This window comes from Sphingomonas chungangi, from assembly GCF_013778325.1.
Classification (GTDB): domain Bacteria; phylum Pseudomonadota; class Alphaproteobacteria; order Sphingomonadales; family Sphingomonadaceae; genus Solisphingomonas; species Solisphingomonas chungangi.
Window position 1 is genome coordinate 112,832 of record NZ_JACEIB010000026.1, and the last position, 56,052, is coordinate 168,883.

Sequence of the window (56,052 nt, forward strand, 5' to 3'; positions counted from 1 at the left end):
TGCCGCCGCCCGCCAGCATCGGTGCTTGCGCTTGCCTTCATCTTGGCGCTCTGTCAGCCGGTGAGCGATCCCCTGCCCCGCACCGCGGCCCTCTTCGTCAACGCCAAGTCGCGCAAGGGGCATCATCTGTTCAAGGATGCGTGCCAGCTGCTGAAGGAGGCCGGGATCGAGCTGACGATCGCCAAGGCGATCCGCAAGCCTTCCACCATGCCCGATTGCGTCAAGCACGCCGTCGCGGCCGGCGCGCCTATGGTGATCGTCGGCGGCGGCGACGGATCGATCTCCTGCTCGGTCGATCATGTCGTCGGATCGGACACAATTTTCGCGATTCTGCCGCTTGGCACCGCAAACAGCTTCGCACGGACGCTCGGCATCCCTCTGGACCTGCCCGGCGCGGTGGATGTGATCGCCAACGGCCGGCCGAAGCGGATCGATCTCGGCATGATCGACGACGATTATTTCGCCAATTGCGCGACGCTGGGCATCGCGCCCCAGATCGCGCAGACCGTGCCGCACGGGCTCAAGGCGTGGCTGGGGCGGCCCGGCTATCTGCTGTGGGCGGCCCGGCAGCTCTGGAAATTCAAGGCCTTCCGGTTGACCGTCGATACCGGATCGAAGACCGAGACGATGGACGCCGTCGAGGTCCGGATCGCCAACGGTCCCTATCATGGCGGGGTTGAGCTGGTCGACGAGGCGGCGGTCGATTCGGGGCGGATCGTCGTGCAGGTCGTCACTGGCGAGACGCGCGGGCACTTGATCTGGAGCTGGCTGCTCTCGGTGCTGCGCCATCGCGAGCGCAAGAAGACGACCATCGAGTTCGAGGGCCGGGCGATCCGCCTCTCCACCGAGACGCCGATGCCGATCTCGATCGACGGCGAGGTGCTGGCGGAGACCCCGGTCACCGCCCGCGTCGCCCGTCGTGCGATCAGGGTTGCGGCACCGGGGCCGTCTCGCGCGGGCTGATCGTCTGCATGTGGAGCTTGCGCCACGTGCCCGCCCGGTAATAGCCGAGCGCCATCACCATCGAGGCGAGCGAGCTGATCGGCATCGTCCACCACAGGGCCTCGATTCCGATGAACGGGCGCAGCGCGAACACCGCGCCCAGCCGGATCGGGAACATCGCGATCGCCAGGATCACCAGCGGCGCCATCACCGCGCCGGTGGCGCGCACCGTGCCGAAGATCACGATCGTCACGCCGAACATCAGGAAGGACCAGCTGGCGACGAGGTGAATGTGCCGCGCGATCGGCAGCGCCGGGCTTCCGCCGCCGAGGAACAGTGCCAGCATCGAGCGATCGACCAAAGTCACCAGCAGGATCAGTGCGGCCGTGATCGCGAGGTTGATGAAGATGGCGGAGCGCGTCACCGCATCGACCCGCGGCCACAGCCCGGCGCCGACATTCTGCGCCGCCATCGCCGAAACCGCCGCGCCCATCGCCAGCGCGGGCATCTGGATGTAGGTCCACAGCTGCAGCGTGACGCCATAGGCCGCCACCACGTCGGTGCCGGCATGATTGACCAGCCCCATCAGCGCGAGCCCCGCGAAGGAGATCACGAACATCTGCAGGCCCATCGGAATGCCCTTGGCGACGATCACGCGGAGCAGGGCCGGATCGGGGATCAGCCAGCGCAGCTCGCGCCCGCGCAGGCGGATCGTCGCGTCGCGCCCGTAGATGATCGCGATCAGCACGAACAGGCTGGCGTAGGAGGCGATCGCGGTGGCGGTCGCGGCGCCGGCGATGCCCATGCGCGGCGCGCCGAACAGGCCGCGGATGAAAACCGGGTTGAGGCCGCTGTCCAGCACCACGTTGAGGATCATCACAATGAACGGCGTCACCGAATCGCCGGTGCCACGCAGCCCCATGCCCAGCACCGTCACCAGGAAAAGCGGCGGCATGGCGATGAAGATGACCCGCAGATAGGCCTCGGCAAGCCTTGCGGCGTCCGGCGGGGTCGCGAGCAGGTGGAGGATCGCCGACGACGTGAAATAACCGATCACCGCGATCAGGACGGACAGGATGATGAACGATCCCACTGCCGTTCCCATCGCGCGGCGTACCGCCTCAATGTCGCGCCTGCCCATATTCTGCCCGACCAGGATGGTGGCCGCGATGCCGAAGCCGAACACGGCGGCGAGCATCAGGAACATGACGAGGTTGGCATTGGAGGTGGCCGCCAGCGCCGTCTCGCCCAGGAAGCGGCCGACCCAGATCGAGTTGACCGATCCGTTCAGCGACTGGAGGATGTTGGTGCCGAGCGTCGGCAGCGCGAACAGCACGAGCGTCCGCGCGATCGGCCCGCTGGTGAGGTCGCGCCCGCCATGTCCTGCCTTGCGCGCTGCCGTCGCCATGTCATTTTTCCTTGACCGAACTTCTCGAACATCGCGCACGGCGCCAAAAGGCGCCTTGCCGGCGGCGCCGCGTCCACGGGCCGCGCCCTCATGGCACGCCAAATCCTATTGGTGAAGCGACCTCAGAGCCGCTTGCCGAACACCAGGAAATCGCCGCGCCCGTAGCCGAGGCCGTCGTAGAAGGCAGCGACGTGCTCGTTCTCGGCGCGGACCATGAGGCGGACGACGCGCGCGCCCTGGGCGTGCAGCCAATCCTCAGCGGCCTTCATCAGCGCCGCGCCGATCCCCTCCCCGCGCCGGGCCGGATCGGAGGCGACGTAATAGAGCCAGCCGCGATGACCGTCATATCCCGCCATGACGGTGCCGGTGAGCGCGCCCGCCTCGTCATGCGCGGCCAGGATGGTCGCGGTGGGGCAATTCAGCGCGGCGGCGATATCCGCTTGCGGGTCGTTCCACAGCTGGACGAGGCCCGCCGCCTGCCAGAGCGCGATGGCGGCAGGAGCTTCGTCGGGGTGGAGATGGGCGATCACCCCAGCCGCGTCAGCGCCGCGCCCAGCCGCTCGGCCTCGGCGGCCTTCTCGGCGTAATCGGCGCGGGCCTTCTCGACCGCTTCGGGCTTGGCGCGCTCGACGAAGCTCGGGTTGGAGAGGCGGCCGGCGAGGCCGTCGCGCTCCTTCTCCGCCGCCGCCTTGCCCTTGTCGAGACGGGCGCGCTCGGCTTCGATGTCGATCACGCCTTCGAGGTGAAGGATAAACGTCGCCTCATCGACCACAATCTGGGCCGAAGCCCCGACGTTCCGGAGGTCCAACAGCGTGTAAAAGCCATGTACTTTAGCCAGACGGCGAAGCGTTCCCAGATGGTTCGAAAGCCGCTTAAGCGTAGTATCGCCGGCCTCCCAGGTCGAAACCTCCAACATAGCTCCCGGCGGGACGTTGAGCTCGGCGCGGGCGGCGCGGATCTCGCTTACCAGCCGGATCAGCCAGTCGATCTCCCTCGCCGCCTCGGGATCGAGCGACTTCGCGTCCGCCTGCGGCCAGCGCGCGGTGATGATGTCGCTATCGCGGCCGCCCGAATGCCACAGCTCCTCGGTGATGAAGGGCATGAAGGGGTGGAGCATCACGAGGATCTGGTCGAACGCCCAGCCAGCGACGAGCTTCGTCTCCTCGTCCACCTGCCCTTTGGTCAGCTCGATGTACCAGTCGCAGAAACGCGACCAGACGAACTGGTAGATCGTGTTCGCCGCCTCGTCGAAGCGCAGGTCGGCCAGAGCGAGATCGAGCGCCTGCACGGTCTGGATGGTTTCGGCGATGATCCAGCGGTTTACCGGTGCTTCCGCCGAAGGCGCCTCGAGACTGGTCGACGGCCCCACCCCGTTCGCCTGCAGGAAACGCGCGGCGTTCCAAAGCTTCGTAGCGAAGTTGCGATAGCCCTCGACCCGCTGCTCGTTGAGCTTGATGTCGCGACCCTGGCTCTCCATCGCCGCCAGCGTGAAGCGCAGCGCGTCGGCGCCGTAGCGATCGATCAGGCCCAGCGGATCGACCGTGTTGCCCTTGGATTTCGACATCTTGGCGCCGGTGGCATCCCGCACCAAACCGTGCAGATACAGGGTCTTGAACGGCACATCTGCCAGGAAGTGCATGCCCTGCATCGCCATGCGCGCATCCCAGAAGAACAGGATGTCGAAGCCGGAGATGAGGATGTCGTTCGGATAGCGGCCGAGCTCGCGCGGATCGACGTCCGGCCAGCCGAGCGTGCCGAACGGCCACAATGCGGACGAGAACCAGGTGTCGAGCACGTCCTCGTCGCGGGTCAGAGCGCGTTGCGGGCCGGCCTTGTCCTTGGCCTCCGCCTCGGTGGCGGCGACATAGACGTTGCCGTCCTCGTCATACCAGGCCGGGATGCGGTGGCCCCACCAGAGCTGGCGCGAGACGCACCAGGGCTGGATATTCTCCAGCCAGTTGAACCACGTCTTGCTCCACGTCTCGGGGACGACCTTGATCCGGCCGTCGCGCACCGCCTCGATCGGGCCGGCGGCGAGCGTCTTGGCGTCGACATACCATTGATCGGTCAGCCACGGCTCGATCACCACGCCGGAGCGGTCGCCGAACGGCGTCGCGATGGTGCGGTCCTCGACGTCGGTCAGCGTGCCATCCGCCTCCAGCCGCTCGACAATCAAGCGGCGTGCCTCGAAGCGATCGAGGCCGAGCAGGTCGGCGGGGATCAGCCCGTCGGCGGTCTGGATCACCCGCGCCTCGGCATCAAGCATGTTGAGCATTTCGGACGCGACGAAGCCCGCGCGCTTGCCCACCTCGAAATCGTTGAAGTCGTGGCCCGGCGTGATCTTCACCGCGCCCGATCCCAGCTCCGGGTCGGCATGCTCGTCGGCGACGATCGGGATCAGGCGGCCGGTGATCGGAAGGCGCACCTTCTTGCCGATCAGCGCCGTATAGCGCTCGTCGGTCGGGTGGACGGCGACCGCCATGTCGGCGAGCATCGTCTCGGGCCGCGTGGTGGCGACCGCGATGAAGCCCGATCCATCCTCCAGCGGATAGCGCAGGTGCCAGAATTTGCCGGCGACCTCCTTGGTCTCGACCTCGAGATCGGAGATGGCGGTCTTGAGGCCTGGATCCCAGTTCACGAGGCGCTTGTCGCGGTACAGCAGGCCCTGCTCGTACAGCTTCACGAAGACGTGGATGACGGCCTTCGAGAAGCCCTCGTCCATCGTGAAGCGCTCGTTCGCCCAGTCGCACGAGGCGCCGAGGCGGCGAAGCTGGCGGGTGATGGTGCCGCCGCTCTCGGCCTTCCACTCCCACACCTTGTCGGCGAACTGCTCGCGCGAATAGTCGGTGCGCTTCTCTTGGCGCGCGTTCATCTGCCTCTCGACGACCATCTGCGTCGCGATGCCGGCATGATCGGTGCCGACCACCCAGAGCGCATCCTTGCCCTTCAGGCGCGCGTGGCGGACGAGGATGTCCTGCAGCGTGTTGTCGAGCGCGTGGCCGATGTGGAGCGATCCCGTCACGTTGGGCGGCGGGATGACGATGGTGAAGGGCTCGGCGTTCGGCCGCTCGGGGCGAAACAGGCCGCCCTCCTCCCAATGGCTGTACCAGCGGGATTCGATCGCGGCGGGGTCGAAGGTCTTGGGAAGCTCGGTCATGGCGAGGTGCGCCTAGCAGGGGGACGAGGCAAAAGCCAAGCAGCCCGGCGCAGCGAGACCGAATTCCAGCGTGGAGCCCGGCCTCCGCCGGGCGACGGAGAGATCAGTGGCCGGCGAGCCGCTTTACCTCGGCCGATACCAGCCGCTCGACGATGCCGGGCAGCTCGCGATCCAGATACTCCTTGAGCATCGGCTTGAGCAGATCCGCCACCAGCCCTTCGAGCGTGTTGGACTTGCCCTCTTCGCTGCGCACCTGCAACTGGTTCAGCGCGGCGAAGGCGCTGCGGCTGGCCTCGGCCGAGGTCGAGGAGAGCAGCCCATCCAGCGCGCTGGCGGGGGCAAATGTTTTGGGCGCTTCGGCGGTGGCGGTTTCGGGCATCGGGCTGGTCAGCTCCAGAACATCGGGGGTTTCAGCGGCCTGCTCGACCACAGGCTCGGGCTCCGCTTCGGCCACCGGCTCGGCGGTGTCGATCTCGGCGTCCGGTTCCTCTACGCGCTCTTCCGGCTCGGGTTCCGCTTCCTCGACGGGCGCCACCACCGGGCTGGACGAGACGGCGGCCATCGCCTCGCGGCGCAGCTTGGCCGGCCGCACGCCGACCGCCTCGCTGTCCTCGGCGATGATGCGCTTGATGGAGGCGAGGATGTCCTCCATCGACGGTTCTTGGTTCGGCTGGCCCATGAACCGCATGTTAGGCTCAGTTCCCGGCCGGTGTCACGGGGGGATTTTCGGGCACCATCAGCGGGCCGTAAACCGGCTTGGCGATCGGCTGCGGCCTGGGATTCTCCTCCCAGTCGCTGATCGCATGCTTGGCACGGCGGTAATTCACCGTCGGATCGTACAGCGCGCCTCCCTCCAGACCGAGATGCTGGTAGTTCACCAGACCCATCGCCTCGAGCAGCTGGAAGCCCGCGACGTAGGAATCGTGCTGGGCGGACACCAGCGTCACCTCGCTGTTCAGCTTCTCCTGCTCGGCGTTGAGCACGTCGAGCACCTGGCGCAGGCCGGCGCTCTGCTCGGCCTGCACGCCCTCCAGCGCCAGCGTGTTGGCCTTCAGCGCCTCCTGGCTCGATTTGATGACGTCCAGAGTCGCCTGATAGCTGGAATAGGCCGAGCGCGCGTTGGCGACGACCTGACGCTCGGTCTCGGTCTGCGTCTCCATCGCCGCCTGCTCGAAATCCTGCGCCTGCCGGATCTGCGCCGAGGGGCCGCCGCCCTGATAGAGCGGCAGGTTGAGCGTGACGCCGACGGACGACGAATCGCCGACGAGGCTCTGCGCGCTCGTGTAGATGCTGCTCGCCCCCTGCGTATCGCGGAGGTAATTGTTGTTCGCCTGGGCCGAGATGGTCGGCATCCGGCTGGCCCGCGCCGTCGCGACATCGATATGCGCCGCGCGCACCGAGGCTGCGGCGGCGGCGATATCGGGATTGTTAGCGACCGCGGTGTCCTCCGCCTGATCCGGATTCGCCGGCAGCATGGGGAGTGGCGGCGGCTGGTCCAGCGCGGTCGGCGAGCCGCCGATGATGCGGCGGTAATTCTCCTCGCTGGCGACGAGGTTCGATCGCGCGGTCGTCAGCTGCGCCTGCCCGTCGAGCAGGCGCGCCTGGCTCTGCGCCACGTCGGTGCGGGTCAGCGTGCCGGCCTGGAACTGGTCGCTGGTCGCCTCCAGATTGGTCTGGAGCACCTTCACGTTATTCTCGTTGAGGCCGACGATCGCACGATCGCGCAGCACGTCCATATAGGCGGTGACCGCCTGCACGAACACCTGCCCCTCGGTCGACCGCAGCGACTGGCGCCCCGAATCCACGCGCGCATCCGCCGCCTTCACGGCGTTGCGCACGCGCCCGCCCTGATAGAGCGGCACGCTGAGCTGCGCGCCGGCGGTGACCTGCTGGTTGAAGCTCTGGAACTTGCGGAGATTGTCGACGCCCTGGGTCAGTCCGGCGCTGACGCCCAACGTCGGGCGGCCCTGCGCGCGCGCGATCGCGGACTGCTCGTCCGTCGCGCGCAGCTGGGCACGCGCGCCGGTGAGCGTGGGATTGCCCTGATAGGCGGCGACCAGCGCCTCCGACAGGGTGGTTGCGCTCGCGGCCTGCGGAAGCATCAGCCCAGTGGCGAGGGCCATCCACGCCGCTCCCGCCTTCACACTCACGCGCACCATCATCCCCCCTTGCGATTGACCCTAGAAGGTGAAAGCCGGCGCCGGCGCGAAGCCGGGCAGCACCGCGGTCTCGACGTCTGCGAAGATATCGAGGCCGAAACCACCGGCCGCGCGCCGCCCGATGACGAGGCGGGTGACGCCCCGCTCGTTCACCGCACCGACGAGGCGACCACCCTCGGCCAGCTGGTCGACGATCGCGTCGGGAACGCGCTCGACCGCTCCGTCGATATAGATGAGATCGTAGGGCGCGGCCTCGGGCCAGCCGGCGGCCAGCGGCCCTTCGACGGTGGCCACCTGCGCGCGGGCGACGAGCGCTGGCGATTCCTCGAGCGCGGTCACCGCACAGCCCATCTCCGCCAGCAGCGCGGCGACATAGCCGGTGGCCGATCCGACGACGAGCGCCTTCTCGCCGAAGCGCGGCCGGGCGACGCCGAGCAGCCGGCCGGTCGCGATCGGCGGATTGAGCGCACGGCCCTCGCCCAACGGCACCATCGTGTCGCGATAGCAGACCGCGCCCTGCCCCTCGCCCGCGAAGAGCTCGCGCGGCACCGAGGCCATCGCCGCCAGCACGGCGGCGTCGGTCACCTTGTTGGTGCGCAGCTGGTTCGACACCATGGCGCTCCGCAGCGACGAGAAATCGGGTCCGCTCATATTTCAGCCCTCGCACAACTGTGTTAGTTTGACAATACAGTAATTTCCGAAACGATCTCTAGGACGTCCCTTGCCGCGTCGCAACGAGGATCGGATGCTCGCGCGCCTCGGCCATTGACAGGACGGCCCGCCCGTCGCATTGGGCGCCGCTCTGGCGGCCCGATGGCGGAGTGGTTACGCACCGGACTGCAAATCCGTTTACGCCGGTTCGATTCCGGCTCGGGCCTCCAGACTTTTGGCAGTTTTCCACAGAAACTGCTCATCTTTTCAAAACCAGCAATTTGAGGCTGATTTTGAATAGCGCGGAGGCCGGATCCCGGCCAGCCTCCATCAGCTCCCAGCCTCGGCTTGACCCCGAATCGCCAGCTCCCTGGGGCGATCCGAGCACTGCGCCTCAGCCTTGCGAAAACTGCCGCCGCAGCGGCACGAGGATATCCTCAATCAGCGGCGCACGATCCAAGCGCAGTGCCGCCCGGCGAATGCACATCGTGATCGGCCGGCGCTCCTGCTGTCCCATCGGTATCTGCATCGAATTACCGCTCGCAGCCTGCTGGGCGCGCGTTCTCCATGCCCGGTACTCACCGCCCGAGATGTGAGCCGCCACGCCCAGATGGGTCAGGCGCTGCGTGGAGTCGATCTGTTCGATCGTCGCGGCGGCGTACCCGAGAGCAGCAGTGAGGCGGTCGCGAACCACCTCTTCGATGATCATCATGCCGCCGAAGCCGCCCATCCGGTCTCGGGAGGCAGTGTCCTCGAGAGAGAGGAGGAAGAGCATGGCGCCCTGCTCCGTGAGGCGGATCGATGCGCCACGATCCTGGCCGACGACGAGGTCCGAGCCGTCGAGCCTGACGGCGCTGCCCTTCGTGCGGTCGAAGAGGCGGTTCTCCCCATAGATCGCGGTCTGCTCGAGTTGCTCACCGAGCCTGGGGTCTTCCATCTGCATGGGACGGAGAATGCGTTGGACAGGGCCGCCGACGATCGCGACCGCGAGAGAGGTGTCCGAGCTCTGGTTGCGGCGCTCTGCCGGGATCAAGGCCGCGGCCTGGGAGATGAGCTGATCCTGGTCCACCGGTGCAACGGCTTTCGCCAGAGTGTAATCGTGGAGAGCGCGGGTGATCCCGTCCTGTAGCTGCTCGACGGTCCTGAAGCCTTCGCGGAAGAGGCCACCCTCCCATGCCTGAACCTCGTCGATGAACGCTCTCTGGTCCGGCTCGGGATCGACACCCTGCTGGATGAAGGCGAGAACGGGGCGGCTGTCCCGCGCCTCGCGATACTCCTGATGCGTGGCGGAGATCGTCGAGCCGGCGGGCACGAAGCCGTACCGGGGTCCGAGGATGAGCACGACGACATCCGCCGAGCGCACGCCCTGCATGCAGGCGACCTGGGACGAGTTGGGCTGGGCGCCGAAGTCCTCAGCCATCACAGCTTCGTTCCGCAGGGCGACTACAGCCCGCCGAGCGGCATCGCGATAGGGCTCGAATCCCGAGATGAGAGAGCTGATGAAGACCTTCATGATGTCAGCCTCTCCGCTAGTTCAGTGGAAACCCGAGACCAGTCGGCATTGGCAACCCGGGCGCCTGTTGGGTGCAGTATGCCGATGGCGGGCCGCTCCGCTATAATTCCTTCGAGGAGCAGATCCCGCTTGCCTGTGCGATCCCTAAGTACGGTGCGTCTGTGATGTGCGTGAGCGTTGAACGTCGCGGTGCCCAACACGATTATGAGAGCGGGTTCCAGAACCCGGATCAGATCCTTGATCTCTTCCGCAGACCAGCGCTCGAGCTTCATGCGCACCATAGGGGCGACGTCGCTCCAAGGGTAACGGCTCCCAGGTCCGGCATTGATCGAGCTGCTTTTGAAGAAGAGAAAATTCGTCTGGATGGCGGTGTCGAGTGCGTCGGATCTGCCGGCTTCCGCGAAGATCGATCGGATCTTGATAGCCAGTGGCCATTGCGCCTCGGAAATGTAGGAAGTCACCGGCCATGTAGTATCTTCACTTGGCCTATGATCATGAGCACCGAAGCCCGGATTCGCACCGATAATCATGACGGCCGGACGATAGGCTGGCGGTCCGCTGAGGACATCGAAGCCGCATGCGCCGCCGAAGAGATCCTCGCGGTGCTTTCCCCACATTTCATTCACGCGCCCATAGAGGCCGCGAGCGTATGCGTGTATGTCCAACTCCGACATGCCCTGACCCCGGCTCAACCGATCATAGGCATAGGACGGTGTTCCTGCTCATAATGTTCCGGCCCAGTTCACCCAGGAAGCGAGTAGGCGTCATCACGACAGCCCTCATAGTTGAAGTTTAGCTTGTCGGTGAGCAGTACAAGGGATGTCAGACGGCGAGCCATTCCGGTGATCTCACGGGCTTCGCTCGTTGTAAGCGCACGTCCCATGACCGCCTCCTCTCGATACGAGAGCCATTTCTTCATGACGTTGTAGCCGCCGATCACATAGTCCCAGGCCGCTGCGGGGATGCCGCTCCAGCATGTGTCGTCGTTCAGGTGAACGTCGACGGCATGTCCAAGCAGGCCGAAACCACGGTCCTCCTCGATGCCTTGCGCCAGAAGCCCCTCACGGATGACATGGCGTTCCTCGTCAGTCCAATCCCGAATGGTCGTTCGGCCCCGTCCGGGATTGATCTTACCCTTCGAGTCCCTTGCGCCCCAACCGGCGGTGACCTTCAGATTGGTATTCGAAATCCTGCCTAGAAGCCGAAGATGCGGAGCGACCGTCCCTGAGGTGACGCCGGGAACCTGCGCCTCGCCGTCGAGCAGAGCGGACACACTTGCTCCCAAGGCGACCGAGGCCTCGAGTTGCTGCCTTGCGTTCGGCAGCGGGAGGCGCGGCCAGTCGATTGCCACGCCCGCAGCATTCTCCTCGAGATAGAGCGGTGAATACGCGATCGCGAGCGCATGGAGCCACGGTGCTTCAGCAGACTGGGCGTCATGATCAGGATTCGGCATCCCGATCGCGTCGAGCCATGTCCGAGCGATGATGGAAAGATTAGGCCCAGATGACGCTGGCAAGAGTCCCTGTGCCGGTTCACGCTTAGTGAACGGGATGTAGTAGGCGTGGCCGCGAAGGGCATCGTTGTCGCCTAGGCAGCGCGTGAAGAAGAGCGGTACGCCTTCCGGCTGCGCCACGCCGCTTGGTCTCGACATCAGAAAGCGGTTGCCACCGGAGAACTGTTTCCAGAGCGCCGGACGAGGCTCATTCCAGAGCGGCCGGTTCTCCGAGTAATAGGCACTGCGCACGTCGAAGGGTCGCACGACGTATCGAACGAGCTGATCTGCGGAATAGCCGACATTCGCCGACAGGATTTTGGATCTGGCCTTCTTGGCATCGTATCTGGCCGCGTCACGCAACAGCGGATGGCCCTGCTTCTTGAGCGTATCCCAATCGAAGTCGGCATCGAAGTATTGCCTCATTCGGGATTCGATAGAGGCCGGTTCGATGTCGATGAGCGCACCGGCCCTCTTTTCCATCAGACCATTGATCGGGTCGGCTTCGGCCAAATCGATTAGCTTGGGCCAAGCTAGATATGCGGTTCCCACATCGCGGGGACGGAACGAAAGCCGGTTCCAGGCCTGGGGGTTCGCCGCCTCGTAGGGGTGTTCATTCGATTCTGGCTCAAGACTGGCAAGAAGTTGCTCCCGCTTACCCGCGCCCCAGAAATCGCGATAGCGGACGATCGCGTTCCCTGATGGATCACCGCGGCGGACGAATGTGCCGACCGCAGTACCCACGCGGATCCCGGCCCGATTGTATGATGTCGAAAAGATTGACGGATCAGGCGCCCCATCCGGGGTCTTCTTCCCGGTTTCCCGAGAGTCGCCGTTGAGGGAGTCGATCCAGATCTCGTCGAAGCCTTCCAGAAGCTTTTGGCGGGCGACGACGAACGAGGGATCGCTCAGATACGAGTAGCTCGAGATGTAGCTGATCACACCACGCCCGGTCGTTCGGATCCGTCGTTCCGCAACGCGCAGGAAGCGGACGTAGAGCTCGTCCAGGTTGAATTTCTTGATGCGCCAATCCGAGATGAGGCCATCCTTGTAGGGTTCGACCAGCCCGGATTCCTCATCGGGGCTCGTCCCCGCGAACGCGTTGTAGGGGGGATTGCCGAGGACGACGAGAACCGGAACCTCTCGTTTGACGTGTTCCGCCTGGTCGCGTTCTTGTTCGAGTTCCGGGAACATGGACAAAGTGGCCTTCGCGCCAACGGGAGGCTCCCAACCGGTCAACGCATTCGTCAGATAGATCCCCGGGCGTTCTCCCTTCTCCGCATCGATCGGTGCGTCGAAACCATCCAGGAGTTCGCCGATCTGCCAGTGCGCGATCACGAAGGGTGCCGACATGATCTCGAACCCGAAGATGCGCTTCTGTGCAGCCAACTTCACGTCCTGGCCGACGAGCGGATCGTCGTTCTTCGCCCGGAGCGTGCTGTTGATCTTGCGCAGCACCTCGATCACGTATGCACCCGTCCCGCAGCACGGGTCGAGGATGTAGACGTTCTCGTCTGCCAGGCCGTCCTCGATCCCAAGCTCCGTACGCAAGGCCATGTCGACCCGTTCGACCATGTAGCGCACGATCTCCTTGGGCGTGTACCAGACCCCCATCTCCTTCCGGAGTTCAGGGTCGTAGGCCTCCAGGAACGGCTCGTAGAAGTGCTGGACCGCGTCGGTGTCGTCGAAGTCCTTGAAGAAGGCCTCTCGGTCTACCCGGTTGAGAGCGTCGCTCGCCCGATCAAGGATGTGAGTGATGCCGAGAGGAGCGAGCCGGCTCGGCTTGGCGATCTCCTCGAAGAGGATACGGATCATGGGAACGGTGATGACGTACGCAGCGGATTGCCACGTAAACCTGCCGATGCCCTTCTTCGCCCAGATCACCCAGGCGGAGAAGATGCCGTAAAAGAGGGTCTGAACGAGCGTCGATAGGAAGAAGTGTTCGCCCTTCTCGCCCTCAAACTTGATGCCGAGCGCGATCTCCAGCGCAGCGCGCAATTCCGAGAGATTGGCGGAATCGCGTTGTCCCAAGGTGGTAAGGGCGTCTCGAGCGTAGGAAGCGAGGAACCACGCCACGTCCTTTGGGCGGACGAGCGGCGCCGCGTTCATCATGACACGCTGGAGGAAGTCGCCGAAGTAAGTCCCTAGCGCCTCGGCTGACTTGCGTGGCGAAGCGGCGAGCCTCCAGAATTCGGCCTCGTCGTCGGCCAGTGCGTAGAACTCGCGTTCGACTGGCTTGCCGGCTTCATCCTCACCGATGAGGCGGAACTCCCGATAGTTGGTGACGAGGACAAGGCGATAGTGGTCGAAATATCTGGTCGCCTGCTTCCCGTACGCCGTCTGCCAGTTCTTGTCGGACAGCGCTTTGACCTCGATGACGCCGCGCTCCGGGATCTCACCCTGACCAGCCTTCGGCTCTCCGTCCTGACACTGTGTCCGGCTATACAGGCCGAAGTCGGGATGCCCCGCACCTTGATTCCGAAGCTGCCCATTGCAGATGACGTTCGGCTTGAGGGCCTTGCCCAACTCGTTGAGCAGGTTTTCGAGCGCCGAGTAGTAGGAGGTTTCCTTCGTCGCCCCGCCGGTGCTGCGGATTTCCGACATGCGCCGTAGGTAGGTTTCGACTGCGGCCACGGTCGGCGTCATTCCTGTTCCCCATTGTCTGGCGCGGCCTCATGCCCAGCCGGAAGTCCGACGTCAGCGACGGTCGGCCAAAACGTGTAGATGGATCGTGCTTGGAGAGGCATTCAGTGCGACCCGTCCGGTACGCGCAGGAGCGCGATCGCATGTTCGAGTTCGAATGCTCGCGCCTGCAGTAAAGGCAAGATCCTGACGGAGAGATCTGCAGGGCGTCCGTGTCCTGCGATCCAGTTGCGCACGGTACGGTCGGTCACGCCGAGATCTCGGGAGAGTGGGGTTTGCCACTGTCGTCCGTAGAGAGCCTCCCCGGCAATCCTGAGAATATCCCGATCTTCCCTCATTTTCCGGTTTTTAGGAAAGAGACCTGAAAACCGCAAGTCGATCAGCTACTGGGCTAACGTGCCCCAGTAAGTCAGTCGCTAAGCCCGCCGGACAATTCTGCGAAGGAAGCGCGACGCTATGGGATGCCTCGTCCGGATCCATAGAGAATTCCGAGCATCTTGACCGACGCGAACACCTAGTGAACAAATTCTTAATTGAATCGTTCCGGCGGCGTTAGAGATTGAAGGATCCGCGCATGGTGATGTCCGGCTTTGGATACGAGGTCGATTTCCTGCCCGTAGGCACGGGATCGAAGAGCGGCGACGCAATCGCGATGCGTATTGGCGTGCCGGGTGGCGCTGCCAACACAATCGTTATCGACGGCGGAAATCTCGATTCCGGGGATGCTCTCGTCGAGCATATTCTCGCTAATTTCGGCACGACACGCTACATCAGCGATGTCGTCTCGACCCACCCGGACGGAGACCATGTTTCAGGCCTTCGGCGCATCCTCGATGAGTTTTACGTCGGCACGCTCTGGATACATCAACCGTGGCTTCACGCGGCCGAACTCGTCGATGCGTTCAAGCACAACTGGAGCATCGGTGGGCTGGAGGCGCACCTGAAGGAATGTTTCGCCGTTCCCTATGAGCTTTGCCAAAAGGCCGAGGCTATGGGGGCCAAGGTGATCGAACCCTTCCAAGGGCAGGTAATCAATGGCATGCAAGTGCTTGCCCCGTCCTATGGACGATATTTGGATCTCGTGCCGCAGATGAGCCGCACGCCGGCCGCCCGGGCGCTGGAAAGCTTCGAAGCGCAGGCGCGCGGCATCTTCCAGTCCGTACGCGATGCGGTGATGTCCGTGTTCGAGACCTGGCATCACGAAACGCTCGGTACGCCGCGATCCTCCGACACGTCGCCCACCAATGAGACGAGCGTCATCCTGTTCGGGGATTTCGGGGACCGGCGCATCCTGCTGACGGGTGATGCGGGCGTCGGAGCCTGGGAGGATGCGATCAACTTCGCCGCGGCGTCGGGTTTTCCCCTCTTCCAGCCCAATCTCGTTCAGATCCCGCATCACGGATCGAGGCGCAATGTGTCGCCCGCCATCCTCGATCACGTCCTCGGGCCTCGTCTGCATGTGGAAGGGGCGACGAACGGATGTTGGGCGCTCGCGTCGGCCGCCCCGGGCGATACCAACCATCCGCGTCGCGTCGTCCTCAATGCCTTCAAGCGGCGCGGCTATACATGTGCGACCACGAAGGCGGGTGGCGTCAACTTCCGGCACCTCTATCCGATGCGTTTCGGAATGTCGTCGATGCCCGGGGAACCGTTCTTCGACGTGGTGGAGGACTGAGGATGGCCGCCGATACCACTTCGCCGAAATTCGGGTTCGACCGCTACGACAGAAACGCGCGTCTTTATCCCGCACTGATCGTGATGCTTCCTGCGCTGGTTTCGGTAGCGGTCTGGGTGCCTGATCTGTGGCATGAGCTCGCAGGCCTCCTTCCGATACTGATCGCGTGTGGCGCCCTCTACCTTATCTCCCGCTACGCACGCTTCGCGGGGCGCCGTCTCGAGAAGCGCATGGTCGCCAGGCTCGGATGGCCATCTACCCGGTTGCTCAGGCATCGGGATGAGATCCTCTCACCCCGAACGACGGAGCGGTATCACGCGGCGCTTCGAGGCAAGGGATTCGAGATGCCGACGCAACTCGAGGAGCAGGCAGATCCCCGAAGGGCGGACGATTGCTATGCCGACGCGGCCACCTGGCTCGTCGGACAGACCCGGAGCGACGAGATGCTCAAGAATGAGAACATCAGCTACGGCTTCTGGCGCAACCTCGTAGGGCTGCGCTTCGCCGGAGGCATGATCGCGGCGACCTCGTTCGTGGTCGACGCCGGCCTGGCACTGTCCCGTTGGCCGGATCGCGGCACCCAGACGCTGGCGATCGCGGCCGTGGCGGCGATGTCGTTGATCATGCTGTTGCCATGGATTTTCCGGTTCAACGAACGGATCGTCCAGGATGCCGGAGAGGCGTACGCGCTACGCCTGCTGAAGCACTGCGAAACGCTCTAGGCGGCTTCCTCCAGAGTGTATTCGGTTTCCACCTCGAGGCTGCCGAAATACCCGTCGAACTTGCTCTGCCCCTCGTCGGTCAGCTTCTTGGCAAGGGTTTCGTTCTTGTAGCTTCCGTTCGAGACGTAGATGTGGACCTTGCTGCCCTCGAGATCGAAGGTGATATCTCCGGCGCGGTTCTGCGTGATCCTCTCGTATCCGGTGTAGTAGTGGAGGTGGCGAGATTCCGCCTCGCCGATCACGATGATCTGCGGATCGAGCTTCTCGAGCCAGCTGTCGGGGATCTTGCCCGACTTCCGTCCATGGTGCGCGGCGAACACGATCGTCGTCTTCTCCAGCTTGATGTCGTCGACGATGCTTTCCATGAAGTCGGTTTCGAGATCGCCCAGCCACATGACGCTGGCTCCGCCTTCGAGGCTGTAGCGGACGACGGCGGACGTGTTGTTGTAGCTTTCGCCTGCATCGCAGGCGGCAAGCGCGTCCTTGAAGTGCTCGTTGTCGAGATCCGGCCAGAGGATGCTGATCCCGGATGATCCACGCTCTTCGTTACCGAGATTCATCCATCGCCGGCTGCATCCCTTGGCGATGTAGAAGGCCTTGTCGCCATCGCGCAGGGCGCAATAGCGTTTGAAGGAAGTCGTGTCCTCGTCCTTGATGGCCTGGTTCTTGACGACGTAGAAGTTCGCGATGGGCATCTTGTCGTCGAGGCGCTCGATGCCGCCGAAGTGATCCTCGTCGGGGTGCGTGCAGATGAAGCGCGACACGCCCTTGTCCTTCGAGACCTCCTTCAGCTCATCGATGATCGCATCCGCATTGTCCTCGCAGAGATCGCAGTCGATGATGGTGAAGTTGTCGCTATCGTGTTTGATGTAGAACATGTCGCCGTTCCCCACGGCGAAGCTCTTGATCGTCGACATGTTGCGTCCCCTTTGTCCCGTTAACGATCATGTCGGGAGGGTAACGGCGCATTTCAATGGAGTCGGTGACTGCTGATGCATCGCTTTTGAACCAAAGCCCGTGGTTCATTTCGTTCTGGTGACGCCGCGCCTCCCAGCCTCGAACCACGGGCAGACATCGGCCGGCAGGCTCTCGTCCAGTCCAACTGCCTCCAGCGCCGCGCGCGGTGCCTTCGCCATGGGCACCGCGTCGCTGCCGAACAGGCAATAGAGCCCGCCGTCATGGTGGCGGATGTCGAGCAGGGCGGGATCGCTGCCCGCCAGCACGGGGATCGATCCCGGCGCGACGGTCTCACCGAGCGGCCGCCCGATCCTGGAGGCCAGCACCGTGTCCGGGGGAAGCTCGACGTCATCGATCTGGAGCATCGTCCATGCGGAATCGACGATCACCCAGCGATCGGTCACGATCCGGAGGCGCAGGCGGCTGCCGCCCAACCGACCGGAGAAAGCGATCGCCTCGTGGCCGGGAACGGTCACCGGCAGCTGGTGATACTCGCTGATCATCCGCATCCGGCGCTCGTGGTCGCCGTCGTCGCGACGGGAGGGATCCTCGTCGAGGAGCGCCCGCGTCCAGGCGTGCATGTGGAGTTCGCTGAGCCGGCGGCCGCTCGCCCGCCACAGGTCGGCGGCGATCGTCGAGACCGTCGTCGCCCAGGCCGGGGGACGGGCCGGATCCGCTCCAACACAACGCAGCATCCGGAGCCACGCCTTCCGTGCCTCGTTCGTCTCGATGCAGCGTTCGACGATCCGGTTGCCCTCCGGGCCGAGGTTCAGGCCGAGCGGAACGCTGCCCGCCGGCGTCGACAGGGTGAAACCGGGCTGCGCCGGCTGGACGTCGCGGGATTCGAGACCCTGCAGCCCGACAATCGCGTCCAGCTCGAGGTCGCCCGTGGCTGCCGGCCGATCGTCGATCGGCGAAATCCGCGCCATGTCGAACATGCCGTCCGTCACGCCGTCGACGTCGGGCAGGACGAAGCGGCTCGCACGCGTCGCGCGCGCCACGTCAGAACCGCCCGACCAGCAGAACCGCGCCGCCGACGAGGGCAGCCAGCAGGTCCATGAGCACGAAGATCACCCCGAGCCCGAGCACGAGGTCGTGATCGCCGCGGCCGTCCCGCCGCGCCCCGATCACCAGGGGCACGATCCCGGCCAGGAGGCAGCCCACGCCGGTGAGCGCCAGCATGACGGTCGCCGTCGCGATGATGATCGTGGACGTCATGCCGCCCTCCTGGAGAAGCGGCTGTAGGCGTCGATGCGGCGGCAGATCGGGTCGGCCTCGTAGCCGTAGACTTCTTCATTCAGCCATTCGAGCTCCGCCGGAAGGTCGTCGTCGGGCACCTCCCGCCACCACGTCTTGGGCGGCAGCCCCCATCCGTCGCGCCAGCGGTAGCGCCGCGCCTTGAGCAGGTCCTTCCGTTCGAAGGGCGCCTTCGACGCGTTGACGATCCAGCTCGGCCGACGCCCCGCCTCGAGGCCGGCGAGCAGCGCCGGCCGGCCGTCGGCGAGCGGACGCTGGAGCAGGTCGAGCACCGCATGGCAGTCGTCGGCGGCGCGATGACCGGAATGGAAGAAGCCGCCCCACGTCGCGAGCGCCTCGAGCTTCGCGCTCGACGTCGGCCAGGCGATCTGCGTGGCCGTGCAGATCCACGGCATGTCCGCGAAGACCGGCCAGAACCGCTCGACCAGCATCCGGTCGAACCCGGCATTGTGGGCGAACAGCACCGAGATCCCGTCGAGCGCCGCCTCGACGTCGGCCGTGGCGATGGCGTGCCCGGCCACCATGTCGGCGGTGATGCCGGTCAACTCGACGATCTGGGCGGGGATCGGCACGGTCGGCTCGCGGAACGCCTCGAACGCGGGCAGCGTGCCGAGCACCTCGCCGGTGTCCGGCTTGTAGACGAACGGCACGATCGCGAGCTCGATCGGCTCGGCGGTCTGCGGGTCCAGCCCCGTGGTCTCGGTGTCCAGCACCGCACCGACCAGCGCATCGGCCGGGATCGATCCTGAAAACGCCGGCGTCCGCACCAGGCGGCGGAGCACCCGGTAGTCGCCCGTGCGGTCGAGGATGGCGGCGATCGCCTCCATCGGGATCATCGGTTCTTCTTGCACGGGGGCGATCAGCCCGTCCGGTTTCTGCGCAGGGTCTTGCGGCTTGATCACGGCCAACTCCATTATCGGATGGTTCGGTGGCCAAGGGAACAAACAAGAAACAAAAAGGACTCAACTCCATCCTGAAAATTGTATGCCGAAGTCCGTTTCAGGAAGGTTTGACGTTTCCGCCGGCGATCGCCATCACGGTCGCATGAGCGACAGCCCGCCCAGGAGATTCGACCCGGTAGCTCCCGCGCGACTCGAGCTGGAGCGGGTCCGCGAGGAACTCGCCCGCACGCGCGCGATCCAGGCGCTCCTGACCGAGCGAGAGGCGCAGCTGGAGGCGTGGATCGCGGAGGCCGACCGCCTCGGCCTCGGTGCCGATACCGCCCCGTTGCCGCGGTTTCCGAGGCTCGGCGACGCTCCCGAGCATCGCGGCGTCGGGCAATGGGAGTGGGTGCGCTTCGCGCTCCTGCAGGCGGACCAGCCGATGGAGCCGAAGGCGATCCTGGCCCGGATCGACTCGGAGGGTGGCCCGGCGATCAGCCGCACCTCTCTGGCCTCGCTGCTGAGCAAGCGGGAGGCCATCGGCGAGGTCGAGCACGTCGGCCGGGCGTGGCGGCTGGCCCTCGGAGCGCTCTGAAGGCAACTCCATCCGATAATGTTTCAGGATGACAATTTGTAGGATGGTTGGAACCATCCGATTCACGATCTGTTCTCATCCTCCGTCAGCAGACCGTCGTCCCGACCCCTCCGGCCGGGCTCCGCAGCCCCGTTCGCGGGAATGCCGGTCTGCGTCTGGAGGAGATCGACATGGCAAACAGCCGAATGCCCGCCGTGCGCGCCGAGACCGGCGTCGTGCGCGAGGTCGAGGGCCGCGAAATCGGCATCGAGCGCGTCTACCACGTCCCCGACATCCACCCGCATGGCCTCGGTCCGTGGCGTGACGAGCCGGACAAGATCACGTGGCACGACGCGGACACCGGCCTCGGCTGCATCGTGCGCCGCGCCACCGAAGGGCATCTCGAAGGCTTCGTCGGCGTGGACCCGGGACATCCGCTGCACGGCTTCCATCACGATGCGCTGGGATCGGGCTTCGACATCGCCGTGCATGGCGGGCTGGACTACAGCCGCCCCTGCGACGACGGGCCCGAGGAGCGCTCGGTCTGCCATCCCGACGAGGTCGTGCATCGCGGCAGGGCCCGCGCCCACGGCGCCGCGCGTCGATGGTGGTTCGGCTTCAGCGCCGACCAGCCCTACGACCTGGTGCCTCGGAAAGCTGCCGGAATCCGTCGCGGCGACGAGGCCCTGACGCGGCCGAAGGTATACCGGACCATCGACTACATGATCGGCGAGTGTCGGGCTCTCGCCGCGCAGCTCGACGCGATCGCGAATGGCCTTCCGCTGCCGGTCCGCGCATCGGTGCCGCCGGTCGGCCTCGATCCCGACCGGGCGGGAGACGGCCGGTGATCGAGCGTCCCTGGGGGCATTGGCTTCTGCTCACCGATGCCGGCACGTTCGAGGACGCCCATGGCCAGACCTTCCGTTCGGTGCGCGAGTGCTTCTGGCGCACCCAGCTGCGGATGGGCGGTCGCCCGGATGCGATGGAGACGATGCTCGAGCAGCTGCTCGCGGTGCTGCTGGCGATCGCGCCGGGGCTGCGCCGCGGCGAGGAACTCGATATCGACCTGTTCGACGGCTGCCGCGGCTACCGGGACTGGTACATGCACTGGCTCGTCGTCGAGAAGCTGGCCGAGGATGCCGACGACGGCACCTATCCGACCTGGCGCCTGACGGCGCTCGGCCTGGCCGCAATGAGGATGCTCGCGATCAGCCGGCCGCACGCGATCACCGGCAACACCATCGGCCGTGACGCGATCGCCGTGCTGCGCGACATGGAGCGCGTGGTCGGCCCCGCCTCGTCGCGGATGGCGGCGATCGGGGAGATGGCGGCCGACATGGACACGGCCTTCGTCCGCGACACGCGGCGGCCGGATCACTGCATCGTGCTGGTGCGCCGCGATCATGAGGGCGACCTCTTGCTCACCCGCACGATCTGGTCGGTGTCGCTGCCGACCGTCGAGGCCTGCGATGCACTCTATCTCTGGCTCTGCGACCATCTTGATCGGTGGGGCGTGTGGTCGAACATGGCCTGGAGGCATGGCGGGGCAAGACTAAGCCAACATCTCATCGCCCTCATGGCGCTGGATGTCACCGCACCGAAAGTCGAGGCCGAGAATAGTTGAGTGCTGCGTGAGTCGGGATTTTCAGGTTGCTTGCCCGATTCGACCGATGAGATTCAGGATGGCAGGACTGTTCTTTCCATCCACAAATATCCAATGAAATCCGGGACTTGACACGGAATTTTTCCGCCATCACGCTTAGGGGGTTCCGGTCGATCCCCGTCTGGAACGGCATGAACCAACCGATGGCCGCGATCCGCCATGACGGCGCGCGTCCGGCCTCGGTGGAAAGGAGATGTCGATGCGGCTGATCGTCTTCGATGACGTCGCACCGCGATGTGAGGCCGCCCCCGTAGCAAGAAACGGCCTCACTCTGCGGTGCCACCTGAGAACCCACGACGGGTCATCGGAACCGACCCCAAGAATCTGACACTGCCGCGACTCGCGGTCAAGAGCGGATTCCCTCGGCTCGTGCACGGCCCGTCGTCTCGAAATCCGTCAATCCCGTCCGGATCGTCTCCGGGCGACTGATCCGTCGCGCCTTCGGCGCGGCGAAGGAGAGAGCATCATGAGCGACGACATCCGCAAGCCCGGCTCCGATCCGGCCGAAACCCCGCCGGAGCGGCCGGTCCGTCCCATCGCCCCGTGGCCCCGCCACCCTATGCGCCGCGTGTCGGCCTGGCGTCACCGCGGGCCGCGCAACGCCGCCCCGGCGTCGAACTGAGGAGGCGGACATGGTCAGAAACGCAATCAACCTCATTCCGGACCGCACGGACCCCGCCTATCGGCCGAGCCCGCGCGCACTTCGCCGCATCCTGTGCGGTGAGGCGCCGATCCGGTACGGCGACCGCATCGCCCGGATCACCGTGCTGGAGCATGGCGGCCACCGCCGTCCGGTGATCCACCGAGGGTCGAAGCACTCCCGCTTCCGCTTCACCTCGCGCAAGACCGGGCTCACCCAGCTCGGCGAGGGTCGGATCGAGGAGTTCTGCGCCTACCGGTGCGAGACCGACGGCGACGTCGTCGACTACCAGTGCCACCCGTTCGAGATCGAGACGATCTGTCCCGACGGTCCGTTTAGCTACCGGCCCGACTTGGTCCTGCAGCGCCGTGACGGCCCGGTCGAACTGATCGAGCTGAAGCGCACGCCCGACGACATCGATGATCCGGAATACCGGGAGAGGCTGGCGACCATCCGCGAAGTCGTTCGGCGCGTCGGCTGGCGCTTCCGCATCCTCTACGCCGCCGACGTCTACGGCGAGACCGACGAGATCCGGCGGCAGCGCTTGAGGAACGTCGAGTCCATCTTCGGGCACCGCAGCCTGAAGCTGTCGGCGAACGAACTGCGGACGGCGCAGCGCCTCGTCGGGAGGGGCTCGGCGATGACCTGGCGCGTTCTGCGCGACGCGGTGGCGCCGGGCGATCCGCTGGCCGGCAACGACGTGGTCGAATCCCTGCTCGCACGCGGCGTGATCGTGACCGACGTCGATCTGCCGTTCCATCACAAGACCGTTCTGGAGCCGGTGCGCCCGTTCCGCGGTCCGTCCCTGATCAGGCTGTGATCCGGTGAACTCCGGCTGGAACCTGCCGCTGGAGAGTGGCGACCCCGTCGAGATCGACGGGGTCGACTACTATTTCGATCGCATCGATCCCGATGGCGCGGTCACGTTCCGGCCGCCGGTCGGATCGGGCAAGAGCGACTACATGGTCGTCGACGGAGATGGTTTCCCGCGCAAGCCGACCTGCGACGAGGTCGCCGTCCTCATGCGCGAGAACCGGATGATCATCCGCGCGAAACCGCTTAGCACCGAGGCGCGCCGCTTCGCGCGGCAGCAGGAGTGGGATGCCGAGCAGGCGCGCAAGCTGGATCCGTCCTGCCAATTCCGGACGGCGCTCCTCCGCCGCTTCGACGAGATTCCTTGGTCCAAGTCGGACGCTTCGTTGAGGGCGTTCGTGAAGCAGGCGCTCGCCGATCCGGCGATCAAGAGTCTGCCCGCCGCCAGGATCATCTGCCCCGCGACTCTCCGGTCCTGGCTGCGCGAGCGCGGAGAGGAAGGGCGGCGCCAGGAGCGCGACGGCGTCTCGATGCGCGGGCGCATGCCCAAGGTGAGGAAGATTCTCCATCCCCTCGAGATCCTCGTCTACTGGGCCGTTCGGAAAACCGTCGTACGCGGTGACGCGCAAAAGAACCACGACAGCTATGTTGCCGAGCTCGGGAAGATCAACGCCGGCAAGCCGCTGAACCGCTTCCTGCTGGTGGATCCGCAGAGCGTCGATGGAGAGGTCGGCAAGGTTCCGGCGGAATATCCCGTGCCGGCGACCCCGTACAAGCCGATCTCGTACGTCTCCTTCTGGCGGCTGTGCCGGGATCTGCGGAACGAGAAGAGCTACGGCCTGAAGACCACGAAGGGTGCCGCGTACCAACGCTATGGCGGCGGGGGCGTCAGCGACCTGCCGACGCACCTCGGCGCGCTCTGCTGGATCGACGACACGCCCGTGCCGAAGGCCTTCTTCGTGGACGGCGCGACCGGCATCCCGATCGGCGCTGCCGTCATGACCCTGATGCAGGAGGACAAGACCCGCGTCGTCCTTGGCTGGGACCTCAGTCCCGGAGCCGGATCGACGGCGACGCTGCTGCGCACGGTGCTGTGCGCCAATTCTCCGAAGGACGTGCCGGAGGATCTGCTCGCGATCGACGACAATCTGACTTGGCTCCGGCTCCGCCCCGACCGCATCGGCTTCGACAACAGCACCGCGCAGCATGGCCGCTCCGCCGAGGACGTGCTGGGCGACGCCTACATCGGCACTCGCTTCGTCGAAGCGGGGATGCCCCGGAGCAAAGCCCATGTCGAGGGAGTGATCGGCATCTTCCTCGATCTGCTGTTCAAGCACCAGGAGGACGCCAACTACGATATCGCCCGGATGCGTCTGTACGGATATGACCCGGCTGAGCACAAGGTCATTACCTCGATCCAGACCGGGCGCCGTCTGCTCGCCCGTGCCGTCATGACCTACAACCTCACCCGCTCGGATGCCCATGACGGCCGCTCGCCCGCGCTCATGTGGAAAAAGGAGCTGGGGCACCGCCGTCTTTCGGTGATCGAGGACGTGGACCGGTTCGCCCGCGAGATCGGTCGGGTCTATTTCGACATGGAGATGACCCCGGCTGGCATCGAGAAGTTCAGCCGCCGCTACACCGCCGGGGCGCAACGGATGAAGGAGATCATCCAGGACTTCGAGTCCGGGCGCCGCGTACCGATGGGCGACGTTACGCCGAAGCAGAGCCGTCGCACCGATAACGACCGGAAGAAGCTGACCTTCAAGGTCAAGATCCGCGTCGACGATGAGGACATCGGCCGGATGCAGGTGTGGAACCCGTTCGCCATGCGCAACGGCCAGCGGTCCGGCGAATGGGTCACCTTCGAGTGCACCGATCCCGCCACGCACGGCATGCCGCTCTGGCTGCACGAGAGGTGCCTGGAGCTCGCCGAGCGCGAGGGCCTGGAGTACATCACGGCCGAGCAGCAGGCCACGATCCGAGCGCGTCTCTTCGAGGAGATCGCCAACGTGGACGCGGCCGCCGCCGAGCGGGAGCGGGTCAAGCTCGGCAAGGCCATCGACAACCCCCGCGTGCGGGCGGTGTTCGCCCAGTACGTCGAGGTGGCGGACGAGCCCGTCGAGCCTCCCGCGCCGCGCCCGCCCGAGCGGTTCGCGCCGGCGCCGAACGAGTCCGCCGCACCGATCCGCAAGGACGCCGAGGTCCGCACGCCGCGCGTCAGGCAGAAGGATCCGGCGGAGCCCGAGCGCATGAGGCGCCGCGCCCCGGTCGTGACGGCGCCGCCGCGCCGCGGGCCGCGCAAAGAGAAATCCCGAGATGTGGACCCGCGCGATGCGGGATCCCGCCGCCAGTCGGCCGATGCGGCCGACCAGCGGGCGCCGAGACGCGCCCGTTCCAACCGCCTGTCATGGAAGGACATGTGATGACCCGTACCAGCCTCAAGCAGAACCAGCCGATCGGAAGGTCGAAGACCGTGACGTCGCCGCGCCGCGGCCCGCGCGGCGTCCAGGAACGCCGGGACGTCCGCGACGCCGGCGGCCCGATTGGCGACGGCGCTCCGTTGGTTGCCGACCGCGTCCGGGACCTGCCCGCCGTCGCGTCGAAGGCGATCCACGAGGTATTGCCCCCGCAGCCGTCCGAGGACGAGGTGACGCCCCTCTCGCTGGAGATGCGCGACGCCTTCAAGCGCTTCCGCGTCACCGAGCTGGGATCTCGATCGGTGAAGGTGGCGCGCGCCATGGCCGCGCTCATGCAGATCCGACTGCCCTATCCGCGCCAGATCGAGTTCATGTCCGAACTCGAGGAGCTGCGGCTCATGGGGCGGGAGATGCAAGGCCAGGCTCAGTTGGGCATGAGCCTGTTCGAGCGGACCGGCTGCGGCAAGTCCACGGCGGCGGCTCAGTATCGCGCAATGGTCCTCGCCGAGGCGGCGTCGGATACCATGCCGGTCCTCCACGCCAGGCTCGGCACGAGCGGTACCGCCCGCGATCTCTACGTGTCGATCATGTCGGGTCTCGGCGACGGCTTCCCGATGGCGGGTACCGAACACACCCTGCGCCGACGCGCCATGACGGCGATGGAGGCTGCCGGGGTGGGACTGCTCATCCTCGACGAAGCCCACCACAGCGGACGCAAGACCGGATTCGGCGCGGAGGTGACGGCCGAGCTCAAGATCATGCTCGACACCGGCACGGTGCCGATCGTGCTCCTTGGCACCGAGGAGGCGATCCCGATCATCGGGGCGGATCGCGAACTGTCCGGCCGCTTCTTCTCGCCGTGCCGGCTCGCGCCGCTCGACGTGAACGACGACGACGACTTCGATCTCTGGACGGGCTTTCTCAAGGCGCTGGACGCTCGCATGGTCGCCGACGGCATCGTCTCGGCGCCGGCGCAGCTCGCCGTCGAGGAGATCGCGCTCGCTCTCGGAGAGACCTGCGACGGCATCATCGGGCAGCTGATGCGCGTGATGCTCATGTCGCTGCGCGAGGTCGTGCGCGACGGTCGCGAGCGCATCACCGTGGCGGATCTGGCGACCGCCGTGGACCAGTGGTCGATCGAGTTGGGCTTCGCCAAGTCCAACCCCTTCAACGATCTCTGAGGTCGTCATGGCAGATCACGATGACGTCGCGATCACGGCCGCCGGGGATCTCCTCCGGCGGGCCCATGCGTCGCTGCCTGCCCGTAGCACGCCCGTGCGCGGTTCGCCGGGGCCGGCCCGGCGGCGCCTGTTCACGCCGACCACGCCCGTTCCGGGTGAGTCTCTCCGGGGCCTGGTCGCGCGGGCTTGCGCTGCCAATCTCTGAGGTCGTCATGGCAGATCACGACGACGTCGCGTTCACGCCCGCCGGGGATTTCCTCCGGCGGGCCCACGCTTCGCTGCCTGCCCGGAGCATGCCCGTGCGCGGGTCGCCCGCGCCGGCCCTGCGGCGCCTGTTCACGTCGACCACGCCCATCCCCGGGGAGTCCCTCCGGGGCCTGGTCGCGCGATCATGTGCAGCCAACTATCTCCCAAACAGTTGGGGCATGTTGCAGTATCTGGGGCTTAACCACCGCAACCGCGTCCTGGTGTCCGAGGATCCGCAGCTCGTGCTTGCCGATATTGCCCACGCAATCGGTACGGACGACGAGGAGATCCTGTCCCGTCGCTATGCGCCGCTCAGGCCTCGACACGTCTCGTTTTTCGGGCTCGATATTCACCAGGGGCAGATCGAAACGCGAGTGCGGCGCTTCTCTCCCAATTTCCTATCCGATCATTCCTTCCATCATGCGATCTGGGAGCTCCGCGATCTGCCCTTCTGTCCGTTCGGATGGGACATCTTGCAGGACCGCTGCTTCTGTGAAGGCACGAACGGCATCGTTCAGGGTTGGACGCGCACCCTCGTTCCCGTCGATTGCTGCGACCAGTGCGGCGATCCGCTGTCCGGCCTTGTGCCGATACCCGTCCCCGAGGATCAGCAAGAGATGCTCGCCCTCGTTCTGACTCTCGTCGGAACGTCCGAGGGGGAGCGCGCGCAGGGCTTGCCGCTCCCCGAGGCTCTCGCGCACACGCACCGCAGCCGGGTGTTCGATGTGGTCCGTCGATTGACGACGGCGCTCTCGGAGACCTCGGAATTCGATCGTACCGATCCCGACGCATGTCTGGCCCGTTGTGCGGCGATGCACGCGGCATGTCGCGCGGTCGTTGAATGGCCTTCGGGAATCTCGTCGCTGTGTCCGGCCGATCACGTGGTGACGTCGGCATGGGGACGCCTGCTGGGCGCCTATCTGGCGCTCGGATCGCCGGATTCTGCGACTATCGCCCACGCGAATGCGAAGCTCGCGAAGCGGCGCTCCAGGCGAAGCAATGGCAGGACGATCGAGCTGCTCGGCCTCAGGCCGGCGGGCGAGATCGCGGGCCTCAAGGACGATACGCTCGAATTGCTCTGGAAGGGCGGCGCCTTCACGCGACACCGACGGCGACATGGTGATCGCCTTCTGCCGGCAATCGAGCGGGAGGAGCTTCTGAGCTTTGCACTTCGGTGGCATGATCGGGTCGGGATCGATACGCTCGCCTACCGGACGGGTATCTCCCACCACGGGATCGAGCAGTTGATCGTCCTCGATCGCCTTGTTGCCAACGGTCCAACCGTACCGGGCTTGCCGCTGACCGTCACCTCTTCCGAGGCGAGCGACTTCATCGCGCGCGTTGAAGCGGCTCAAATGGTTGGAAGGAAAATCGTTGATCCAGTGCGGCTGCGGGACGCTGTCGGCACGATCGGAGGACGGCTCAAGCCGTGGGGGCCTATCATGGCCGCCCTGCTGGATGGGGAGATCGATTTCGTCGCAGCGACCGAGGGGCGGACGTTGACCGAGCGCATCCTCATTGCGGCCAAGGACGTGAAGCGCCTCGGGGACTTCACCTTTGATCGATCGGCTTTCCCCGATTTCCGATTCGAGAGTCGGATGGTGAAGGCGGAGGCAATGGAGGTACTGAACGTGCGTGCTGGCGGCGAGCGTCTGTTGAAGGGCCTCCAGATCCGGGGAAAGAATCCGCAGACGCTCGCTGTGTCGGACGTCGAGTGCCGGGCTTCAGACATCATCTCGCTTCCCGAGATCGCCGCCATGATGGGTCTGGACTGCGCGAGCGCTCATCATCGGCTTCGTCGGGCAGGCTGGCCGGCGGTAATGCCGGGAGCATGGTCGCGCGCGACGACGGCGCCATACGTCGACCTCATCGCAGAGTGGGGTCGACCCGGCCGGAAGTCTCGCATCGGCGCCACGCATTTTGAGCAGTTCTTCGTGAAAAGAACGACCGGTCAAACGAAGGAATCTGACCGGTCGCAAGGCGCGGTTTTGAAAAAATCGTGATGCGTCAGACCTCTATCTGAGTAGGTTCTGGTGAAATCCGGCAACTTTCCATATCGCCGTTCTTGCCGCCAATTGAGGTAGCGAACGCACGCGACCATCTTGCGCCGAACGAAATCCCGTTCTTTAAAAATGCAGGAAACGCACCTGTTAACCGATCTAGACGGACCGGTTATTGACAGCGGTGACGCGATTCACGGTTGCAGACCGGAAATGATATTTCTGATGCTGCGGCGCATCATGGGGATCGTCGCATACGCACATTGTCGTGTAGCTCAATCGTAGGAGGCTTTCATGCGGCCTGCCACGTTGTTTGTCTGCGCTTTGACTTCGGCGCTATTGCCGTCCGCCGCGTTGGCGGTGATCCGGCCCTCTCCGGCCAATATCTCCGGCCCCGTCGGAGGGGTTTTCACTCCTGCCGCCTACCATCCCGATCACGACTGGGGACATGGCTGGGGCCATGATCCCGGTCATCATGGTGGAGGCTTCCCCGGCTGGGGCTGGCATGGCGGGCACCCGCCAGGCGGCGGCTGGGATGGCGGAGGCTGGGGCCACCATCCGGGCGGCCCTTCCTGCAGCCCCTGACCCCGTGGGCCGGCGCCGGATTACCGACGCCGGCCTTTTTCATCAGCCGAAATCGAGCTCCATGCCGTCATAGCCGGGCACCACGCCACCGGGCAGCTCGGCCTCCAGCGTGCGGTAGTCCATGCTGTTGTCCATGTGCATCAGCACGGCAAGCTCGGGCTTCAGCCGCTGGACCCAGCCGAGCGCCTTGTCGAGGCTGGGGTGCGTGGGATGCGGCTTGCGGCGCAGCGCATCGAGAATCCACACGTCGACGCCCTTGTAGAGCGACGCCATATCGTCGGTCAGCGCGTTGAAATCCGTGGCATAGGCCGCCGAATAACCATTCCAGTCGAAGCGCAGCCCCGCCGATTCGATCGCCCCGTGCGGCTGATCGACCACCCGGATGCGCAGATCGCCGATTCGGAAATCGTCGGGCAGATCGTTGGCGCGGACGGTCGGCGGATAGCCGTCCTTGCCTTCGAACGCGTAGTAGAAGCGCTCCTGCATCGATTTGAGTGTATGCGGTCGCGCATAGCCCTCCACCGCCGCGCGATTGAGGATCACGATCTGGCGCAGGTCGTCGATGCCATGGGTGTGATCGGCATGATCGTGCGTCCAGATCACCGCGTCGAAGCGGCTGGCCTGGGCGTCGAGCAGCTGCTCGCGCAGATCGGGCGAGGTGTCGACGAGGATGCGTACCTCGTCGGTCTCGACGATCAGCGATGCGCGGCGGCGACGATTCTTCGGCTCCTTGGGGTCGCACTGGCCCCAGTCGTTGCCGATGCGCGGCACGCCGGACGAGGTGCCCGAGCCGAGGAGACGGATTCTCACGGCCGCGCCTTCGTGAACAAATTGAAGAAGTTGGTAGAGGTCGCTTGCATCAGCTGCTCGATCGATTCGCCACGCAGATCGGCGAGGAAACGGGCCGTGTCGGCGACAAATGCCGGCTCGCAAGGCTTTCCCCGATGCGGCACCGGCGCGAGGAAGGGCGAGTCCGTCTCCACCAGCAGACGATCGACGGGAATGCTCTTCGCGGTCTCCTGCAGGTCCTTCGCATTCTTGAACGTGACGATGCCGGAGATGGAGATGGAAAGACCCAACTCGAGAACCTTGTCGGCGAACCCTTGGCTCGCCGTGAAGCAGTGGATCAGCGCCGGGAAGACACCCTGCCCCATCTCCTCCGCGAGGATCGCGTAGGTATCCTCCTCGGCGTCGCGGGTGTGGATGATGGTCGGCTGCCCGGTCTCGCGCGATGCGGCAATGTGGGCGCGGAAACTGCGCTGTTGCTGGGCACGATCGGAGTGGTCGTAATAATAATCCAGCCCGGTTTCACCTATACCGACGACACGCGGATGTTGCGCGGCCTCCACCAGCTTGGCGGTATCGACATCGAGATGCTCGTCCGCCTCGTGCGGGTGGATGCCGATCGAGGCCCAGACATCCGGCTCGCGTGTCGCGGTGGCGACGATGTCGCCCCATTCGCGCTCGCGCGTCGAGATATTGAGCATCGTGGTCACGCCGGCGGCACGAGCGGCGGCGAGCACCTCCCCCTGCCGCTCGACGAGCTTGGCGTAGTTCAGGTGGCAATGGCTGTCGACGAGCATGGGGCGGCAAATAGGGCCATGCTCGTCCGATGGCTAGGCCTCGGCCGGCATCTCCAGCCGCGGGAAGACACCTTGCGGCGCGGGCAGCGTTACGCCAGCCGCGAGAGGCGTATCGAGAGCCGCCAGATCGCGCGCATCCGCCGACACGCCGAGCTGATCCAGCAGCTTGTCCGCGCTCGCCGGGATCACCCAGCGGACGAGGATCGCTAGCTGGCGTACCGCCTCCGCCGTCCAGTAGAGCACGGCATCGGCCTTGGCAGGATCGGTCTTGCGTAGCGCCCAGGGGGCCATGTCGGCGAAATAGCGGTTGGCCTCGCCGACGCCTTCCCAGGCGATCTCCAGCGCGCGGTGCAGCGCCAGCTCGTCCATCGCTTCCGAGACGCGCGGCAACAGGCTCGCGGGAAGCACCGGCGCGGGCTCCTCGCCCGCCCCGGGCAGCTCGCCGCCGCACTGCTTGGCGATCATCGACAGCGAGCGCTGGGCGAGGTTGCCGAGGCCGTTGGCGAGATCGGCATTCACCCGTGTTACAATGGCTTCGTCCGAATAGCTGCCATCCTGCCCGAAGCTGACCTCGCGCAGCAGGAAGTAGCGCAAGCCGTCGACGCCGTACGCTTCCGCCATCGCCAGCGGATCGACGATATTGCCCGTGGACTTCGACATCTTCTCGCCGCGGTTGAGCAGAAAGCCGTGGCCGAACACCTGTTTCGGCAGCGGCAAATCCGCGGACATCAGAAAGGCCGGCCAATAGACGGTGTGGAACCGGACGATGTCCTTGCCGATGACGTGCAGGTCGGCGGGCCAGTAATGCGAGGCATCGCCGGGATAACCGGCTCCGGTGAGATAGTTGGTCAGCGCGTCGACCCACACGTACATCACGTGGCCCGGCGCGTCCGGCACCGGCACGCCCCAATCGAAGCTGGTGCGCGAAATGGAAAGGTCGGACAGGCCACCCTTCACGAAGCTCACGATCTCGTTGCGGCGCGTGTCCGGCCGGATGAAATCGGGCTGCCTCTCATAGAGTTCGAGCAGCTTGTCCTCATAAGCCGACAACTTGAAGAACCAGCTTTCCTCGACTGTCCACTCGACCGGCGTGCCCTGCGGCGACAGCTTGACGCCGTCCGTCTCGGTGATCTCCTTCTCGTCGTAGAAGGCCTCGTCCCGGACGGAGTACCAGCCCTCATAACGGCCGAGATAGATGTCACCCTTGGCCTTCATCGCCTCCCAGATGGCGGCGCTGGCAGCATAGTGGTCGGCGTCGGTTGTGCGGATGAAGCGATCGTAGGAAATGTTCAGAGCGTCATCCATCGCTTTGAATTGTCTCGACATGTCGTCGGCGAGCTGGCGCGGCGTGATGCCGAGGTCGCGGGCCTTCTGCGCCATCTTGAGGCCATGCTCGTCGGTGCCGGTGAGGAAGCGCACGTCGTGCCCTTGCGCCCGCTTCCAGCGCGCGATGGCATCGGTGGCGATCGCCTCATAGGCATGGCCGACATGCGGATTGCCGTTGGGATAGCTGATCGCCGTCGTGATGTAGAATTTGTCGGTCATCGAGGGGGTTGGCCCACATTGCTGTTGAGCGACGCGAGCATCCCGGCAAGCTCGAACACCGTCGCCTGGGGATCGAGCGAGAGGCGCACCGCGCTCCCGGCCAGGGCGCGGGCCTTCTCCCACAGCGCCACCGCATCGGCAAGCGCCTGCCCGTCGCGTTTCTTGGCTTCGGTGGCGATGCGGGTCGGCAAGCGCTCGAGCAGGATCTCGTAGCGCGGCTGCGCCGCTTTCAGCGCTAGTTCTCGGGCCAGCGCGACGCGTCCGCCATTGTCCGGATCGCCCGAGCGGATGATCGCGTCCATCGCCGTATCGAGTCCCGCCACGTCGAGACCAGCGAAGCGCACCGCCTTGCCGGGCGAGCCATCTCCGGCCGCGACCAACTCGACGATCTCGCGATCTTTCGCCTCGGGCATGGCCTCACGCAGCGCAGCCGTCATGTCGGCCTCACCGAGCGGATCGAAGCGCAGCACCCGGCAGCGCGAGCGGATCGTCGGCAACAACCGTGCCGGTGCATGGCTCACAAGGAAGAACAGAGAGTTGGCGGGTGGCTCTTCCAACAGTTTGAGAAGCGCATTAGCGCCGTTGCGCTCCATGTCGTCGGCGGCATCCACGATCACCACGCGCCACGACGAGAAGCTGGGCGAGGTCGCGAACAGCCGCGAGAGGCCGCGCACCTGATCGACGGTGATCGAGCGGGCATAATCCTTGGTCTTGTCGCGGTAGAGCCGCTCCAGCAGCATCACATCGGGGTGGCTGCCCGCATCCCACAGCTTGGCGATACGGTGATCGGGCGGCGTATCCAGCCCCGGATCGCGTACCGGCGGCCCCGCCTCGTCCGCCAGCAGGCGCAGCGCGGCGGCGCGCGCGAAGCTGCCCTTGCCGATCCCCTGTGGGCCGGTCAGCAGCCAAGCGTGGTGCATTCGACCGGAGGCGCGCGCCTCCTTGAAGGCGGCGATCTGTTCGGCGTGGCCGTAGAGGCTCACAGATCCTCCAATGCCGCCAACAGGCGTTCGGTGACGATCTCAGCGTCCCCAAGCGCATCGATCAGGCGGAAGCGATCCGGTTCCTGCGTTGCGAGCAATGTGAAGGCCTCCGCGACGCGCAGGTGATAATCCGCGTCACGTCCGCCGATCCGGTCCGAGGCGCCGCGATCGCGCGCCTCCGCCCGCCGCGCAGCCTCTTCCGACGGGAGAGTCAACAGCAGCGTCCGATCGGGCAGCAATCCAACCGAACCGACCTGATGCAATTGCCGCAGCTGACCGATCGAGATGCCGCCCGCCCCGCCCTGATAAGCGAGCGAACTGTCGAGGAAGCGATCGGTCACCACCCACGCGCCTGCCTCCAGCGCCGGGCGGATCGTCTTGGCGACGTGATCCGCGCGCGCCGCCGCGAACAGCAGGGCCTCGGCGCCGGGCGTCCAGCGATCGGCCGAGCCCTCCAGCAGCAGCTTGCGGATCGCCTCCGCCCCCTCGCTGCCGCCGGGCTCGCGCGTCTCGATGACGTCATGGCCTCGCGTGCGCAGAGCCGCCGCCAAGGCCTTGACCTGCGTGGATTTCCCGACGCCCTCGCCGCCTTCCAGCGCGATGAAGCGCCCCCTCATCGGCGTCAGATCCAGCTGAACAGCGCCTTGATCGACGCCCAGATGCGGCCGAAGAAGCCTGCCTCGCCGACGTCGCTCTCGGCGACCAGTGGCAGCGTCTGCGCGTCCTGGCCCGGCGGCGAGACGACAAGGTCGGCGATGTGTTGGCCGGCCTTGATCGGCGCCTTGATCGGGCCGTCATAGACCACCTTCATCGGCGGGGCGTCCCCGCCCGCTTTCTGGCCGAGAATGCCGCCCACGCCGAGCGGCACCGTCACCGCCAGATCGTTCGGCGCGACGAGGCCCACGCTCGACGACGATCCGCCCTGCACCTCGGCCGTCTCGATGCGCTTGCCCTTCGAGAAGAGCGGCTTCAGCCGCCATGCCGAAAAGCCCCAGTTCATGAAGCCGATCGACTGGTTCACGCGCTCGTCCCAGCTGCCCATGCCGGCTAGCACCATGACGAGACGGCGGCCGTTCTGCTCGGCCGATCCGGTGAAGCCGTAGCCGGCCTCGTCGGTGTGGCCGGTCTTGAGACCGTCGGCCCCGGGCACCTTGCCGAGGATCGGATCGCGATTCTCCTGGCTGATGTTGCTGCCGGCCATGGTCTTGCCCCAGGCGAAATTCGGCTTGGAATAGAATTGCTTGTAGAGATCGGGATAGTTGCGGATGGTCGCCTCGGCCAGCGTCGCGAGATCGCGCGCAGTGACGTAGGTCACGCCATTGTCGGGCCAGCCGTTCGATGTGCCGAAGTTGCTGTTGTTCATGCCCAGCTTCTGGCGCTGCTGGTTCATCAGGTTGACGAAGGCAGGCTCGGTGCCGGCGATGCCCTCGGCCAGCACCACGCAGGCGTCGTTGCCCGACAGCGTGATGATGCCCGACAGCAGGTCCGCGACCGAGACCTGCTCGCCCGCCCCGATGAACATCGTCGAGCCCTGGCTGTGCCACTTTTTCCACGTGTCGGGCGACATGGTGAACTTCTGGTCGAGCTTCAGGTCGCCGCTCTTGATCAGGCTGAACGCGACATAGACCGTCATCATCTTCGCCAGAGAGGCCGGCGGCATCCGGAAATCGGGCTGCTTCTGGTAGAGGATCGCGCCCGAATTCATGTCCTGCATGAAGGCCACCCGCGCCGTGGTGTCGAAGGGCGGCGCGGCGGCAAAGGCCTGGCTCGTCAGCGAGGTTCCGACGAGGAAGGCGACAGCATACTGGGCAGGCTTCATGATCAGGGTGTTCCGTTCGGCTCTTGTGGTTGTGTGGCGTCGATGACGGCTGCCCCCTGATAGCCCCGCGCGCGCAGCCGCGCCAGCGCTGCCGAGAGGCTGGCGTCATCGGGATAGGGGCCGGTGACGACACGGTAGCCGATGGCGGTCGGCTCGACGCGCGCACCCTCGGCGGCGAGCGAGGCGGCAAGCGCGTCGGCGGCGTCGGGATCGGAGGGGGTGGCGACGACGATCCGGCGCTGGGCCGGCGAGGCGTAGGCCGGCGCGGGCGTATAGACGGGCGCAGGGGCCGGCGCGACGGCGACCGGCTGCTGCACGGTCGGCGCGACGGAGGGCGCCACCCGCCCGGTGCGCGGCGGCGTCGCGGTGGGCGCGACCGACGAGAGCACCACCGGATAGCCGCGCCGCAGCCTGTCGCGATCGCGGCCGTTCGGCGTCACCCGCCGCACCCGCACCATCGCGCGGCCTGCGCGGACGATGCCGAGCTCGTTCGCCGCCTCCTGGCTCAGATCGAGGATGCGATCGCGCGCGAACGGCCCGCGATCGTTGACCCGCACCAGGATGCGCTGCCCGGTATCGAGCCGCGTCACCTCGACATAGCTCGGCAGCGGCAGCGTCTTGTGCGCTGCGCTCGGGCGCTGACGATAGAAGACCTCGCCGCTGGCGGTGTGGTTGCCCTGCTCCTGATTGCCGTACCAGCTCGCCTCGCCGATCTGATCGTAATTGGGATCGTCGGTCGGCACATAGGTCTGGCCGCGCACGGTATAGGGTCGCCCGAGCTTCACCGGCGCATCGGGAACGAGGCGATGGATACCGCCCCCGCCGCATCCGGCGAGCAGCAGCCCGACACCCAGCGCCAGCCAGCGCTCAGCGGGAAACCGAGTCCGACAGCAATCCGACGGAAAGCGCATAGAAGTTGGAGCAGTTGTAATCGAGGATCGCCCGGTAGTTGCCGAAGGTCAGGTATGCGGTGGCGCCGGGGCCGTCCGGCTCCAGCAGGGTGGCCAGCTCGTCGTCGGAAACGGTGGGGCCGGAGAGCTGCACCACCCCCCGCGCCCGCCATTCGCGCATCGTCAGCCATTTGCTGTGGCGGGCGAAGACGCGCGGGCAGCGCGGGCTGGTCATCAGCGAGGTGAAGCTCGAGCGATCGAGCGAGGCCGGCACCGAGGCGGGCACCGCCCACGGCTCGCCGCGCTTCCAGCCGGCATTGACGAAGTAGTTTCCGATCGAGGCGAGCGCGTCGGCCGGGCTGTTCCAGATGTCGGCCTTGCCGTCGCCGTCGCCGTCGCGGGCGAGGCGCAGGTACATGGAGGGGAGGAATTGCGGATAGCCGGTCGCGCCCGCCCAGCTGCCCTTGAGCTGGCTCCTCGGAATGCCGCGATCGATCAGCTTGAGCGTGGCGATCAGCTCGCCCTCGAACAGCAGGCGGCGGCGGCCTTCGTAGGCGAGCGTCGCCAGCGAATTGGCGAGATCGAAATTGCCGGTATAGCCGCCGTAGCTGGTCTCCTGCCCCCAGATCGCGACCATGATCGATTCGGGCACGCCGGTCTCGGCCTCGACCTTCTGGAGGTTATAGCGCTGCGCCGCATAGGCCGCGCGGCCGCGCGCGATCAGGTCCGGCGTAACGTGCTTGGCGCGATAGGGCGCGAAATTGGCGACGGCGGCCGCCTGTGTGGTCGGCGAGCCGCCCGGCTGCGACTGATCGAGATCGACGACGCGCTGGCTGTAGGTGAGCGTCGGCAGCACGCTGTCGAGCGTGCGCGGGCTGACACCCTGCGCCAACGCGCGACCGCGAAAATCCTGCAGATAGGCCTGGAAGGCGCTCTGCTGGTCCCCGCCCGGCGTCTGGGCCTGCGCGGCGAGGCCGTCGGGGCCGCGCATGGGCGCGAGCGCACCGGCCGCGACCGCCGCCATCAAACCCAGGATTCTCGCAGATTTCCGCAACTTCCCCGCCTCCGTGTCCCACGCTCATGGCATAGCGGGGCGCGGGCGCAAACCCTTCTCGTCGCGCGACTTGCACATTGGGGCGCGGCCGGGATAGGGCGGGGCCACGCGCGGAAGAGTGGCCGAGTGGTTTAAGGCAACGGTCTTGAAAACCGTCGTGGGTTCACGCCCACCGTGGGTTCGAATCCCACCTCTTCCGCCATTCGCTGACGCGAACGTAACTTCACAGAAACAATCCCTTAGCCAGTCTTGGTCAATATCTCAATTTTTTGAGCTTGCGTGAATTCGCAATAACAAGTTTAATTGATTAAAGTTGTATGCGAGAATCTCTAACTGGAGATTTTAGATGCCTACCAGAGCAATGGGCCAAGCGCTCGGAAAATTGTCACATAATCTACGCAATCCAAGGTGGTATGCTCAGCAGATCGGCGAAACTGCTATGAGTATTTGGGTTTTGAACCCTCTTGGAAAAAAGGTCGTGTCCTATCTTCGAGGTCATTGGCTCCACGAAAATCAAAACCATGCGGTCGCAGATGTCTATCAGTGTGATGATGGGCATCTGTACGCCAATATCGGTGGAAAATTGTACCGTTACGACAATAGCAGCGACAACTGGTATCACGCGCAAGCCACGTGAGTGGGAGCAAGATCATGAAATTGTGGGATGATTTTATCGAAGGATTTAAGGAAGAGGCAGGAAAACCGCTGCCAAGCGAAACGAAACCCAAAGACTTGCTGGAAGGCTTTTCCGCCGGCGTTATCGAGACTGCTGTCCATCCTTTTCGCTGGTTTCGAACCCTAAGGAAGAAATAAGGCGCCTCGCTGCCCATCAGGTTTCAATGTTGTTTAATCCCCCATTAGCCATCCCTCGTTACCATGTCCCCGAAACGATCACGGGGTACGGAAGCATGGCGTCATCGGCGGAGCATCTGGGCAAGGCCGCGCTGCGGAGTGAGCCACGGCAGGGGGTGCTGCTCGATGCGACCGTGAAGGCCTATCGCGCCGCTCCGCTCGCCGCCGCGGTGATCGATCTGTCGACCGGGGGCGCGATGCTCGCGGCCGATACCAGCGCGCTCCACAAGGGCGACGAGATCGTGCTCGACGCCGCCGGCAAGCAGATCGTCGCCACCGTCGCCTGGTCCAACGAGAGCTTCTTCGGGCTCGCCTTCCACCGGAGGCTGGATGATCGCGAGATGAGCTGGCTGAAGCGGGTGGGCCGGGCCTGAGGCGCGCGCGCCCGCTCTACCCCGTTCGGCCTGAGCGTAGTCGAAGGCCATGCGATGCTGTGGCTGCGCTTCGACTGCGCTCAGCGCGAACGGATGTTGGCGCTTGGAGCACGCACTTCGACAGGCTCAGTGCGAACGGGGTACAGGGTTTCGGTAAGTGGCAGGGGTTGCCAATCACGCAATAACCGGCTTTGCCTCCGGCAACGAACTTGCCTGAGGATGTCATGGCCGAACCCACCATCACCCCGCTCGACTGGGCGGACCCCTTCGATCTCGCCGACCAGCTGACCGACGAGGAGCGCCTCGTCCGCGACACCGCGCACGCTTATGCGCAGGAAAAGCTGCTGCCGCGCGTCACCTCGGCCTATCTGGACGAGCGCTTCGATCGCGAGATCATGACCGAGATGGGCGAACTCGGCCTGCTCGGCGCGACCATCCCGCACGAATATGGCGGCGCGGGCCTCGGCTATGTCGCCTACGGCCTGATCGCGCGCGAGGTGGAGCGGGTCGACAGCGGCTATCGCTCCGCCATGTCGGTGCAATCGAGCCTCGTGATGCACCCGATCTACGCCTACGGCTCCGAGGAGCAGCGGAAGAAGTATCTGCCCAAGCTCGCCAGCGGCGAATGGGTCGGCTGCTTCGGGCTGACCGAGCCCGATGCGGGCTCCGATCCCGCCGGCATGCGCACCAAGGCGACGAAGATCGACGGCGGCTATCGCCTCGACGGCGCCAAGATGTGGATCACCAACTCGCCGATCGCCGATCTGGCGGTGGTGTGGGCGAAGTCGGACGCGCATGGCGGCCGGATCAAGGGCTTCGTGGTGGAGCGCGGCGTCAAGGGCTTCTCCACCCCCAAGATCGAGGGCAAGCTGTCGCTGCGCGCGTCGATCACCGGCGAGATCGTGCTGGACGGCGTCGAGGTCGGCGAGGATGCGCTGCTGCCCAACGTCGAAGGGCTGAAGGGGCCGTTCGGCTGCCTCAACCGCGCGCGCTACGGCATTTCGTGGGGATCGATGGGCGCGGCGGAGGCCTGTCTCGCGGCGGCGCGGAGCTACACGCTCGATCGCAAGCAGTTCGGCGTGCCGCTCGCCTCCAAGCAGCTAGTGCAGTTGAAGCTCGCCGACATGCTGACCGAGATCGGCCTCGGCCTGCAGGCCTCGCTGCGCATCGGGCGGCGGATGGAGGAGGGCGTGCTCCAGCCCGACCTGATCTCGCTGGCCAAGCGCAACAATTGCGGCAAGGCGCTGGCGATCGCGCGGGTGGCGCGCGACATGCACGGCGGCAACGGCATTTCGGCCGAGTTCCACGTCATCCGCCACGCCGCGAACCTCGAGACGGTGAACACCTACGAGGGCACGCACGACGTCCACGGCCTGATCCTGGGCCGCGCAATCACCGGCATCAGCGCGTTCTGACGCTATGACGTCAAAGCCGCTTTCGCCAAAGCCATTGGAGGGGGTGCGCGTGCTGGAGCTGGCGCGCATCCTCGCCGGGCCGTGGGCGGGGCAGTTGCTCGCCGATCTCGGCGCCGAGGTGATCAAGGTCGAGCGGCCAGTGGAGGGCGATGATACCCGCCATTGGGGGCCGCCCTTCCTCACCGATTCCGAGGGCGGCTCGCTCGACGCCGCTTATTTCCACGCGACCAACCGGGGCAAAAGGTCGATCGCGATCGACATCGCCTCACCCGAGGGTCAGGACGAGGTACGCGCTCTGGCCGCCCGGTCCGACGTCGTGATCGAGAATTTCAAGGTCGGCGCACTGGCGAAATACAGGCTGGACCATGCCGGCCTCTCGGCGGTGAACCCGAGCCTGATCACCTGCTCGATCACCGGCTTCGGCCAGACCGGCCCTTATGCCAGCCGCGCCGGCTACGACTTCATCATCCAGGCGATGGGCGGCGCGATGTCGCTGACCGGTGAACCGGACGGCGCGCCGCAGAAGGCCGGCGTCGCTTATGCCGACATCTTCACCGGGCTGTATTCGACGGTGGCGATCCTAGCGGCCTTGCACCGCCGCAACGAGACCGGCGTCGGCGCGCATATCGACATGGCGCTGCTGGATTCGCAGGTCGGCGTGCTGGCCAACCAGGCGCTCAACTTCATGGCATCGGGCAAGGCGCCCAGCCGCATGGGCAACGCCCACCCCAATCTCGTGCCCTACCAGAGCTTCGCGACCGCCGACGGCGACATCATCGTCGCGGTGGGCAACGATCGCCAGTTCGCGAAATTCTGCGCGATCCTCGGGATGGACGGGCTGGCGACGGACGAGCGCTACCGCAGCAACGCCAGCCGGGTGACAAACCGCGCCGAACTGATCCCGATCCTGTCGCAGGCCGTCGCGATCTGGACGCGCGACACACTCGCCGCGAAGCTGGAGGCGGAGGGCGTGCCCGGCGGCCCGATCAACCCCATCGACGCAGTGTTCGCCGATCCGCAGGTGGTCGCGCGCGGCATGGCGATCGCCTCGCCGGGGCCGGACGGGCTCCTACCCGGTCTCGCCTGCCCGATCGTGATCGACGGGGGGCGCCAGAACGCCCATCGCGCCGCACCGCGTCTCGACGCGGACGGCGCGATGATAAGGTCAGAATTGAAGGGCTGACCCAACAACCGTTCGGGCTGAGCTTGTCGAAGCCCTGCCTTTCTTCATCCAGCGTGGGAGAAGTAAGGGCAGCCCCCTTCGACTGCCTGCCTGCGGCAGTCGCTCAGGACAGACTTCGACAGGCTCAGGGCGAACGGTGAAGAAAGCTTACTTCTTGCCGAGACTGCCGATGGCGCCGAAGCGCTTGTTGAAGCGGGCCACCTGGCCGCCCTGATCAAGCAACTGGCCGCGGCCGCCGGTCCACGCCGGATGCGCCAGCGGATCGATGTCGAGCAGCAGCGTGTCGCCTTCCTTGCCCCAGGTCGAGCGGGTCTGGTAGGTCGAGCCGTCGGTCATCTGGACGGTGATGAAGTGATAATCGGGGTGGGTGTTCTGCTTCACGTGCGCAAACTCCGGATGGCGCCGGTTTCCGACCGGCACTCGAAGGTGGTGCCGATAGTGGAAACCCTTGGCGGACGCAACCCGTGAGAGTGCTGGGCGCGATCCTCGCGGGTGGGCGATCCAGCCGCTTCGGCAGCGACAAGGCGCTGGCGATGATCGACGGCCGGCCGATGCTGGAGCATGTCGCGGAGCGGCTAGACGGACAGTGCGACGGGCTGGTGGTAATCGGGCGGGATTGGCCGGGCATGATATGGGCCGATGATCGCCCGGAACCCGGACTCGGCCCGCTCGGCGGACTGGCCGGAGCGCTAGCCTACGGCAGGGATCACGGCTTCGATGCGGTGCTGACGAGCAGTTGCGACCTCCCCGCATTGCCCGATGATCTTCTGGCGATGCTCGGCGCACCGGATGCGCTGCTGCAACGCCAGCCGACGATCGGTCTGTGGTCGGTCGATCACGCGGACGGCCTCGTCGCCTATCTGCGATCGGATCGATCCCGTTCGATCCGCGCGTGGGCGGAAACGATGAAGGCCAGCACCATCGCCTGGGGCGACGGGCTGGCCAATATCAACACGCCGGAGGATCTGGCGAAATTCAGTCGCTCGGAGCGTCCGCGATCATCGCGGTGAACTCGGCTTCGGCCGCCAGCTTGTCGCCGAGCAGCGCCTTGCCGGCGAACTTGCAGATCTTGCCGCGCATCTGCGTAACCTCGACGGCAAGGGTCAGCAGCACGCCCGGCTCGACCGGCGCGCGGAACTTCGCGCCCTCGATCGCCATGAAATAGACGAGCTTGCCCGATCCCGCGAGGCCGAGACTTTCGACCGCGAGCACGCCGGCGGCCTGCGCCAGCGCCTCGACGATCAGCACGCCCGGCATGATCGGGCGCCCGGGGAAATGTCCCTGGAAGAATTCCTCGTTCATCGACACCGCCTTGATGGCGCGGATCGACTTGTGGGGGATGATCTCCTCCACCCGATCGACCAGCAGCATCGGATAGCGGTGCGGCAGCGCCGCCATCACCCGCCGGATATCCAGCGGGCCGATGGCGGCTTCCGTCACGGCGTCGGTCACCGGCCGGCCGGTGCCTTCGGATTGGCCGGAGCGGCCGCCGGAGCGCCCGCCGGCTGCTGCGGCAGCACGATGCTGGCGGTCGGGAACGCGGTGTCGAGGCGCTGCGTCAGCGCGGCGGTGATGTCGTTCTGCGGATCGGAGGCGAGCGCCGCATCCTTGCTGATCACCACCGAAGCCTTGCGCTCGGCGCGGATCTGCTCGGCGACCGGGCGCGCATGATCGACGATCTGCGAGCGGACGTAACCGACGACCTGGTTGACCTCCTGGTTCAGCTGCTCGGCCTGATCCTGCGCATCCTGCACGCGCTGGCCGGCCTGCTGCAGCGCCGGGGTCGGCTGCGGCTGGGTACCGGGTTTGGTCGCCTTCTTCACCGCGTCGATCTGCGCGTTGTAGGCGGCGACGGCGCTGTCGAACGCCGCCTTGCGCTGCGCGCCGAGCGGCTGGTACTTCGCCTGGATCTGCGAGGTGGCGCTGCGGCCGGCGGCCGAATTCTGGAACACCTGATCGAAATCGACGACGAGGGTGGCGCCGCTGGAATCGGCGGCGAGAACGGGCACCGCGACGAACGAGGCGGCGGCGGTCGCGGCCAGCATGGCCGACTTGAACATCTTGGTCATCAGAACTGGGTTCCCACGTTGAAATTGAAGAGCTTGGTGTCGTCGCCCTTCTGCTTCACCAGCGCCTTGGCGATGTCAATGCGCAGCGGGCCGAAGGGAGAATTCCACGAGACGCCGAAGCCGATGGAGATACGCGGCTTCCAGCTGCCTCCGTAATAGATTTCCTGGATGCCGTTCCCGCCGAAGATCTGCGTGTTGTAGTCGATCGCGCCGGACGGGCAGGTCGAGCCGGACTTGGTCGTCACGGTCGAGTTGCCGTCGGTACTGATGCACTGGAGCTGGCCCGACGAGCTGCGCACCGGCCGCAGCAGGCGCGAGTCGGTCGGCAGCAGAGTGCCGTCGTCGCCGACCAGCGCTGGCTTCTTCAGGCCGAAGACCGAGCCGGCATCGACGTAGATGGATGGCTTGAACCCGGCTTCCTTGGCGCCGGAGCCGAGTGGCAGCTGCATCTCGAGGTGGCCGAGATAATAAGCGCGGCCGCCCAGCGCGTCGTCCTGCAGCTTGCCGTTCTTGCTGAAGTCCGGCGTCGTCGATCCCGACGGGATGTTGTAGCGGATCACGCGCGGGCCGAGGCCGCGAATGTCGAAGCCGCGGATCTGCGGGCTGCCCAGCTGGAAGCGGTCGGTCAGGCGAACGGCATCGAGCTCGTTGTCCTCGTCGTCGAATTGCTTGGAGCCGTAGCCCCAGATGTAGCCGCCCTCGCCGTGGATGTTGAGGATGAAGCCGCTGCCGAGATTGTGGTACTTGTCGTCCTGCACGGTGGTGCGGACGTACTTCACGCTGCCGCCGAGACCGGCAAAATCCTGGCTGAACACGAAGCGGTTGCCCGCCGTCGGCGTGATGCGGTTATTGAGGTTGTCGTAAACGAGGCTGTAGCCGATCGACGACGTGGTGCGGTTGCCGACCGCGTCGCACAGGTAGCGGCCCGCGATGATCGGGTCGCAGGCCAGGTTGCCGGCGCTGTTGACCGAATAATAGGTGTCCTTGTCGAGCGACACCTTGTCCTGGCTGAGCCCGTAGCGGGTCGCCAGCGTCCAGTATTCGGTGAGCGGGATGCCGAGGCGGACCTGGAAGCCGGTGGTCGTGTCGTTGTAGGTCGTGTTACGGCTGTTGTCGGTCGTATAGTCGAACGCGCGATAGTCGCGGCGGAAGATGTCGAAGCCGAGCGCGAGGTTCTTGTCGAACAGGTAAGGCTCGGTGAAGCCGAGGCTCACCGACTTCGAGTAGGCCGACCAATCGGCCGACGCGCGCACCGTCTGACCCTTGCCGCGGAAATTGTTCTGCTCGATCGACAGGCTGACGATGAACTTCTCGAGGCTGGAGTAACCGGCCGAGACCTGCAGCTGGCCGGTCGACTTCTCCTGCACGTTCGCCTCCAGCACCACCTTGTCCGGCGCCGAGCCCGGCTTCTGGTCGATCTCCAGCTTGTCCTGGAAATAGCCGAGCGAGCGAATGCGGTCGCGCGAGCGCTTCACCGAATAGCCGTTGAAGGCATCGCCTTCCGACAGGCGAAACTCGCGGCGGACGACCTTGTCCTGCGTCAGCGTGTTGCCGTTGATGTCGATCCGCTCGACATAAACGCGCGGAGTCTGGTTCACCTTGTAGGTGACGCCCATCGTCAGCTTGTCGCCGTCGCGATTGAAGTCGGGATCGATGTTGGCGAAGGCATAGCCGAGCAGGCCGGCGGTCTCGGTCATCGAATCGACCGTGTCTTCCACCGCCTTGGCGTTGTACCAGTCGCCCTTCTTCATCTTGATGAGCGGCTGGAGCATGTCCGGCTTGATATCGCGGATGTCGCTCTGGACGCTGACGTCGCCGAACTTGTAGCGCTTCCCTTCCTCCACCACGTAGGTGATGATGAAGTCCTTCTTGTCCGGCGTCAGTTCGGCGACGGCGGAGACCACGCGGAAATCGGCATAGCCCTGCGTCAGGTAAAACTGGCGCAGCTTCTGCTGGTCGTAGGCCATGCGATCGGGATCGTAGCTGGTGCCCGAAGACAGGAAGTGGGTAAGCGTCGCCTCCTTCGTCGCCATCTGGCCTTTCAGCTGGCTGTCGGAGAAATGCTCGTTGCCGATGATGTTGATGCGGCGGACCTTGGACTTGTCGCCCTCGTGGATCTCGAACACCACGTCGACGCGGTTCTGATCGAGCAGCACCATCTGCGGATCGACCGTCGCGGCATAGCGGCCCTGGCGGCGATACAGCTCGATGATGCGGCCGACGTCGGCACGCACCTTGGAACGGGTGAAGATCTCGCGCGCGGAGAGCTTGATCTCCGGCATGATCTTGTCGTTCTTCAGCCGCTTGTTGCCTTCCAGCACGATGCGGTTGACGACCGGGTTCTCGCGCACCTGGATGATCAGGTCGCCGGCATTCTCGTCCTTGATCTGGACGTCGGCGAACAGCTCGGTGGCGTAGAGCGCCTTCAGCGCCGTATCGCCGGCCTCGCGGGTATATTGGTCGCCTACCTTCAGCGCGACGTAGGAGAGCACCGTCTCCGCCTCGAGGCGCTGGTTGCCCGTCACCTTGATCGTACGGATCGTTTCGGACGGCGACGCCGCCTCGGGCGCCGAGGTGGTGGGCGCCGGCGCGGCGACAGGCACCGGAACGCCATGGGGCTTCGGCGTCTTGGCGGCCTCGACGGGCATTGCATAGCCTGCGCCGAGGATCGTTCCGATCATCAGCACGGACACGATCCGGCTGTGCTTGCCTTCGATATTCACGCTTGTACCCGCCCTCGCGATTGCACGGCGCCCCACGCTTGGGCGTCGCTGCTCCCAGTATTACGCCCCCTGCCCGATCGGGGGCGGTCGATCAAGCCGCCAAGCCTCTGATACCCCTTTAGCCGATCAGCCCATACAGCTTCTGCCACAGCCCGGCCGAGCCGAGATCGTTGAACGTCACGAAGAGCATAAGCCCGAGGATCAGCGCAAGCCCCGATCGGAACGCCCACTCCTGAACCTGCGGCTCGACCGGCTTCCGGCGGATCGCTTCGACCACGTAGAAGACCAGATGACCGCCATCGAGCATCGGGATTGGCAGCAGGTTGATGAACCCCAGATTGATCGAGATGCCGACCATCAGCAGGATGATCGCGAACCAGCCGAGCGTCGCCTGCTCGCCCGCCACCTTCGCCATGCCGACCGGGCCGGACAGTTCCTTGGTCGAGCGCTCGCCGACGATGATCTGGCCGAGCGTGGTCAGCGTCGTCTTGACGGAATCGACGACCAGCGCGGCCGAGCGGCCGGGCACTTCGACCAGCGGCACCGCCTGCATCGCGCCGCCCGCCGGGCGGATGCCGAGCCGGCCGACCCGCATCGCGTTGCCGAACTGGTCGGTCTCGGTCGTCGCCTTGCTGTGCGCGGAGAGGGTCAGCGGCTGGCCGTTGCGGATCAGGTCGATCCGCATGTCCGCGTCCGGATGGAGTGCGGTGTAGAAGCCGATATCCTCGAAACGGCGCATCGACTCCCCGTCGAGGCGCACGATCCGGTCTCCGGCGCGCAGGCCTGCGGTCGCGGCGGCCGAATTAGGCATCACCTGCGAGATCACCGGCGGTGTCACCGGCTCGCCGAGCGCGATCAGCACGCCGGCGATCACCACGAAGGCGAACAGGAAATTGGTCGCGGGCCCAGCGAAGACGATGAGGAAGCGCTGCCAGACGGGCTTCGCCTGGATCGTCTGCTGGCGTTCCTCGGCCGGCAGCGCCAGCCATGCAGGATCGGGCTGGCTGGCTGGATTCATGTCGCCGGCGAAGCGGACGTAGCCGCCCATCGGCAGCGCCGCGACCTTCCAGCGGGTGCCGCGCTTGTCGGTCCAGCCGAACAGCTCCTTGCCGAAGCCGATCGAGAAGACCTCGGCCTTCACGCCGCACCAGCGGCCAACCAGATAATGCCCCATCTCGTGGATGAAGATCAGCGGGCCGATCACCAGCAGAAAACAGATTATTGCCCAGAAAAAGCCACCCAGAGCGCTCACGCCGCGATCCTCCGCATTACAGATGCGGCTTTGTGGCGGGCCTCGGCATCGATCGCCACCACTTCGGAGAGGGTTTTCGGAGCATCTGGTTCATATTGCGCCAGAACCTCGGCGACGATTGCGGCAATATCGAGGAAGCCGACCTCGCCGGCGAGGAAAGCCGCCACCGCCGTCTCGTTTGCGGCGTTGAGCACGGCAGGGCGTGCCCCGCCTGCGGTGAGCGCATCCTTGGCGAGCGCGAGCGCGGGGAAGCGATCGAAGTCCGGAGCCTCGAATGTCAGCGTGCCGATCGCGGCGAGATCAAGCCGCTGGCAGGGCGTTTCCATCCGTTCCGGATAGGCCAGCGCGTGCGCGATCGGCACGCGCATGTCGGGCGACCCCAACTGGGCGAGCACCGATCCGTCGATATATTCGACCATAGAGTGGACCACCGACTGCGGGTGAACCAGCACCTCCAGCTTATCGGCGCCGATCGGGAACAGGTGGTGCGCCTCGATCAGTTCGAGGCCCTTGTTCATCATCGTCGCCGAATCGACCGAGATCTTGGCGCCCATCGACCAGTTGGGATGCTTCACAGCCTGCGCCGGGGTGACCGTCCGCATCTGCTCGCGGCTCCAGGTGCGGAACGGGCCGCCGGACGCAGTCAGGATGATGCGGCTCACCCGGCCCGGCTCGGGTTCGTAGCATTGGAAGACCGCATTGTGTTCCGAATCGACCGGAAGCAGGCGCGCGCCCGCGCTCTCCGCCGAGCGGATCATTATCGACCCTGCGGAAACCAGCGATTCCTTGTTGGCCAGCGCCACCGACTTGCCGCACGACAAAGCCGCCATGGTCGGCTCCAGCCCGGCGAGGCCGACGATCGCCGCCATCGTCCAGTCGGCGCCGCGCGCCGCCGCGTCGATCACCGCGTGGGTGCCGGCGGCAGCCTCGATCCCGGTGCCGGACAGCGCGTCCTTGAGCGCCTCGTAGCGTCGCTCGTCACCGATCACGGCCACCTTTGCGCTCGTCCGCTTCGCCGCCGCCGCGAGGCCGTCGACGTCGCTATAGGCGGTCAGCGCCTCGATGCAGAACCGTTCCGGCTCGCGTTCGACCAGATCGAGGGTGGAGGTGCCGACCGAACCGGTCGCGCCGAGGATGGAAATGGTGCGCATTGTGCTCACAGATAACCGGAAGCCACGATCAGCGCCACGATGCACAGCACCGGCACGCACCCATCGAGGCGATCCATCACGCCGCCGTGTCCCGGCAGCAACTTTCCCGAATCCTTGACGCCCGCGCGCCGCTTCATCTGGCTCTCGAACAGGTCGCCCATCTGGGCCGCTACCGCCAGGACGCCGGCCAGCACCGCCAGCCGCATCTGGACGTGGAGCACGAAGGTGAGCGCGATCCCCACCACTTCCGCCGCGATCATGCCGCCGATCAGGCCGGACCACGTCTTGTTCGGGCTCCACACCGGCGCGAGCTTCGGCCCGCCGAAGGTGCGCCCCGAGAAATAGGCGCCGATATCGGTCGCCCAGACGATCGCCAACGCCCAGAAGCTGAGGTCGATGCCGTCATATTGCGCGTGGATGTAGAAGAGCGAGAGCACCGGCAGACCGGCATAGAGCATGCCCGCCGCAAGCTTCGGATTGCGCGTGAACACGAACGCCGCCAGCGTCGTGGCCAGCAACGTGTACCAGCTCGCCGTATCGGGCACGTCGACATGGGTGTTCTCGAGGATCAGCGGGGCTATCAGACCGAGCAGCGCCGCCCACATCTGCCAGCGCGGCGCCCTCACCAGCCCGCAATATTCCGCCACCATCACCAGCGCGGCGAAGGTCAGCAGCGCCCAGAACGGGTCCTGCCCGTATATCAGGCAGGCTACAGCGACGAGGATCAGCGCGATGCCGGTGACGGTCCGGATGGCGAGGTCGGACTTCTTTTTTTTCGGCGCAACTGCGGCAGGTTCGGCGGTCATAGCCCCCCGTAGCGCCGCTCGCGCTGCCCGAACGTCTCGATCGCGGCGGCGAGATGGGCACGGTCGAAATCGGGCCAGAGCGCGTCGGTGAAGACCAGCTCGGCATAAGCCGCCTGCCACAGCAGGAAGTTGGAAAGGCGCTGCTCGCCGGAGGTGCGGATCAACAGGTCGAGCCTTGGCAGGCCATCGGTATCCAGTCGCTTCTCGAAAGCCGCATCGTCCAGCGCGTCGGGATCGATCTCCCCTGCCCGCGCCTCGCGCATCAGCCGCCGGGTGGCACGCAGCAATTCATCCTGCGAGCCGTAATTGAGCGCAATCGCTAGTGTTAATCGTGAGTTGGAAGCCGTCTTTGCCACCGCATCGTCGAGCAGCGCGACCAGATCGGGCTCCAACTTGCGATAGTCGCCGATGATCCTGAGCTTCACCCCCTCGCGCGTGATCTCCTCGATCTCGGACTTGATGAAGCGGCGCAGCAGCCCCATCAGGTCGGCGATTTCGGCCGCCGGGCGGCGCCAGTTCTCGGACGAGAAAGCGTAGAGCGTCAGCGCCTCCAGCCCGAGATCGCCGGCGGCGCGCACCGTGCGCTTCACCGCCTCGACGCCCTGCTTGTGGCCGGCGACGCGCGGCAGCAGCCGGGCCTTCGCCCAGCGGCCGTTGCCGTCCATGATGATCGCGACGTGGCGCGGCATCGTCAGACCGGCGCCGCCCCCCGCGGCTGGACTGGCGTTGACGGCACTCACTTGCCGAGGATTTCCTTCTCCTTGGCCGCCGTCACCGTGTCGATGTCGGCGGTGGTGGCGTCGGTCAGCTTCTGCACCTCGGCCTCGTGGCGCTTGCGCTCGTCTTCCGACAGGCCGTTCTTCTTCTCGTCGGTCTTGAGATTGTCCATGCCGTCGCGGCGCACGTTGCGCACCGCGATCTTGGCCTTCTCGGCATAGCCGCCGCACAGCTTGGCCAATTCCTTGCGGCGTTCCTCGGTGAGATCCGGGATCGGCAGGCGCAACGTGGTGCCGTCGACGATCGGGTTGAGGCCGAGCCCCGCCGAGCGGATCGCCTTGTCGACCGGGCCGACGTTCGACTTGTCCCACACCGTCACCGCGATCAGGCGCGGCTCGGGCACCGAAACGGTCGCCACCTGGTTGAGGGGCATCTGCGAGCCGTAAACGGTGACGTTCACCGGATCGAGCAGCGCTGTCGAGGCGCGGCCGGTGCGCAGGCCCTGCAGATCGTGCCTGAGCGCCTCCACGGCGCCGGCCATGCGGCGCTCGAGATCGGCCTTGTCATAAACTGGTCCCGCCATTGTTATTCTCCGTTGCGGACGATCGTCGCCACGCCCTCTCCGGCGAGCACCTTGAGCAGATTGCCCTGTTCGCGGATGTTGAAGACGACGATGGGTATGTTGTTGTCGCGGCACAGCGCGATCGCGCTGGCATCCATGATCTTGAGGTCGCGGCTCAGTACGTCGGAGAAGCCGATCTCATCGTAGCGTTTGGCGGTGGGCACCTTCTTCGGATCGGCATCATATACGCCGTCGACCGACGTGCCCTTGAACAGTGCGTCGCAATTCATCTCGGCGGCACGCAGTGCGGCGCCTGAATCCGTGGTGAAGAAGGGCGAGCCGACGCCGGCCGCAAAGATCACGATGCGCCCCTTCTCCAAATGGCGCTCGGCGCGGCGGCGGATGAACGGCTCGCATACCGAGGCCATCGGGATGGCCGACTGTACGCGCGTCTCGACACCGAGTTGCTCCAGCACGTTCTGAACTGCGATCGCGTTCATTACCGTAGCGAGCATGCCCATATAATCGGCCGAGGCGCGCTCGAAGCCCTTGGCCGCACCGGCGATGCCGCGGAAGATGTTGCCGCCGCCGACGACGATGCAGAGCTCGTAGCCCGCCTCCTTGACCTGCACGATCTCCTTGGCGACGCGCATAACGGTATCGGGATCGATGCCGAACTGGCCAGGCCCCATCAGCACCTCGCCCGAGAGCTTGAGCAATATCCTTCGGAAAATCGGGCGCGTCATGGGGTGGGGAGAATCCGTGTCTGTCTCGAAGTGGCGGGCACCTTAGTGGCGGGGCCGCGCCGTGCCAAGGCTGGGCGCAAGGAGATGTGATGCAGGGGATTTGAAGGCGAGGACAAGGGGTTCACAAACCCCGTTCGTGCTGAGGGGCCGCTGAGCCTGTCGAAGCGGCGTCTCGAAGCACAGCCCCAGAGCATGCCCTTCGAGACGGGCCTTCGTCTCCGCTTCGCTCCGCTCAATCCCTCCTCAGGGCGAACGGGGTGAATGATCCACTCAGGCAAAGAAAAGGGCGCCCACCTCGCGGCAGGCGCCCCATTCTCGTCGAGGCGAAAGCGTTACGCCTTCACGCCCGCAGCCGCCGCGACCTCGGCGGCGAAGTCGGACGTTTCCTTCTCGATGCCCTCGCCGAGCTGGAAGCGGACATAGTCCTTCAGCACGATCTTGGTGCCGGCATCCTTGCCCGCCTTGGCCACGACCTCCTCGATGGGGGTCTTGTTGTCCATGACGAAGAGCTGCGACAGGAGCGCGGCCTCCTTCTTGAACTTCTGGACCGCGCCCTCCACCATCTTCTCGATGATGTTCTCGGGCTTGCCGCTCTCGGCGGCCTTCTCGCGGGCCACGCCACGCTCGCGCTCGATCAGCTCCTGATCGAGGTGATCGGCGTGCAGCGCCTGCGGGAAGGCGGCGGCGATGTGCATCGCCAGCTGCTTGCCGAGCGGCTCCAGCACGTCAACGCCGGCATCCGATTCGAGCGCGACGAGCACGCCGATCTTGCCGAGGCCCGGCACGGTCTGGTTGTGGACGTAGGGCACGACGGCGCCCTGCGACACTTCCAGCACCTTGGCGCGGCGCAAAGTCTGGTTCTCGCCGATCGTGGCGACGTTGGCGGTGAGCGCGTCACCGACGGTGCCGCCGCCCGGATAGGCGGCGTTCTTCAGCGTCTCGACGTCCTCGATCGCCTTCTCCAGCGCGATGCCGGTGACCGTCTTCACGAAGCCCTGGAACTGGTCGTTCTTGGCGACGAAGTCGGTCTCCGAGTTGACCTCGACGGCCGCGCCCTTGGTGCCGGCGACGGCGACGCCGACCAGGCCTTCCGCGGCGGTGCGGCTCGACTTCTTGGCGGCGGCGGCGAGGCCCTTCGAGCGCAGCCAGTCGATGGCGGCTTCCATGTCGCCGGCGGTCTCGCTGAGCGCCTTCTTGCAGTCCATCATGCCGGCGCCCGAGCGCTCGCGCAGTTCCTTGACGGTCGCAGCGGTGATTTCCGCCATGTCCCACTTCCTTTCGCTTGAAAAACGCGTGTCCCCGCAACAGCGGGGACCCAGAGAACCGAGGTTTCCAGGCTCCCGCCTACGCAGGAGCACGCGACAATTTGATTACGCGAGCGCGGCTTCCGCCGGCGGCTCGTCCATCGCGCCGAGATCGGCACCGGACTGCGCGCGGGCGCCATGGTTGCCGCGGGTCGCCGCCTCGGCGATCAGCTCGCAATAGAGGCGGATGGCGCGGCTGGCGTCGTCGTTCGCCGGGATCGGGAAGGCGATGCCATCGGGCGAGACGTTCGAATCGAGGATCGCGACGACCGGGATACCCAGCGTGTTGGCTTCCTTGATCGCCAGCTCTTCCTTGTTGGCGTCGATCACGAACATCACGTCCGGAATGCCGCCCATGTCGCGGATGCCGCCGAGCGACAGCTCGAACTTGTCGCGCTCGCGGGTGAGCTGGAGGACTTCCTTCTTGGTGAGGCCGGCGGTGTCGCCCGCCAGCTGCTCTTCCATCGCCTTGAAGCGCTTGATCGAGCCCGAGATCGTCTTCCAGTTGGTGAGCATGCCGCCCAGCCAGCGGTGGTTGACGTAATGCTGGCCCGACTGGCGGGCGGCCTCGGCGATCGGCTCCTGCGCCTGGCGCTTGGTGCCGACGAACAGCACCTTGCCGCCGCGCGCGACGGTGTCGTTCACGAAGTCGAGCGCGCGCGCGAAGAGCGGCACGGTCTGCGACAGGTCGATGATGTGGACGCCGTTGCGATCGCCGAAGATGTAGGGCTTCATCTTCGGATTCCAGCGGTGGGTCTGGTGGCCGAAGTGCGCGCCAACGTCGAGCAACTGATGCATCGAGACGGACGGTGCCGCCATAGGGATATCTCCTTCCGGTTGAACCTCCGCGGGGCAGGAACCGGCATATGCCGGCACCGGGTTATGTCGCCCCGCGTGTGGGATGGGCGGCCCCTTAGCGGGAGCGGCCGGGGATTGCAACCAACCGCACAATTTTTGACGATTTCACGACGAGACGGTGAAAAGGCGCGATGATCCGCCGCAAACGCCCCCACTTGACATGGGAACAAATCAAGAACATATGGAACTGGAAATGCGACAAACCGTTCTGCACCCTCGGGAAAGGGCGGAACCTCAGGTTCAGGAGCTCGGAAAATGGTTCATGTTCTCGCTTCGCTTGCCTTCACGCTGGTGGCTGTCGCCGGGCTCGGATTGATCGCGCTCATGCTGCTGCAGGAGCAGGACAAGATCATGACGGCGCTGGGCCTGTCGGTCGAACCAACACGACGGACGGCACACCGGCCCGTGCGCGTCAGGACGGCAGGTCGCTGGCAGGCGGCGTCGGCGATGGCGGCTCGCCCATGGCGCGCTGCCGCCTGATCCGGGCGTAGGATCGCGCGCTGAACGGGATGGTCAGCAGATAGCCGACGATCACGATCGAGAGCGTCGGCCACGGCGCGCTGATCACCGCCGCGCCGATGAGGGCGATCACCGCGATTGCCTCGAAACGGATCGTCCGCCTCAGGCGCAGCGAATACCAGCTGTAGGTCGCGACACTGGACACCATCAGCAGTGCGATCAGGATCGTCCAGGGCACGACCACGTAAGTGGAGCGCAGCACCGTCGCCACTGACGTCAAGCCGGCATCGTTGGCCGCCAGCCAGAGATAGATAGGTATGAAGGCGGCATAGGCTCCGGCTGGTGCCGGTATGCCGGTGAGGAACCCTGCCGCCTTGCGGGGTTGCTCGGTGGCGTCGATCTGAGCGTTGAAGCGGGCGAGCCGGAGCGCGCAACAGACCGCGAGGCTTAGCGCGATCGTCCAGCCGAACTGCGGCATATATTGCAGCGACCACAGATACAGCACCACCGACGGCGCGACGCCGAAGGCGATCACATCGGATAGCGAATCGAGTTCCGCCCCGAACCGGCTCTCGCCTTTGAGCAGCCGTGCGATGCGGCCATCGAGGCCGTCGAGCACGCCGGCGACGATGGTCGCCGCGACGGTCAGTTCCCAGCGCTCGGAGATGGCGAAGCGCACGGCGGAGAGACCGAAGCACAAGGCCAGCGCGGTGACGGCGTTCGGCGCTACGGCGCGCAGAGGAATGCCCCGGCGAGGGCGATCGCGGAAGCGGGTCGGGAGGGCCATGGCTACGCCCTTCCCCTCACTGGGCGATGCCGTCGATCCGCTCGTCGCGGCCGGCGACGGCGAGGACCGTCTCGCCCGCGATGGTGCGCTGGCCGAGCAGCACGGTCGGCGCGGTGCCGGCGGGCAGATAGACATCGACGCGGCTGCCGAAGCGTATCAGGCCGACGCGCTGGCCGCCGGCGATGATGTCACCCGGCTTCACGAACGGCACGATCCGCCGCGCGACGAGACCGGCGATCTGGGTGAAGCCGATCCGCATTCCATCCTGCCCCTCGACGAGGATGTGCTGACGCTCATTCTCCTCGCTCGCCTTGTCGAGATCGGCGTTGAGGAATTTGCCCGAGATATAGACGACCCGGGCGATCGTGCCGGCGATCGGCGAGCGGTTGATGTGCACGTCGAACACCGACATGAAGATCGAGACGCGCGTCACCGGATCAGCCGCCAGCGCCCCCTCGCCCACCAGCTCACGCGGCGGCGCGACGGTCGCGATCATCGTCACCAGCCCGTCAGCCGGCGCCACGATCATCCGCCCATCCTTCGGTGTGGTGCGCACCGGATCGCGGAAGAAGGCGAGGATCCAGACCGTGATCGCCGCGCCGATCCAGCCCAGCCATTCCGCCACGAAGATGAAGAAGGCCAGGCTGATCACGGCCGCGATGATCGCGAACTTGTAGCCTTCGGGATGGATGGAGGGCCAGCGCCAGCGGACGCTGCTGGTGCCGAGATTGGGCTTTTCGAGCGATGTCATCGCGCATTCCTAGGGCCTGAAAACCCCTCTGTCACGGTTGATCCGCAACGCATCGCGGCCTAAGCGGCTCCAGACTCTCTCCGCCGGCGTCCTGCCGGCCCCAGCTACGGAGCGCCCGCATGGCCAAGATCAAGGTGAAGACCCCGGTCGTCGAAATCGACGGCGACGAGATGACCCGCATCATCTGGGAGTGGATCCGCGAGCGCCTGATCAAGCCATATCTCGACATCGACCTCGATTATTACGATCTCGGCGTCGAGCATCGCGACGCGACCGACGACCAGGTGACGATCGACTCCGCCAAGGCGATCCAGAAATACGGCGTCGGCGTGAAGTGCGCCACGATCACCCCCGACGAGGCGCGCGTCGAGGAATTCGGCCTAAAGAAGATGTGGAAGTCGCCCAACGGCACGATCCGCAACATCCTCGGCGGCACGATCTTCCGCGAGCCGATCGTGATGCGCAACGTGCCCCGCCTGATCCCCGGCTGGACCGACCCGATCGTCGTCGGCCGCCACGCCTTCGGCGACCAGTATCGCGCGACCGACTTCAAGGTGCCCGGCAAGGGCAAGCTGACCATGAAGTGGGAA

General features: G+C 65.7%; 56 protein-coding genes and 2 tRNA genes (1 of these 58 running past the window's edge). 21 read left to right on the top strand and 37 right to left on the bottom strand.

The genetic code is table 11. The features are described 5' to 3' along the window. Nucleotides 1–42: 42 nt before the first annotated feature. Complete coding sequence (locus tag HZF05_RS16255; RefSeq protein WP_246332069.1) at nt 43–963, top strand: diacylglycerol/lipid kinase family protein; 921 nt, start codon at nt 43–45, stop codon at nt 961–963. On the opposite strand, the gene HZF05_RS16260 is transcribed toward HZF05_RS16255, so the two are convergent. The 6 genes from HZF05_RS16260 to HZF05_RS16285 all read right to left on the bottom strand — a co-directional run bounded on the left by HZF05_RS16260 (nt 926) and on the right by HZF05_RS16285 (nt 8,317). Continuing rightward, nucleotides 926–2,350 carry an MATE family efflux transporter gene (locus HZF05_RS16260; RefSeq protein WP_160362853.1) on the bottom strand — a complete coding sequence of 475 codons (1,425 nt, stop codon included), beginning with the start codon at nt 2,348–2,350 and terminating at the stop codon, nt 926–928. The two genes, HZF05_RS16255 and HZF05_RS16260, sit on opposite strands and share 38 nt — an antisense overlap. A 122-nt stretch (nt 2,351–2,472) precedes the next feature. Next, nucleotides 2,473–2,880, bottom strand: a complete 408-nt coding sequence (locus tag HZF05_RS16265) for a GNAT family acetyltransferase (protein ID WP_160362854.1) — start codon at nt 2,878–2,880, stop codon at nt 2,473–2,475. Then, nucleotides 2,877–5,507 (bottom strand): valine--tRNA ligase, encoded by a 2,631-nt coding sequence (locus tag HZF05_RS16270; RefSeq protein WP_160362855.1) that lies wholly within the window; start codon nt 5,505–5,507, stop codon nt 2,877–2,879. The genes HZF05_RS16265 and HZF05_RS16270 overlap by 4 nt, the downstream gene beginning before the upstream one ends. A gap of 103 nt (nt 5,508–5,610) precedes the next feature. Next, nucleotides 5,611–6,195: a DUF2497 domain-containing protein gene (locus HZF05_RS16275; RefSeq protein ID WP_181638898.1), complete on the bottom strand. Its 585-nt coding sequence runs from the start codon at nt 6,193–6,195 to the stop codon at nt 5,611–5,613. A 7-nt stretch (nt 6,196–6,202) separates the two neighbouring features. Then, nucleotides 6,203–7,630, bottom strand: coding sequence for a TolC family outer membrane protein (locus HZF05_RS16280; RefSeq protein WP_246332052.1), 1,428 nt, complete (start codon nt 7,628–7,630; stop codon nt 6,203–6,205). Nucleotides 7,631–7,687: 57 nt separating this feature from the next. Further along, nucleotides 7,688–8,317 (bottom strand): protein-L-isoaspartate O-methyltransferase family protein, encoded by a 630-nt coding sequence (locus HZF05_RS16285; RefSeq protein WP_160362858.1) that lies wholly within the window; start codon nt 8,315–8,317, stop codon nt 7,688–7,690. Between the two features lie 156 nt (nt 8,318–8,473). Between HZF05_RS16285 and HZF05_RS16290 the strand changes: the two genes are divergently transcribed. Next, a tRNA-Cys gene (locus tag HZF05_RS16290) sits at nt 8,474–8,547 on the top strand. 164 nt (nt 8,548–8,711) lie between these two features. On the opposite strand, the gene HZF05_RS16295 is transcribed toward HZF05_RS16290, so the two are convergent. The 3 genes from HZF05_RS16295 to HZF05_RS16305 all read right to left on the bottom strand — a co-directional run bounded on the left by HZF05_RS16295 (nt 8,712) and on the right by HZF05_RS16305 (nt 13,968). Next, nucleotides 8,712–9,830, bottom strand: a complete 1,119-nt coding sequence (locus HZF05_RS16295; RefSeq protein WP_160362859.1) for a DUF4062 domain-containing protein — start codon at nt 9,828–9,830, stop codon at nt 8,712–8,714. Then, nucleotides 9,827–10,504, bottom strand: a complete 678-nt coding sequence (locus tag HZF05_RS16300) for a hypothetical protein (protein ID WP_160362860.1) — start codon at nt 10,502–10,504, stop codon at nt 9,827–9,829. Before HZF05_RS16300 ends, HZF05_RS16295 begins: the two co-directional genes overlap by 4 nt. 68 nt (nt 10,505–10,572) lie before the next feature. Beyond that, entirely contained in the window at nt 10,573–13,968 is a 3,396-nt protein-coding gene (locus HZF05_RS16305; protein WP_160362861.1) for a type ISP restriction/modification enzyme, read from the bottom strand. A 571-nt stretch (nt 13,969–14,539) separates the two neighbouring features. Between HZF05_RS16305 and HZF05_RS16310 the strand changes: the two genes are divergently transcribed. Both HZF05_RS16310 and HZF05_RS16315 read left to right on the top strand, forming a co-directional pair. Further along, on the top strand, nt 14,540–15,640 hold the full coding sequence (locus tag HZF05_RS16310; protein ID WP_160362862.1) for a ComEC/Rec2 family competence protein: 1,101 nt from the start codon (nt 14,540–14,542) through the stop codon (nt 15,638–15,640). Nucleotides 15,641–15,642: 2 nt separating this feature from the next. Further along, nucleotides 15,643–16,362 carry a hypothetical protein gene (locus HZF05_RS16315; RefSeq protein WP_160362863.1) on the top strand — a complete coding sequence of 240 codons (720 nt, stop codon included), beginning with the start codon at nt 15,643–15,645 and terminating at the stop codon, nt 16,360–16,362. Here HZF05_RS16315 and HZF05_RS16320 read toward each other — a convergent pair. The 4 genes from HZF05_RS16320 to HZF05_RS16335 all read right to left on the bottom strand — a co-directional run bounded on the left by HZF05_RS16320 (nt 16,359) and on the right by HZF05_RS16335 (nt 19,478). Then, the gene (locus HZF05_RS16320; protein WP_160362864.1) at nt 16,359–17,279 is read right to left on the bottom strand and encodes a ComEC/Rec2 family competence protein; all 921 of its coding nucleotides are present in this window, start codon (nt 17,277–17,279) and stop codon (nt 16,359–16,361) included. The genes HZF05_RS16315 and HZF05_RS16320 overlap by 4 nt on opposite strands. A 105-nt stretch (nt 17,280–17,384) precedes the next feature. Next, nucleotides 17,385–18,320 carry a hypothetical protein gene (locus HZF05_RS16325; protein ID WP_160362865.1) on the bottom strand — a complete coding sequence of 312 codons (936 nt, stop codon included), beginning with the start codon at nt 18,318–18,320 and terminating at the stop codon, nt 17,385–17,387. A gap of 1 nt (nt 18,321) precedes the next feature. After that, entirely contained in the window at nt 18,322–18,537 is a 216-nt protein-coding gene (locus tag HZF05_RS16330; protein WP_160362866.1) for a hypothetical protein, read from the bottom strand. Beyond that, nucleotides 18,534–19,478: a 3'-5' exonuclease gene (locus HZF05_RS16335; protein WP_181638899.1), complete on the bottom strand. Its 945-nt coding sequence runs from the start codon at nt 19,476–19,478 to the stop codon at nt 18,534–18,536. The genes HZF05_RS16330 and HZF05_RS16335 overlap by 4 nt, the downstream gene beginning before the upstream one ends. On the opposite strand from HZF05_RS16335, the gene HZF05_RS16340 reads away from it, so the two are divergent. The 5 genes from HZF05_RS16340 (at nt 19,471) to HZF05_RS16360 (ending at nt 23,154) form a co-directional block, all read left to right on the top strand. Continuing rightward, nucleotides 19,471–20,052: a hypothetical protein gene (locus tag HZF05_RS16340; protein WP_181638900.1), complete on the top strand. Its 582-nt coding sequence runs from the start codon at nt 19,471–19,473 to the stop codon at nt 20,050–20,052. The genes HZF05_RS16335 and HZF05_RS16340 overlap by 8 nt on opposite strands. 170 nt (nt 20,053–20,222) lie before the next feature. Further along, complete coding sequence (locus HZF05_RS16345) at nt 20,223–20,879, top strand: hypothetical protein (protein ID WP_160362869.1); 657 nt, start codon at nt 20,223–20,225, stop codon at nt 20,877–20,879. Beyond that, nucleotides 20,876–21,655, top strand: a complete 780-nt coding sequence (locus tag HZF05_RS16350; RefSeq protein WP_160362870.1) for a hypothetical protein — start codon at nt 20,876–20,878, stop codon at nt 21,653–21,655. The genes HZF05_RS16345 and HZF05_RS16350 overlap by 4 nt, the downstream gene beginning before the upstream one ends. Before the next feature lie 505 nt (nt 21,656–22,160). Continuing rightward, a complete protein-coding gene (locus HZF05_RS16355; RefSeq protein WP_160362871.1) occupies nt 22,161–22,316 on the top strand; it encodes a hypothetical protein in 156 nt (51 codons plus the stop codon). 10 nt (nt 22,317–22,326) lie between these two features. After that, nucleotides 22,327–23,154, top strand: coding sequence for a TnsA endonuclease N-terminal domain-containing protein (locus tag HZF05_RS16360; RefSeq protein ID WP_160362872.1), 828 nt, complete (start codon nt 22,327–22,329; stop codon nt 23,152–23,154). Here the strand turns inward: HZF05_RS16360 and HZF05_RS16365 are convergent. After that, nucleotides 23,144–23,473, bottom strand: a complete 330-nt coding sequence (locus HZF05_RS16365; RefSeq protein WP_160362873.1) for a hypothetical protein — start codon at nt 23,471–23,473, stop codon at nt 23,144–23,146. The genes HZF05_RS16360 and HZF05_RS16365 overlap by 11 nt on opposite strands. Nucleotides 23,474–23,545: 72 nt before the next feature. Between HZF05_RS16365 and HZF05_RS16370 the strand changes: the two genes are divergently transcribed. From HZF05_RS16370 to HZF05_RS16380, 3 genes are all read left to right on the top strand, one after another. Beyond that, the gene (locus tag HZF05_RS16370; protein ID WP_160362874.1) at nt 23,546–25,573 is read left to right on the top strand and encodes a hypothetical protein; all 2,028 of its coding nucleotides are present in this window, start codon (nt 23,546–23,548) and stop codon (nt 25,571–25,573) included. Further along, on the top strand, nt 25,573–26,748 hold the full coding sequence (locus tag HZF05_RS16375; protein ID WP_160362875.1) for a TniB family NTP-binding protein: 1,176 nt from the start codon (nt 25,573–25,575) through the stop codon (nt 26,746–26,748). The genes HZF05_RS16370 and HZF05_RS16375 overlap by 1 nt, the downstream gene beginning before the upstream one ends. Nucleotides 26,749–26,960: 212 nt before the next feature. Continuing rightward, nucleotides 26,961–28,997, top strand: coding sequence for a TniQ family protein (locus tag HZF05_RS16380; RefSeq protein WP_160362876.1), 2,037 nt, complete (start codon nt 26,961–26,963; stop codon nt 28,995–28,997). A gap of 272 nt (nt 28,998–29,269) precedes the next feature. On the opposite strand, the gene HZF05_RS16385 is transcribed toward HZF05_RS16380, so the two are convergent. From HZF05_RS16385 to HZF05_RS16425, 9 genes are all read right to left on the bottom strand, one after another. After that, entirely contained in the window at nt 29,270–29,407 is a 138-nt protein-coding gene (locus tag HZF05_RS16385) for a hypothetical protein (RefSeq protein WP_160362877.1), read from the bottom strand. 214 nt (nt 29,408–29,621) lie between these two features. Continuing rightward, the gene (locus tag HZF05_RS16390) at nt 29,622–30,389 is read right to left on the bottom strand and encodes an MBL fold metallo-hydrolase (RefSeq protein WP_160362878.1); all 768 of its coding nucleotides are present in this window, start codon (nt 30,387–30,389) and stop codon (nt 29,622–29,624) included. Then, complete coding sequence (locus HZF05_RS16395; protein ID WP_160362879.1) at nt 30,386–31,162, bottom strand: TatD family hydrolase; 777 nt, start codon at nt 31,160–31,162, stop codon at nt 30,386–30,388. The genes HZF05_RS16390 and HZF05_RS16395 overlap by 4 nt, the downstream gene beginning before the upstream one ends. Before the next feature lie 33 nt (nt 31,163–31,195). Then, entirely contained in the window at nt 31,196–32,707 is a 1,512-nt protein-coding gene (metG, locus tag HZF05_RS16400; protein WP_160362880.1) for a methionine--tRNA ligase, read from the bottom strand. Continuing rightward, complete coding sequence (locus HZF05_RS16405) at nt 32,704–33,690, bottom strand: DNA polymerase III subunit delta' (RefSeq protein WP_160362881.1); 987 nt, start codon at nt 33,688–33,690, stop codon at nt 32,704–32,706. The genes metG and HZF05_RS16405 overlap by 4 nt, the downstream gene beginning before the upstream one ends. Further along, nucleotides 33,687–34,307 (bottom strand): dTMP kinase, encoded by a 621-nt coding sequence (tmk, locus tag HZF05_RS16410; protein WP_160362882.1) that lies wholly within the window; start codon nt 34,305–34,307, stop codon nt 33,687–33,689. The genes HZF05_RS16405 and tmk overlap by 4 nt, the downstream gene beginning before the upstream one ends. A gap of 5 nt (nt 34,308–34,312) precedes the next feature. Continuing rightward, a complete protein-coding gene (locus tag HZF05_RS16415; RefSeq protein ID WP_160362883.1) occupies nt 34,313–35,509 on the bottom strand; it encodes a D-alanyl-D-alanine carboxypeptidase family protein in 1,197 nt (398 codons plus the stop codon). Between the two features lie 2 nt (nt 35,510–35,511). Further along, nucleotides 35,512–36,420 carry a septal ring lytic transglycosylase RlpA family protein gene (locus HZF05_RS16420; RefSeq protein ID WP_160362884.1) on the bottom strand — a complete coding sequence of 303 codons (909 nt, stop codon included), beginning with the start codon at nt 36,418–36,420 and terminating at the stop codon, nt 35,512–35,514. After that, nucleotides 36,377–37,423 (bottom strand): lytic murein transglycosylase, encoded by a 1,047-nt coding sequence (locus tag HZF05_RS16425; protein WP_160362885.1) that lies wholly within the window; start codon nt 37,421–37,423, stop codon nt 36,377–36,379. The genes HZF05_RS16420 and HZF05_RS16425 overlap by 44 nt, the downstream gene beginning before the upstream one ends. A gap of 142 nt (nt 37,424–37,565) precedes the next feature. Between HZF05_RS16425 and HZF05_RS16430 the strand changes: the two genes are divergently transcribed. The 6 genes from HZF05_RS16430 to HZF05_RS16455 all read left to right on the top strand — a co-directional run bounded on the left by HZF05_RS16430 (nt 37,566) and on the right by HZF05_RS16455 (nt 41,277). Beyond that, a tRNA-Ser gene (locus HZF05_RS16430) sits at nt 37,566–37,655 on the top strand. A 144-nt stretch (nt 37,656–37,799) separates the two neighbouring features. Beyond that, nucleotides 37,800–38,090: a hypothetical protein gene (locus HZF05_RS16435; RefSeq protein ID WP_160362886.1), complete on the top strand. Its 291-nt coding sequence runs from the start codon at nt 37,800–37,802 to the stop codon at nt 38,088–38,090. 14 nt (nt 38,091–38,104) lie between these two features. Beyond that, a complete protein-coding gene (locus tag HZF05_RS16440) occupies nt 38,105–38,266 on the top strand; it encodes a hypothetical protein (protein ID WP_160362887.1) in 162 nt (53 codons plus the stop codon). Nucleotides 38,267–38,361: 95 nt separating this feature from the next. Next, nucleotides 38,362–38,679 carry a PilZ domain-containing protein gene (locus tag HZF05_RS16445; RefSeq protein ID WP_160362888.1) on the top strand — a complete coding sequence of 106 codons (318 nt, stop codon included), beginning with the start codon at nt 38,362–38,364 and terminating at the stop codon, nt 38,677–38,679. A 224-nt stretch (nt 38,680–38,903) separates the two neighbouring features. Next, nucleotides 38,904–40,094: an acyl-CoA dehydrogenase gene (locus HZF05_RS16450; RefSeq protein ID WP_160362889.1), complete on the top strand. Its 1,191-nt coding sequence runs from the start codon at nt 38,904–38,906 to the stop codon at nt 40,092–40,094. 4 nt (nt 40,095–40,098) lie between these two features. Next, on the top strand, nt 40,099–41,277 hold the full coding sequence (locus HZF05_RS16455; protein WP_160362890.1) for a CaiB/BaiF CoA transferase family protein: 1,179 nt from the start codon (nt 40,099–40,101) through the stop codon (nt 41,275–41,277). Nucleotides 41,278–41,424: 147 nt separating this feature from the next. Here HZF05_RS16455 and rpmE read toward each other — a convergent pair whose 3' ends face one another. Then, nucleotides 41,425–41,658 (bottom strand): 50S ribosomal protein L31, encoded by a 234-nt coding sequence (gene rpmE / locus HZF05_RS16460; RefSeq protein ID WP_110156626.1) that lies wholly within the window; start codon nt 41,656–41,658, stop codon nt 41,425–41,427. 83 nt (nt 41,659–41,741) lie between these two features. Here rpmE and mobA point away from each other — a divergent pair, with 83 nt between their 5' ends. Further along, the gene (mobA, locus tag HZF05_RS16465) at nt 41,742–42,287 is read left to right on the top strand and encodes an NTP transferase domain-containing protein (protein WP_160362891.1); all 546 of its coding nucleotides are present in this window, start codon (nt 41,742–41,744) and stop codon (nt 42,285–42,287) included. Here the strand turns inward: mobA and fabZ are convergent. The 11 genes from fabZ to rpsB all read right to left on the bottom strand — a co-directional run bounded on the left by fabZ (nt 42,253) and on the right by rpsB (nt 53,426). Continuing rightward, a complete protein-coding gene (fabZ, locus tag HZF05_RS16470; protein WP_246332070.1) occupies nt 42,253–42,675 on the bottom strand; it encodes a 3-hydroxyacyl-ACP dehydratase FabZ in 423 nt (140 codons plus the stop codon). The two genes, mobA and fabZ, sit on opposite strands and share 35 nt — an antisense overlap. A 50-nt stretch (nt 42,676–42,725) precedes the next feature. Next, nucleotides 42,726–43,346, bottom strand: a complete 621-nt coding sequence (locus HZF05_RS16475; RefSeq protein ID WP_160362892.1) for an OmpH family outer membrane protein — start codon at nt 43,344–43,346, stop codon at nt 42,726–42,728. Beyond that, nucleotides 43,346–46,027 carry an outer membrane protein assembly factor BamA gene (bamA, locus tag HZF05_RS16480; RefSeq protein WP_160363140.1) on the bottom strand — a complete coding sequence of 894 codons (2,682 nt, stop codon included), beginning with the start codon at nt 46,025–46,027 and terminating at the stop codon, nt 43,346–43,348. The genes HZF05_RS16475 and bamA overlap by 1 nt, the downstream gene beginning before the upstream one ends. Before the next feature lie 160 nt (nt 46,028–46,187). Continuing rightward, nucleotides 46,188–47,321, bottom strand: a complete 1,134-nt coding sequence (gene rseP / locus HZF05_RS16485; RefSeq protein WP_160362893.1) for an RIP metalloprotease RseP — start codon at nt 47,319–47,321, stop codon at nt 46,188–46,190. After that, nucleotides 47,318–48,472, bottom strand: coding sequence for a 1-deoxy-D-xylulose-5-phosphate reductoisomerase (locus HZF05_RS16490; RefSeq protein WP_160362894.1), 1,155 nt, complete (start codon nt 48,470–48,472; stop codon nt 47,318–47,320). Before HZF05_RS16490 ends, rseP begins: the two co-directional genes overlap by 4 nt. Before the next feature lie 5 nt (nt 48,473–48,477). After that, nucleotides 48,478–49,278, bottom strand: coding sequence for a phosphatidate cytidylyltransferase (locus HZF05_RS16495; RefSeq protein ID WP_160362895.1), 801 nt, complete (start codon nt 49,276–49,278; stop codon nt 48,478–48,480). Further along, nucleotides 49,275–49,967 (bottom strand): isoprenyl transferase, encoded by a 693-nt coding sequence (locus tag HZF05_RS16500; protein ID WP_160363141.1) that lies wholly within the window; start codon nt 49,965–49,967, stop codon nt 49,275–49,277. The genes HZF05_RS16495 and HZF05_RS16500 overlap by 4 nt, the downstream gene beginning before the upstream one ends. 47 nt (nt 49,968–50,014) lie before the next feature. After that, nucleotides 50,015–50,578: a ribosome recycling factor gene (frr, locus tag HZF05_RS16505; RefSeq protein ID WP_160362896.1), complete on the bottom strand. Its 564-nt coding sequence runs from the start codon at nt 50,576–50,578 to the stop codon at nt 50,015–50,017. A gap of 2 nt (nt 50,579–50,580) precedes the next feature. Then, entirely contained in the window at nt 50,581–51,303 is a 723-nt protein-coding gene (gene pyrH, locus HZF05_RS16510) for a UMP kinase (RefSeq protein WP_160362897.1), read from the bottom strand. A 332-nt stretch (nt 51,304–51,635) separates the two neighbouring features. Next, entirely contained in the window at nt 51,636–52,568 is a 933-nt protein-coding gene (tsf, locus tag HZF05_RS16515) for a translation elongation factor Ts (protein WP_160362898.1), read from the bottom strand. A gap of 105 nt (nt 52,569–52,673) precedes the next feature. Further along, entirely contained in the window at nt 52,674–53,426 is a 753-nt protein-coding gene (gene rpsB / locus HZF05_RS16520; protein WP_160362899.1) for a 30S ribosomal protein S2, read from the bottom strand. A 294-nt stretch (nt 53,427–53,720) separates the two neighbouring features. Between rpsB and HZF05_RS16525 the strand changes: the two genes are divergently transcribed. Next, nucleotides 53,721–53,945 (top strand): hypothetical protein, encoded by a 225-nt coding sequence (locus HZF05_RS16525; protein WP_160362900.1) that lies wholly within the window; start codon nt 53,721–53,723, stop codon nt 53,943–53,945. On the opposite strand, the gene HZF05_RS16530 is transcribed toward HZF05_RS16525, so the two are convergent. Together HZF05_RS16530 and HZF05_RS16535 are read right to left on the bottom strand one after the other, a co-directional pair. Continuing rightward, nucleotides 53,878–54,711: a CDP-alcohol phosphatidyltransferase family protein gene (locus HZF05_RS16530; protein ID WP_160362901.1), complete on the bottom strand. Its 834-nt coding sequence runs from the start codon at nt 54,709–54,711 to the stop codon at nt 53,878–53,880. The genes HZF05_RS16525 and HZF05_RS16530 overlap by 68 nt on opposite strands. 16 nt (nt 54,712–54,727) lie before the next feature. Next, nucleotides 54,728–55,462 (bottom strand): phosphatidylserine decarboxylase, encoded by a 735-nt coding sequence (locus HZF05_RS16535; protein ID WP_160362902.1) that lies wholly within the window; start codon nt 55,460–55,462, stop codon nt 54,728–54,730. 119 nt (nt 55,463–55,581) lie between these two features. Between HZF05_RS16535 and HZF05_RS16540 the strand changes: the two genes are divergently transcribed. Then, nucleotides 55,582–56,052: the 5' end (the start) of an NADP-dependent isocitrate dehydrogenase gene (locus HZF05_RS16540; RefSeq protein WP_160362903.1), read on the top strand. Its footprint extends 750 nt past the window's final position; the window shows 471 of its 1,221 coding nt (coding positions 1–471); the start codon lies at nt 55,582–55,584; the stop codon falls past the right edge of the window.

Coding starts and splice junctions, on each gene's coding strand:
- HZF05_RS16260 (WP_160362853.1), bottom strand. CDS start 2,350: ATGGCGACGGCAGCGCGCAAGGCAGGACATGGCGGGCGCGACCTCACC.
- HZF05_RS16270 (WP_160362855.1), bottom strand. CDS start 5,507: ATGACCGAGCTTCCCAAGACCTTCGACCCCGCCGCGATCGAATCCCGC.
- HZF05_RS16275 (WP_181638898.1), bottom strand. CDS start 6,195: ATGCGGTTCATGGGCCAGCCGAACCAAGAACCGTCGATGGAGGACATC.
- HZF05_RS16280 (WP_246332052.1), bottom strand. CDS start 7,630: ATGGCCCTCGCCACTGGGCTGATGCTTCCGCAGGCCGCGAGCGCAACC.
- HZF05_RS16285 (WP_160362858.1), bottom strand. CDS start 8,317: ATGAGCGGACCCGATTTCTCGTCGCTGCGGAGCGCCATGGTGTCGAAC.
- HZF05_RS16295 (WP_160362859.1), bottom strand. CDS start 9,830: ATGAAGGTCTTCATCAGCTCTCTCATCTCGGGATTCGAGCCCTATCGC.
- HZF05_RS16300 (WP_160362860.1), bottom strand. CDS start 10,504: ATGTCGGAGTTGGACATACACGCATACGCTCGCGGCCTCTATGGGCGC.
- HZF05_RS16305 (WP_160362861.1), bottom strand. CDS start 13,968: ATGACGCCGACCGTGGCCGCAGTCGAAACCTACCTACGGCGCATGTCG.
- HZF05_RS16310 (WP_160362862.1), top strand. CDS start 14,540: ATGGTGATGTCCGGCTTTGGATACGAGGTCGATTTCCTGCCCGTAGGC.
- HZF05_RS16315 (WP_160362863.1), top strand. CDS start 15,643: ATGGCCGCCGATACCACTTCGCCGAAATTCGGGTTCGACCGCTACGAC.
- HZF05_RS16320 (WP_160362864.1), bottom strand. CDS start 17,279: ATGTCGACGATCAAGAGCTTCGCCGTGGGGAACGGCGACATGTTCTAC.
- HZF05_RS16330 (WP_160362866.1), bottom strand. CDS start 18,537: ATGACGTCCACGATCATCATCGCGACGGCGACCGTCATGCTGGCGCTC.
- HZF05_RS16345 (WP_160362869.1), top strand. CDS start 20,223: ATGGCAAACAGCCGAATGCCCGCCGTGCGCGCCGAGACCGGCGTCGTG.
- HZF05_RS16355 (WP_160362871.1), top strand. CDS start 22,161: ATGAGCGACGACATCCGCAAGCCCGGCTCCGATCCGGCCGAAACCCCG.
- HZF05_RS16360 (WP_160362872.1), top strand. CDS start 22,327: ATGGTCAGAAACGCAATCAACCTCATTCCGGACCGCACGGACCCCGCC.
- HZF05_RS16375 (WP_160362875.1), top strand. CDS start 25,573: ATGACCCGTACCAGCCTCAAGCAGAACCAGCCGATCGGAAGGTCGAAG.
- HZF05_RS16380 (WP_160362876.1), top strand. CDS start 26,961: ATGGCAGATCACGACGACGTCGCGTTCACGCCCGCCGGGGATTTCCTC.
- HZF05_RS16395 (WP_160362879.1), bottom strand. CDS start 31,162: ATGCTCGTCGACAGCCATTGCCACCTGAACTACGCCAAGCTCGTCGAG.
- metG (WP_160362880.1), bottom strand. CDS start 32,707: ATGACCGACAAATTCTACATCACGACGGCGATCAGCTATCCCAACGGC.
- tmk (WP_160362882.1), bottom strand. CDS start 34,307: ATGAGGGGGCGCTTCATCGCGCTGGAAGGCGGCGAGGGCGTCGGGAAA.
- HZF05_RS16415 (WP_160362883.1), bottom strand. CDS start 35,509: ATGAAGCCTGCCCAGTATGCTGTCGCCTTCCTCGTCGGAACCTCGCTG.
- HZF05_RS16420 (WP_160362884.1), bottom strand. CDS start 36,420: ATGCGCTTTCCGTCGGATTGCTGTCGGACTCGGTTTCCCGCTGAGCGC.
- HZF05_RS16425 (WP_160362885.1), bottom strand. CDS start 37,423: ATGGCGGCGGTCGCGGCCGGTGCGCTCGCGCCCATGCGCGGCCCCGAC.
- HZF05_RS16435 (WP_160362886.1), top strand. CDS start 37,800: ATGCCTACCAGAGCAATGGGCCAAGCGCTCGGAAAATTGTCACATAAT.
- HZF05_RS16440 (WP_160362887.1), top strand. CDS start 38,105: ATGAAATTGTGGGATGATTTTATCGAAGGATTTAAGGAAGAGGCAGGA.
- HZF05_RS16445 (WP_160362888.1), top strand. CDS start 38,362: ATGGCGTCATCGGCGGAGCATCTGGGCAAGGCCGCGCTGCGGAGTGAG.
- HZF05_RS16450 (WP_160362889.1), top strand. CDS start 38,904: ATGGCCGAACCCACCATCACCCCGCTCGACTGGGCGGACCCCTTCGAT.
- HZF05_RS16455 (WP_160362890.1), top strand. CDS start 40,099: ATGACGTCAAAGCCGCTTTCGCCAAAGCCATTGGAGGGGGTGCGCGTG.
- fabZ (WP_246332070.1), bottom strand. CDS start 42,675: ATGGCGGCGCTGCCGCACCGCTATCCGATGCTGCTGGTCGATCGGGTG.
- HZF05_RS16475 (WP_160362892.1), bottom strand. CDS start 43,346: ATGACCAAGATGTTCAAGTCGGCCATGCTGGCCGCGACCGCCGCCGCC.
- bamA (WP_160363140.1), bottom strand. CDS start 46,027: ATGATCGGAACGATCCTCGGCGCAGGCTATGCAATGCCCGTCGAGGCC.
- HZF05_RS16490 (WP_160362894.1), bottom strand. CDS start 48,472: ATGCGCACCATTTCCATCCTCGGCGCGACCGGTTCGGTCGGCACCTCC.
- HZF05_RS16495 (WP_160362895.1), bottom strand. CDS start 49,278: ATGACCGCCGAACCTGCCGCAGTTGCGCCGAAAAAAAAGAAGTCCGAC.
- HZF05_RS16500 (WP_160363141.1), bottom strand. CDS start 49,967: ATGCCGCGCCACGTCGCGATCATCATGGACGGCAACGGCCGCTGGGCG.
- frr (WP_160362896.1), bottom strand. CDS start 50,578: ATGGCGGGACCAGTTTATGACAAGGCCGATCTCGAGCGCCGCATGGCC.
- pyrH (WP_160362897.1), bottom strand. CDS start 51,303: ATGACGCGCCCGATTTTCCGAAGGATATTGCTCAAGCTCTCGGGCGAG.
- tsf (WP_160362898.1), bottom strand. CDS start 52,568: ATGGCGGAAATCACCGCTGCGACCGTCAAGGAACTGCGCGAGCGCTCG.
- rpsB (WP_160362899.1), bottom strand. CDS start 53,426: ATGGCGGCACCGTCCGTCTCGATGCATCAGTTGCTCGACGTTGGCGCG.
- HZF05_RS16525 (WP_160362900.1), top strand. CDS start 53,721: ATGGTTCATGTTCTCGCTTCGCTTGCCTTCACGCTGGTGGCTGTCGCC.
- HZF05_RS16530 (WP_160362901.1), bottom strand. CDS start 54,711: ATGGCCCTCCCGACCCGCTTCCGCGATCGCCCTCGCCGGGGCATTCCT.
- HZF05_RS16535 (WP_160362902.1), bottom strand. CDS start 55,462: ATGACATCGCTCGAAAAGCCCAATCTCGGCACCAGCAGCGTCCGCTGG.